Source organism: Rhodohalobacter halophilus, from assembly GCF_001715195.1.
GTDB lineage: Bacteria > Bacteroidota > Rhodothermia > Balneolales > Balneolaceae > Rhodohalobacter > Rhodohalobacter halophilus.
The window spans coordinates 1-57,671 of sequence record NZ_MDWE01000003.1 but is presented as its reverse complement, the minus strand read 5'-3'; the positions used below and the strand labels follow the sequence as shown (position 1 = coordinate 57,671).

Sequence of the window (57,671 nt, the reverse complement as noted above, 5' to 3'; positions counted from 1 at the left end):
TAGTGGCGGGGGCAGGACTAAATTTCAGTTCTTTTCAATTCCGTGAAAACAGCGCACCGAACACAAAAACGCCGTTTATAGAGTATATTTAAAGTTTCTGAATACTCCCAAAAAAGTATCAAATACAAAAAATGTTTCACCATTGTTTTACCCTTTTCATTAATAGCGTTATATTGGAATACACGGTAAAACAAAAATTGGTAACCAAACGGCGAAAACATGGCGACTTCATTTCATCTGTTTCTAAAGAACAGAAAAAAGCAGAACGGCGAATACCCTATCTATCTGCGAATCACTAACAACCGGAAACATAAATATGTTAGCACCGGCCTATCTGTTAAAAAGAAACACTGGAACCCGGAAGCGGAAGAGGTACGGCGGAACCACGATAATTATAAAACCCTGAATGAAACGCTGGAGCTTAAAGTAAATGAAGCCCGGCGGGTTCAAACGGAATTGAGTAGAAACGGCCATGAAACGGCTAAGGCAATCCGGGAGAGAATTAAAACAACCCAAAAAGCAGATTTTTTTGAGTTAGGGGAACAGCTACTCAAAGAACTTGAAGCGAATAAAAAATACTATGCTTCCAAAACGCTGAAAGTAGTTTTAAAGAAGTTTGAAGAGTTTGAGGGGGAACGCTCTCTCCCGTTGAAACAGATTGATGGCGGGTATCTCGAAAAGTTTGAAAACCATTTACGAACAGAGTACGGGAACAGCGACTCAACTATAAACAAAAACTTTGAGCCGATACGGAAAATCATTAACCGGGCTTTAAAATCTCACTTAATGGCAAACGATCCGTTTAAGGAATATGAAGTACCGACCCGGAGCAGAGCCAAACAAAAAGTAAAGCTAACCTTTGAGCAGATACAGGATATTGAAGCGCTTAAACTTGAACCCGGTTCATGGGAATGGCACGTTCGGAACGCTTTCCTGTTCAGTTTTTACAGCGGGGGAATACGGTTCGGGGATATTTGCGGGCTTCAATGGCAGAACGTGAAAAACGGGAAACTCTCCTATCAGATGAATAAGAATGAAAAGCCATTTAGTACTGAATTAAACGACTATCAAAAAGAGATTTTGAACAGGTACTCCGGCGCTTCTGATGAATACATATTCCCGTTTCTGAATAGCCATAAAGATTACAGCGACCCGGTAGAATTGCGCCGGGCTATCAGTTCCAATAATGTATTGGTTAACGGCAAAAAAGAAGAGGGGAAAGAAACCGGGTTAAAGCTGATTGCAAAACTGGCCGGGATAGATGAAAACATTAGCTTTCACGTTTCCCGCCATTCATTCGCTCAATATGCAGTTAGTGAACGGGGCTTAGATGTATATGAACTAATGCAGACGCTCCGGCACTCCAAAATAGAAACCACTCAATCGTATCTGAAAAGCCTAAATGAAGAGCTGGCAGATAAAGCAATGAAAAAGGTGTTTTGATATGGATAATTGGAAAGAAATAAATGAAAGTTTAGGCGCTCAATTAGGGGGTAAGTATTCCTATACTTCTGCGAATGGCGGTATTTATTACCATTGGAATAAATCCAATGACAGTAAAATGAAACCAGGGTTCAACTGGAAAGGGTACTTTGACATACCGGAGCCGATTCATTATAAAAGTTCACATAGACCAACCGGGAAAACTGAAAAGGTTCAATTCCCCGGCTCAAAGAAACACGGTATAGAACCTGTAATTAAAGACATTCCACAATCTGAACCAACGGGATATTTAACTCCCCGGTTTAGATTTATAAATATTCAGATTAACAGATACGGATTTAAGGGAGACGAATATAAACAAGCGCTGGAAACATTCGGGATTAGTGAAAACGGAACCATTCCCCCGGAGAAGTTACCCGTTATTTCTAATTACAGAGATACACTTTTAAAACAGCTCCATAGACAAGCTGAACAGCTAAATGAATGGAATCAGAAAATAGCCAATGTTCTGAAAGTGTTTTATTACGAATCGGAACAGGCCATTCTGAAAGGAAATGCAGATGAATATTCAGATGAAGAGATTGAGCAGAGAGTAATAGACCGAAGCAACGTTTTAAGAAATATCAGAAACCTGTTCGATGCTCTAATATTAAGCGGAGCAAAAACAGAATTGATTGAACGCCATTCAATGCTGAAAAAGCTCAAAGAGAATAAATATTTATCTGAACATCTGATTGATGCCACTATTCACGGGGTTTTAACCCTTTCCAAAAAGAAAGACCCGATAATAGATATGGCGGTACAATTAGCTCATAAAATCAACCCGTTAGAAAGTATTTTGGAAGATGCTTTTTTAAGTGATAGAATTAAATCTAAAATCCAGTTTGAATTGGATGAACGGTTTAAGCAACTCCCTGAACCTGAAAGCGTAGCCGAAAAATTCTGTAATAGAGAAGAGAATAAAGCCGGAAAATATGAACCTGAAATTATTTCTAAGGCTTTAAGCATAGTTCGGAAGTTCATTTTTGATGAAGAAATTGTTTCTATAAATAGAAAGGTTAGAACCATTTCAAAAGAGGTACAGGAGCAAGCCGATTCATTCAGTAAAACCGATTTAAAAACGATAGATGGATGGGTAAAATTTTACTGGAACGAATACAAGCCCACCGACCAAGCGCAAACAGAACACTAATTCCAGTTATTCCGGTTTAAATTCCAGTTATACGGGGTATTGAGTTCCTTTTTTAAGTGAATGCAAATTATCAGTGAACATTAATTAATCACTGATGAAATGCACGCATACATACCCACCAAAGAAGATCTAAAAGAAATTATCCGGGATGCCGTGAAAGAAACGGTAAACGACTCACTCCCCGGCGCCATCCGAAAAGCCACCCGTAAAAAATGGCTAACCACTGATGACGTGATGGACATTCTCCAGTGTTCACGCCGACACGTTCAACATCTCCGGGATTCCGGGCGCCTACCATACCGGCAGAATGGCCGGGTTATCCGTTACGATATTGATGAAGTGGAAGCCTACCTGAACCGGGGCAAAGTAAACAGCAACGGGGGCGAAAAATGAGAGAGCAAAAAAAAGAGCCGTACCCGGCGAAAGGTACGACCCGTTTAATTGGTAACCGGCGAACCGGCAATTCCAATTTAGTGAAAAGGGCTTTCCAATACAACCGACAGCGCCGGAGATTAGCCGAACTGGAACGAACTCTCATTAGTGGATACAGTACGTATCTAAGAGTTTGCAGTGCTTTAGAATCAAAATTTGAGGGGGTTCAGTATGAATGATTTGAACATTCCCGAAAATATAGATTTGAATGAACTTAACCACCGGCCAACGGTTGAACAGAGCAAAGCGCTGGGGCTTACGATTACCCCGGAAGATTTAACGCTCCCAAATGAACTATTTGAACAGCTCCCGCCAACGGTTAAAAACTATCTGAATTACAGTTCTCCCCTTTCTGATGTACCGGATGAATTTTTACTGACTCCATTTTTAGCAATGGCCGGGGCGTTAATCGGTAAAAAGCGTTTCATTGAAATGGGCGGAATAACCATATACCCGGTTGTTTGGACTGTGATTTTTGCGGGTTCATCTACTCTAAGAAAATCCACCGGCCTGAACATGGCTAAGAAGCCGTTTCAATCGGTTATTGAGAACTGGAAGTTATCGTATGAATCGAAGCTCGAACAATACAGGCAGGATAAACAGAACGCCAAAGAGAACGGGGAGATATTCGACCAACCCGAACCCAAAAAGAAAACGCTATACTGTTCTGATGGCTTTTCAGATTTAACCTTTTGGGAGATGTTAAGGGATAACGGAAACCTTATCTCCGTTACCGGGGAGTTTACAGCGTTATGGCAGGAATTAACACGCTCCCGGAACTCTCTCCAGGATTTAGCGCTCCAGTTATTTGATGCAGAAGATTCCGTTCGGCGTAATACAAAATCAGCCGGAGATATTGAGCTGAATAACCCTGTTTGGTGTTTGGCCGGAGCCACAACCATTACAGCATTTCAAAGAAGCCTGACAGCAACCGAACGGGGGAGCGGGCTTTTGCAAAGGATACTCCCAGTAACCATTGAAGAGCGTACCAAACCATTTAAGGCGGTAACGGAATTACCCCGGCCTAATGCAGAGCTTTACAATGAATTAAACCGGGAGATGGAAGCCGTTGCACGCTTACATACAGCGCCGGTTCAGCTCTCCGGGGATGCAGAGCAGATATTCACACAATGGAGCCACCGTTTAAATGATAGAGCCTTACAGCTCGAAAATCAGATAAATGATATTGGCGGGTATGTTTCCCGGTTGAATATTTACGGGCTAAAGTTTGCTCTGATCTTTCAATCTCTCGACCAACCCGACCGGCCGATAAGCGCCGGGAATATGCAGGCTTCAATCTCTCTCTGTGAATGGCTGTTCAACCATATCATTTACATGCTGGAGAAAAACTACATATTCAACCGGTACTATGCCGACCGGTTAAGGGTACGGGAGATTCTTAAAAAGAACGGGGGAGCTATGAACCGAACCGATTTAATGAATCATTCTCACATGGATAAAGAGCAACTGGATAGGGCGCTCGATAATGAGATGGAAGCCGGTTATATCGAAGCGATTGAAACGCCAACCGGCGGGCGACCGATACGGGAATACAGATACAAGGGGGGCGCTTAGTTTGCTTAGTATGCTTAGTAAGTACCCAAATATCGAACTAATTAAGCTAATTAAGCTAATTAAGCAGGGGGTTCCCTTATGCTGACAGATAAAATAAGCGTATTCAAAAACTTTCAATCTGAACCCAAAACAATCACTTTGGGGCAATGGCTGAAAGTATGTAAAGAGGGTTCCCGATATGCTGAACAGGTTCTCCAATACCGGCGCTGTTTAAATGATTTGATTGATAAGGGGTATTCGCTGGATGAAGCAAAAAAAGAGCTGGAGAATAACGGCAAAGATCAGTTAAAAACATCTCTCCCGCTTGCCACCGTTGGCGCTGTTTGCAAAGATGCCCGGAAGCTGGAGAATGTAGTAACCCGCACCGGCTGGATTGCTTTAGATATAGATGCAAAGGATAACCCACATTTAACCGATGCCGAACATCTCCGGGATGAAGTGGCAAAGATAAAGAACGTTGCATTCAGTGGATTGAGTACCGGCGGGCGGGGCGTATGGGCTTTAGTTAAGGTTAGCCAACCCAAGCGACAGGCCGAACATTTTGAAGCGTTACAGGCCGATTTTAAAGCGTTTGGTATAACGCTGGATAGCTCCAAAGGAAAAAATCCGAATGATGCACGCTTTTATAGTTACGACCCCGGCGCTATTATCAAAGATTCATTCACGGTTTATAAAAAGCTCCCGCCGGAAAAGGTAAACACGGTTCAACCCCGGCCACCGGTTCAGCTCTCGAATGATTATTCCCGGTATGCTGAATCTGCATTCAGATATGAAATTGAAGAGCTGGCAAGCGCTCCAAAAGGTGAACGCAATAATACCCTGTTTAAAGCCACGGCAAGTTTAGCCGGATTGGTTGCCGGGGGTATGTTGAAAGAGTACGAAGTAAAACAGGCACTCGAACAAACGGCACTCTCCATAGGATTGAAATCCCATGAAGTACGGGCGACTATAAACAGCGGTTTTGATACCGGAACAAAGACTCCCCGAACCCAGGATTCAATTAGCCGAAATTCAGAAAGGGTAAACTATGCACCCCGGAGAGATAGCGCCGGAAACGGCAAATATGAGAGCCAAAATTCAGCGCCTAACGGCTTCAACCCATATACGGGGGAGATATTCGATAATCGGGGGTATCCGGCTTCATGGGATGAAATCGAAGCGCCGGAACCGGGAACGGCTGAATATGCAGAAGCCGAATATTACCGGGCTATGGATGCCGACCCGATTTTAAAACAGATAGATGAAACCTTTGAACCTGAACTAATCACAGAACCATGAACGGCCACGATATAGCGAAAGCACTTTACCAACCCACACGAAAAAAGAAGCGAAAGCGTAAACGCATTGAAAAGGTAAACGCTCCCGACCATTGGAGTAAAGAGTTTGACCCGCATAAGCAGAAACAAAAGCAGGATAAAAACGATAACCCCATAAACAAACAATCAAAACCAAAAACCCCATGAAATGTAACGCCAAAACCCGAACAGGAACTCCATGTAAACGCTCTCCAGCTAAAGGTTCAACCCGTTGCCGGTTACATGGGGGAGCCACACCGAAAGGAACCGACTCCCCGCATTTTAAACACGGGATGTATTCAAAATATGCAGGTGAATCATTGAAACAGGTACTTTCCGAATTGGAAAACTTTTCAAGTGATGAACTGATTAACCCGGAGAATGAAATCCGGTTGATGCAGGCACTTATCATTTCAGCGGAAGCATTGAAAAACGATATACCGGATTTAAAAGATTTGGATACGCTGAGTAAGATAATCGACCGATTAGTAACAGCTAAACAACGTTCAATGATGATACAGGTTGAACAACAGCGGTTAGTTCCGGCTTCCGATATTGAACGGTTCCTCGACTATGTGGAAACTCTCTTAATTGACCGTATCGGAGACGATGGATACGCAATCATTGAGCAATTTAAAAATTTCAAACTTTCACAGAATTGATATGAGAATAGAGAACATTATATCCAAACGCTCTAAACCCGACCGACTGGCAAAAAATCTAAAAGAGCTTTACGAACGTGAACAAACACCCGGCACTAAAGAATATCGGGATTTTCAGAATTTGTATAACCCCAACCGAATAAAACGGAATCCATGCGAATAACAGATTTAATTCATAACGACAGAGCAATCACTAAACACCAGTATGAAAAATTGCTTTCACAAGGTGTAAAACGTGTGATGTGTGGCCGGGATGGATGGGATTTTTCATCTGTGAATGATATGGATGAAGCAGAAGCCCGGAAATGGCTACACAATATCCGGTTAAAGCGTACTTATGAGAGATTGAACGGAATTGAACCGTTAATCACAGTTTTTATTGTGCATGTAGTAAGAAGCAAAGACGACCAGCAACCCGATTGGCCGGAAGAGTTGAAACCCTATCAGCACAAAACCGATAACATACTGGAAGCATACTTCTGTAATAAATTCAACTTTCCATATGAATAGAATGTTAAAGCCCAATTTTCAATAATGTTAAGGTATGCTTTAGCCTAATTGAAGCGCTTAGAAACGAATCTCGAAAGCGTTTTTTTGAACGATATTCATTAAATGAGAGAATAGCGTTTAAAGCCTTTAAACAGTGAAAATACTGCGATATAGTTCAGAGATTTGGAATCTTATAAAGAGGGTAAGCCAATTAAAACCTGAAAACACCTGTAATATTCAGGCGACCATAATTTATGGATGTTTATGGCTACCGTTATTTTGTGTTAAATAACGTCCTATATTTTATAGGTGCTTATAGGATGACCAACGTATTTTACGTGGAAATACGTGTTTAATTCTGAACCTGATATTTTGAGAGTGCCGGAATCGTTTCTAACCTGTATGTAAAGAGTATTTCGGCACTATAAAAAAGAAGAGAAAAGGGAGAAAACAGCGACTTTGTTTCACCATAGTTTCACCACGGCAAAATAAAAAAGGGCTTAAAGCATTGTTTTCACAAGCCTTAAACCCTTTTAAGTAGTGGCGGGGGTAGGATTCGAACCTACGACCTTCGGGTTATGAGCCCGACGAGCTACCAGCTGCTCCACCCCGCGATGTCAATAAATTTTGTTGAGTTTTTGTGATGCCATGACCATCTCCCAACAAGACTCTAAAGATAAGGGTTAATGCCTCCCGAAGTCAAGCGATACCTCAAATAAATTTTATTGATTTATTTTATATCTCATCTCTGTTTACAAAGCCTCCACTCTCAAAACCCACCCTTCAGGTTATGCAGAACCGATACAAATCCAACCTTCATCCTTACGATTTTCACCCTACTTCCAACTTTAAAAGTTATAGGCATGGTTCTCTGTAAATTTGTAAAGAAAATCGCTACCTGTCGCCCTGTATCGGGGTATTTGCTATCTTATCCTCAACGGACAACCTCTAAATGACTTTTCTGATTTTATGCTTTCCACTAAAGACGCAATTGCACTTGAAGATAAATATGGAGCTCACAACTACCATCCGCTGCCGGTTGTTTTGGCAAAGGGTGATGGAGTTTATGTATGGGACCCTGAAGGAAACCGGTATTTCGATTTTCTTTCGGCTTACTCTGCCGTCAATCAGGGGCACTGCCATCCCCATATTATCGGTTCATTAAAAAAACAAGCTGAAACGCTCACGTTGACTTCCCGGGCATTCTATAACAATGTTCTCGGTGAATATGAGCAGTTTATTACCAATTTCTTCGGATTTGATAAAGTACTCCCTATGAATACCGGAGCCGAAGGTGTGGAAACCGCCATTAAGATCTGCCGTAAATGGGCGTACGAAGTGAAGGGAATCCCTGAAAATGAAGCGAAGATCATCGTCTGCAACAATAACTTTCATGGACGGACAACCACCGTTATTTCATTTTCCAATGATCCGGATGCAAGCAAAAACTTTGGCCCTTACACTCCGGGCTTCGAAAAGGTTGAATATAACAACCTGGACGAGCTCGAAGAGGCTCTTAAGGGCGAAAATATTGCAGGCTTTCTTGTAGAGCCGATTCAGGGTGAAGCCGGCGTGATGGTGCCTGATGACGACTATCTGAAAAAAGCCGCCGCACTTTGCAAAAAACATAATGCGCTCTTCATTGCTGATGAGATTCAAACCGGAATTGCCCGAACCGGCTCCCTGCTGGCTGTTTGCGGCAACTGTACATGTCAGGGGAGCTGTGAACGTCAGCCCGAACACTATGTGAAACCCGATATTCTGATTCTTGGAAAAGCACTCTCCGGAGGGGTTTATCCTGTTTCTGCTGTATTGGCTGATGATGAGATCATGGATGTCATCAAGCCGGGACAGCACGGCTCAACATTTGGCGGAAACCCGTTGGCTGCACGTGTTGCCATTGCTGCACTGGAAGTTGTTCGGGATGAAAAACTGGCTCAAAATGCCCGTAAATTGGGTGAAATGTTCCGGGATGCCATGAACAAGCTGAAGGAGGAATGTGAACTGATCTCTTTGGTTCGCGGGAAAGGTCTGCTCAATGCTGTGGAGATCAACGACTCACCCGACAGTTCTACTGCATGGGATCTGTGTGTAAAACTCAAAGAAAACGGGTTACTTGCCAAACCGACTCATGGTAACATTATCCGGTTTGCCCCACCCCTTGTAATGAATGAGGAACAGCTTCAAAAATGTATCGAAATTATCCGGAAAACTTTCCTTGAATTTGAAGCTTAAAAGCCTCTACTTACGACCAAACAGGAGCTAAAATTTAAATCTTAAACGTATTATTACATGAAAGGGATTCAACCAAAAAACGTACGCTCAACACTTCAAAAGCATATTCTGGCAGACGGATATGAGATGGTTCTCGACCTCAAAAAAAGTAAGGGTGCGTACCTGCACGATTCTGCATCCGGAAAAGATTATCTGGATTTCTTCACCTTCTTTGCATCCAATCCCCTTGGCATGAATCATGATAAACTGGCCGGAGATCCGGAGTTTGTTGCCAAACTGGGACAAGTTGCCATCAACAAACCGTCCAATTCGGACGTGTACACCGAAGAGATGGCACATTTTGTCGAAACATTTTCTCGAGTGGGTATTCCGAAATACATGCCATATGCTTTCTTTGTTTCAGGTGGTGCACTTGCCGTAGAAAATGCCCTGAAAGTTGCCTTCGACTGGAAAGTTCAGAAGAATTTCAAAAAAGGATACCGCACTGAAAAAGGCCACAAGGCGCTTCACCTCGACCGTGCCTTCCACGGCCGCAGCGGATACACCCTTTCTCTGACCAACACGGATCCAAACAAAGTAAAATATTTCCCGAAATTTGACTGGCCGCGAATCCACACACCGGCTGCAAAATTCCCCCTGAATAAAGAGAACACCGCACAGGTTGAGCTTGAAGAGAAGCAAGCATTGGCTCAGGCTCGCCAGTATTTTGAAACCTATAAAGATGACATCGCCTGTATTCTTCTTGAACCGATCCAGGGTGAAGGCGGCGACAATCACTTCAGAGTTGAATTCCATCAGGCCCTGCGTGACCTCTGTGATGAATTCGATGCACTTCTCATTTACGATGAAGTACAAACCGGTGTGGGGCTGACCGGAAAGTTCTGGGCTCACGAATACTATGTAAAGCCGGATATTCTGGCCTTCGGTAAGAAAGCTCAGGTTTGCGGTATTCTGGCAAGCGACAGAATTGATGATATCGAAACCAACTGCTTCCACGTATCATCCCGAATAAACTCAACCTGGGGCGGTAACCTTGTTGATATGGTTCGGTTTGACCGCATTCTGGAGGTTATTGAAGAGGATAAATTAGTTGAAAACGCGGCTACGGTCGGCAAGCACCTGCAGAAACAAATAGCATCGTTGGCTGATGAATTTGAGCACATCTCCAACCCAAGAGGTAAAGGATTATTCTGCGCGATGGACCTTCCAAACAGCCACGCTCGAAATGAAGTCGTAAAAGAGTGCATGAACAACAACCTGATGATTCTCGGATGCGGAACAAAAACCGTCCGGTTCCGTCCGCCACTCACCATTCAGAAAGATCAGATTGATGAGGGAATTGAGATCATCAAAAAGAGCTACAAAACAGCAATTGAGAAATGCCCCGTTGTTGAGTAGTGAGTTTAGTTGAGTAGTGAGTTTATTAGTCGTGGCACGCCTCAAAGTCGTGCCATGGGTTAGATTACTACTTTTTATAATTACACCCGTCAGGCCGCTAAAGCCGGTCAGATGGGTTGTTCCAGATTCATCCGTCTGACCGCGTGGAGCGGTCTGACGGAGTTAATTTACACCATCTGATGCGATTCGGGCTGAATCGTAATTTCATTCAGAACGGAATCGTCCGGCTGTGATGCGGAGTAATAAACCGCTTTTGCCACCTGTTCCGGCGTCAGCATCTTATCTTTCTGAACCCGCATATCAATATTGGGATTCTCCCAGAAATCTGTAGCCACGCCGCCCAGATATAGAAGTGAAAATTTTACGCCTGACCTCTTATTCTCTTCTACGAGTGCCTTGGTAAATCCGGTTACAGCATATTTGGAAGCAGAATAGACAGAAGAGTTTCTCATCACCGCTTTGCCGAGGATTCCCGGAAACATAATGACACGTCCTTTCTTAGCCGTAGCCATATAACGTGTAACCGTTTGCGTAACCAGAAACGTACCGTACACATTCACATCAAAAACCTCTTTGGCATCATCCGGTTTGATGTCGAGCAGTGGCTGAATCATACCCAGGCCAAAAGCGTTTACCAGAACATCAATATCTCCCAACTCTTCGGTGACTTCGCGCGCCATATCGGATACTGAACCCAAATCGGTTACATTTACCTCGATGGCAAACGTCTCTCCTCCGTTGTCGTTAATCTCTTTCGCTTTCTGTTCGGCTTTGGCCTTGTTTCTGGCAGCTAATACAACTTTTGCGCCGGCTTTGGCAAACAAATCAGCAGAAGCTTGTCCGATTCCGCCTGATCCGCCAACAATGAGTACAATCTTATCGTCCATAAAATCTCTTTAGGTTTTAAATTTCAACCTTTAAAAGCCCAAAGAGATTTAAATCGTTCAGAGTTTCAGATATACCGGCAACGAAATTATTTACTGCTCCATCGCCCTGGGTATGACGGATTCATACACTTCGGTTAATTTTTCCACCGGCAGGTTAATTGAGCGATTGATGGTGAGAGTTTTACCGGTAACGGTTCCCAGCGGATAAAACGGAACCGCTCCATCACCTAATGTTTTTTCGAGATTCGCTACATTTTCCTTCGGTACGGTCACGACAATTCCGGACTGTGCCTCGCTGAAGAGAATTTCATAGATCTCTCCGCTCAGTTTTTCGAGTGACACATCCGCTCCCAACCCTGAGTGGATTGCCATTTCGGCTAATGTTACACTGAGTCCGCCATCAGATACATCGTGTGCAGCATTGACAACTTTATCGTGAATGAGTTGCAGAACAGATTTCTGAAGTTTCACTTCCAGGTCCAGATCCAATTCGGGAGCATCACCTGTAGTGAGGCCATGTACGGCTTTAATATATTCTGATCCGCCCAGCCCTTTACGATTCGCACCCAGGTAGTAAATGACATCCCCTTCATTCTTAAACTGGGGCGTCATGGTATGATTTTCCACATCCTCAATCAAACCGAGCATTCCGATTACAGGAGTCGGGAAGATGGCTCCGTTCGGGTTTTCATTGTATAAACTTACGTTTCCACCTGTTACCGGAGTATTGAGAGCCCGGCAGGCATCTCCCATTCCGGCCAGTGCTTCGCTGAACGTCCAATACACTTCTGGTTTGTACGGATTTCCAAAATTCAGGCAGTTTGAGATCGCCACCGGTTTCGCACCGCTGCACACCACATTCCGGGCTGATTCGGCCACTGCAATTTGTCCGCCTCTTCTCGGGTTGAGATAGACGTACCTGCCATTGCAGTCAGTTTTTACGGCCAGACCTTTTTTGGTGCCTTTAATTCGAATTACTCCCGAATCGGAGGCACCGGGCGCATTCACCGTGTTGGTGCGAACGGTGGTATCGTACTGCTCATGAACCCATCTTTTAGACGCCACATTGGGGGAAGCCAAAACTTTCAACAGTGCTTCATTGACATCTTCCGGATGTTTGAGCGCAGAAAAATCGAAACTCTGGACTTCATCAATATAGGCCGGTTTCTTTCTTTCACGCTTATACTGAGGAGCACCGCCGCCAAGCACGAGTGAATCGGCCGGGATTTCTGCCTTCACTTCCCCATCTTTAATGTAGGTAAGCTTATCCCCTTCCACTACTTCACCGATCACAACTGCGTTGAGATCCCATTTTTCAAAAACATCAATAATTTCCTGTTCCCGTCCTTTTTCAGCCACAACCAGCATCCGCTCCTGGCTCTCACTCAGCAGCAGTTCATAAGCTGTCATCCCTTCTTCTCGCATCGGCACTTTATCCAGGTCGAGTGTCATCCCCTGCCCTCCGCGGGCCGTCATTTCGGAAGATGAACTGGTAATTCCTGCAGCACCCATATCCTGAAGGCCAACAATGGCGCCGGTTTTCAGTGCTTCCAGGCTGGCTTCCAATAGAAGTTTTTCCGTGAAGGGGTCACCCACCTGCACGCTTGGCCGCTTCGCCTCGCTCTCTTCACTAATCTCTTCGGATGCAAACGTAGCACCGTGTATTCCATCCCGGCCGGTACTGGCTCCCACAATCAATACCGGGTTTCCGATTCCCTTGGCGATGGCCGAAGCCGTTTCACCATGTTTTACAATACCCACACTCATCGCGTTCACCAGCGGATTTCCCTCATAGGCTTCATCGAAATAGATTTCGCCGCCTACGGTTGGAATTCCAAAAGAGTTACCGTAATCGGAAATACCGCGCACAACTCCATCAAGAAGATAGCGTACACGCGGATTGTCCATTGATCCGAACCGGAGTGAGTTAAGCGAGGCTACGGGACGAGCACCCATCGTAAAGATATCCCGGTGAATTCCACCGACTCCGGTTGCCGCTCCCTGGTAGGGTTCAACGGCAGACGGGTGATTGTGGCTCTCAATTTTAAATGCGCACGCCAGGCCGTCACCAATATCTACCAAACCGGCGTTCTCTTCACCCGCATCCACAAGGAGCTGTTCCCCTTCTCTCGGCAGCTTCTTAATCTCAAGGATGGAATTTTTATAGGAACAGTGCTCGCTCCACATTACTGAGTATACACCCAGCTCGGTAAATGTGGGGGTTCGGCCGAGGAAGTTTTTGATCATTTCAAACTCTTCTTCATTCAATCCGTGTTCGATGGCCAGATCGAGAGTAACTTCAGGTTCCTGCGGAGATGTATTTGACATGTTTTTGGATCTGTAAAATGTGAAATTCGATGTGCGCTAAAGGTAAGAAAAGTTCAGGATTCGTTCTTTCTAAATCCTGAAATATTCTGCCAGCTTAACAGTTGAACATAGCGGCTTGAAGAACATTGAATTCAAAACTGTTTTTCACACTCATTTTGAATATTTTTATTCAGCTCGAAAACCGTAACTGAGAAATAAATTATGGATCCAGTCTATTTTGATAATGCAGCCACAACCCCGGTAGATCCGGATGTGCTGGACAGCATGCTCCCCTATTTCAAGAACACGTTTGGTAATGCAGATGCCGCTCATCAAGTCGGCCGCACATGCAAAGTTGCCGTTGAAGATGCTCGGGAAAAAATTGCCCGTCTGTTAAATGCCGAACCTTCGGAAATTATCTTCACCAGTGGCGGAACAGAAAGTGATAATGCAGCCATCAAGGGAGTATACTCTGCTTTGTCTCCGGCTGGAAAAAACGAAATCATCACCTCCCCGATCGAGCATCACGCCGTTACTCACCCTGCCGAGGCTTTGAAAAGAAGTGGTGCTAAAATCATCTACCTGAAACCCAATTCAAACGGAGTCATCACGGCAGATCAGGTAAGAGGGGCGATTACCGACAAAACCGGGCTTGTCTCTTTGATGCATGTAAATAACGAAATCGGATCGATCAACCCCGTAAAAGAGATTGCCGATGTTTGCCAAGAAGCCGGCGTGCCGTTTCATTCCGACACCGTGCAGAGCGTGGGTAAAATTCCCGTGGATGTGAAAGAGATTGGAATGAATATGTTGAGTATCAGCGCCCATAAAATTTACGGGCCGAAAGGGATTGGAGTTCTCTATGTAAAAAATGGTACACCCTGGATTCCCTGGCTGCAGGGCGGTTCTCAGGAGCGACGGCGGCGGGGCGGAACGTCCAACGTTCCGGGTATTGTGGGGTTGGCCAAAGCGATGGAGCTGAGCATCGGCAACATGGAGACCAATACACAGAAATTTGTTGCGCTCAGATCAAAATTGATCGAAGGGCTTGAATCCCGCTTTGAGGAAAAATTTACCATAAACGGCCCCAAAGAAGGCGGGGTTGCACATATCATAAATATCGGGTTCAAAACGAGTAACGAACAGGGATTGGATGGCGAAATGTTGCTGCTAAATCTCGATATTGAAGGCATCTGCGTATCGAACGGATCCGCGTGCACTTCCGGAGCGACCGAACCTTCCCACGTATTAAAAGAGGTGGTTGATGACGATGCGATTGCCAGCTCGAGCATTCGCGTGAGTTTTGGAAAACAGAATACCGACAAAGAAGTTGATTACTTTCTGGATAAGCTGGAAGGAGTTCTGGATAGAATGTTGAAAGTAGCATCCTGATGAACATCTGTATCTACTGCGGTTCATCACCCGGTAACAACCCGAAAATTATTGAACAAGCCAAAGCGTTTGGGCGGCTGATGGCCGAGCAGGGATACAATCTCATTTACGGAGGGTCTTCCCTCGGAATTATGGGCGCCATTGCCGACTCTGTGATGATTAATGGCGGGGAAGTCATTGGCGTGATTCCGGAAAACCTTTTCAGCAAAGAGGTGGCTCATCGCGGAATCACCCGGCTCATCACTGTAAAAGATATGCATCAGCGTAAATCGCACATGGCGGAACTGGCCGATGCATTTGTGGCCTTCCCCGGTGGTTTCGGTACGATGGAGGAACTGTTCGAGATCATTACCTGGAATCAAATCGGCCTGCTTAAAAAACCGGTTACCATCATGAATCTGGAAGGATATTATAATTCGTTGGTAAAAATGATTGATCAGGCTGTTGAAGCCGGTTTTATCAAACCGGAAAACCGAAAAATAGTTCAGGTTGCGGAAACGCTGGACGAGTGTTTAAAGTTTTGTGAGCAAGCGTAATCTAAACCGAAAATTCCGGTTCATCCTATCCGGGATGATACTTGCCACACTCATGGTTTTGAAATTTCCACTTCAGGGCTCAACATCGGCAGATTTTATATCTGACACGGTTCATCATGCAGACCTCCGGCCGTGCCCCGATTCGCCAAACTGCGTGGTACTCTCAAAACGATATTCCGTTGATCCAAATCAGCTTTTTGTAGCGGCTTCAAAAACACTCAATGATTTGAATCCCCATAGCCTCACCATAATGACTGAAAAAAAGCAAATTAAAGCTGTATTCAGAATTCCTCTGTTTGGATTTAAAGACGATGTGCACCTGCTGGTTTCTGCAAATGAACATAATTCAGCATCCCTTCATATAAGAAGTGCGAGCCGGGTCGGCTATTCGGATTTGGGCGTCAATCGACGACGGGTTGGCAAAATTCTCAACCGGATTCAACAAACCTTGAATATTCACATTTAAACTCAATTTTACGACAGTGGCTAAACTTTCTATCAATATTGGTGTTCTGCTTATCATTCTCGGTTTCTTCTCATATATCGCATCAGATATGGTGAGCCTCACCGCTCTTATCCCATCTGCATTTGGCATTGTATTCGTCGGGCTCGGCCTGTTAGCCAGAAAGTCCGATGATCTCCAGAAACACGCAATGCATGCCGCCATGCTGTTGGCGCTGCTTGGCCTGGGCGGATCATTTACGGGGTTAAGGCAGATTATGACCGCACTTTTTGGAGGAGAGATGCCGGCTCGTTTCACGGCTGCGTCCAGTCAGGCTGTGATGGCCGTTCTCTGTATTTTCTTTCTGATCTTTGGCATCAAATCGTTTATGGATGCCCGAAAAACCGGAAAGGAATAGCTTAGTACTTCATAGTCGGTCACCTGCATTTCACATCAGGTTTTTCAGGGGATACTATGCATGATCCCCTTCAAAGATGTCCTCTATCAGGTGACCGTATTTCTCTTCGATAATTCTGCGCTTCACCTTCAGCGTGGGAGTCAGTTCGCCGGTTTCTACAGTAAATTCATTTGGTATCAGACGGAAATCACGCAGTTTTTCGTGTGATGCCAGCTCTTTGGAGAACGATCGGATCTCTTTGTTGTAGAGGTTCTGAACCGCCTCATTTTCTATCAATTCTTCAATGTTTGAGTAGCTGATATTATTTTCCTTTGCGTACTTCTCGAGTGCTTCAAAATCGGGAACAATCAAAGCGGCCATGTAGCTCCGTTTCTCTCCCACTACCACAAGCTGATCTATCCACGGGCTGGTTTTGAACATGTCTTCAATCGGGCCGGGATAGATATTTTTGCCGCCGGCATTGACGATCATGTGCTTGATACGATCGGTTATTTTAAGGCGGCCATTCTCAAATTTCCCAACATCACCGGTGTGAAGCCAGCCATCCTCATCAATCATCTCTTTGGTGGCTTCATCATTTTTCCAATACCCTTTCATGGTATTGGGTCCGCGATTCAGGATTTCACCCTCTTCGGATGTCAGGTCGGACGGATAATCCTCGCCGCTTAACTGCGCGATAATTTTACTGTCCTCTAATCGCTGAATCCCAACGGTTACTCCGTTTATTACCTTTCCAACTGTTCCCATCACCTCCTCTCCGTAGCGGTTACAGCACATCACCGGTGAGGTTTCCGTTAACCCGTACCCTTCAAGGATGTTGAGGCCGGCTGACATAAAAAAGGTTCCAATATCTGAAGGAAGTGCAGCGCCGCCCGATACAAAAAAACGAATCTTCCCTCCGGTTCGCTGTTTTAGCTTGTCAAAAACCAACTTATCCGCAATTTTCTTTTGAACGCTGACCAGTCCGCGCTCACCCTGCCAGTAGCGTTTTCCAATATCCAGAGCCCACTCAAAAATAGATTGCTGGATAGCTGATCCATCCTTTACATTATTCATTACCAGGTTGTAGATCTTCTCAAACAGCCGCGGCACACTAATTACAATGGTAGGATGTACCTCAAGCATGTTTTTTGCCACTGTATCCACACTTTCCGCATAGTAGATTTCTGCACCGCCGGCCATCATAGCATAGTAGCCGCCGGTTCGTTCAAACGAATGGCAGAGAGGCAGAAACGACAAGCAGCGATCTGTCTCACTAATATTAATCGCATCGTGAGCTGATTTTACGTTACTCACGATATTTCTGTGCGTAAGCATTGCCCCTTTCGGGTTTCCGGTTGTTCCGGATGTGTAGATGAGTGTGGCTACATCTTCCGGTTCTGTTTCTAGCGCACGTTTCTTTACCGTTTCAAGATGGGTTCCTTCAACTTCTTTTCCTTTCTTACAAACCTGATCAAAAAGAGTTACAAAACCATGCTCCATGTACTTTTTAACTTTCGGATTGTCGAAAGCTACAACATGTTTCAGGTTGGGGCAGTTATCAAAAACTTCTACCGCTTTTTTGAGCTGAATACCGGTGGAGACGAAAAAGAGTTTCGCCTCAGAATCTTTAAGGATAAACTCACACTGCTTGGGCGGAAGTGTGGTATAAAGAGATACATTAATGGCTCCAACCATCTGAATGGCAAGGTCAATAACAGCCCATTCGTAACGATTCTCACTCAGAATGGCAACGCGGTCACCTTTTTCTATACCAAAATCAATCAGATAGCTTGCCAGCGCATTCACGTCATTTTGTACCTCATCCCACGTGATTGTTTTATACTCTGCATCGAGGGCAGGTTTATAAGCGAAAGCAGTTTTCGTAGAATTTTCATATTTTTTGGTCAGATTTTGGTACAAATCAGTCAGAGTCTCAAAAGCAACAAGCGTTGGCATATCTTTGAATTTTGTTAACTGTGGATTGGCACTAAAATAACATATTACCCAATTCTTTTGGGGTTTTAAATTTTAGTAGCAATTTCTTCTGTATTTTGTGGTTCTGATAATACATATTAAATGCAAAACTGTTCAAATCATTCACTGACGTTTTAAAACCTGCTCCGCTATGGCACATCCGGCCCAAGAAGAAACAATCACACTGGTAAAAGAGATTTTCAGAACTTATCTGAAAGAGAGAAATCAGCGCCAAACCCCTGAACGGTTCATGGTACTTGAAGAGATCTATCGGGCAGAAGGACACTTCGACGCTGATGATATCTTCTTTAACATGAAAAATGCCGGAACGCGTGTATCTCGTGCAACCGTCTATAACACGCTGGACCTACTGATTGAGTGCGGCCTGGTGCAGCGGCAACAGTTTGGCAAAAACCAATACTATTACGAGCGATCATACGCTTACCAACAGCACGACCATATGATCTGTAAAGAGTGTGGGGTTGTGATTGAATTTTGTGATCCGCGAATTCTTGAAATTCAGAAGCTGATGGAGCAAATCCATGACTTTGATGTGGAAGGGCATTCACTTCATCTCTTTGGCCGGTGCCGTGATGTGGAAGCGTGCCAGTTGCGAAAAAAAGAGGGAGATAAAATCAAGTCATTGAAAAAAGAAGAAGCTTAATCGTTGGTGTAGACCTTCGTCTCTTTGATAAACTTCCGGGCTGCCCAACGGCTCCCCCACCATCCGAGAATGATTGCAAGCAGCAGAACACCGCCTGTTAAAAAGTACCACCTGCCGAAAGGCCAGCTCAGCACCCCAATCTGTGGAACCAGGTTTGGCACAATCCACTCAAATAAGATGATGATCAATCCGGCTGCAAGAGTTCCTGCAATCACGCCTTGGAACATCCCCTCCACCAAGAAGGGGCGCCGGATAAAGCTGTTTGTAGCTCCAACCAGTTTCATTGCGCGTATCAAATCCCGTTTTGCATAGATCGTTAATCGTATGGTGTTGAACACCAGTACAATGGCCACAAAGAGAATAAAGAGGCCAATCGCTCCGCCAATCAGGAAGAGTGTCTCAGATCTTGACTCCAGTGTTTGCAACAGCGCCTGGTTATATCGAACATCATCCACTCCGCGATAAGTTGAAACCTGCTGAACCAATGAGTCGATCTGGGCGATTTCCACCCCATCTGAAATGGTCACTTTAAAGGAAGCCGGCAGAAACTGCAGGTCGGCGAGAGCATCGCTGCCGATCCCAAAATCTTGCTGAAAAATTTTCGCTGCACTGTCTCGGGATATGTAAGTAAGCTCTTCAACAAACTCTTCCGATGCAATTCTGTCCCGGATCTCCTGTGTGGTTTGCTCATCAATATTTTGCAGAAATACTTCAACCTCAACCTGCTGTTTGATAAGCTGAATAACTTCATACGTATTGAACCCCACACGTGAGAGTACACCAACCAGAAGAACAGCCACAAAAAGCGAAAAAATAGATGTAAACGCAGCAAGCCTGGCGCGCCCAAGCCCTGCAACTCCTTCTTTTAATACATAACTTAAGCTCATTGTGCAGCCATCTAATTTGTAAATAGTATTCTTAAACCGAGACGAAAACGCCGTTCTGGCATGGGGTAGCCCACCGACTCAAAGTAGCCCAGCTGATTCACACCGTCAAGTACATTTTCCCACTTTAGCAAAAGCATAAACCAGCGGATGCGAGCCGACACATCAACGTCCATTCTGTGATATGATGGATTAACCGTTGAATTTGTTCCATGCTGCCAGCGATTCAAGGGTGCTATATACTCTGCCGTTCGAAACGGGTTCGGTGAAAAAACACCTGACACCCCGGCTTTTACGTATGTTGCCCTGTCGAATAGGTAGTTTTTCCAGTAGAGTTTTCCCTTTAACCAAACACGTTCGCCCGACTCCGCCATCGCAAGGTTGATTTCATTCTGAGAGTCTGACTCAGAACTTTTATAGAGGGCCGATATCTCCCCCTCAAATATTCTGCTATCTAAGCCGATCCAGCCTGTCGCGCTCAAGTGAGTGTAGGAGTCGATATTCACAAACTGATCGGAATTACCCAGAAAAATTGAATTCTCATTAAACCGGATATCTCCTCGCACACCGGTCAGCAGCCAATCGGTAAGTTTTACCTCCAGTGAAGCTCCAGCGGTCATCTCCTGTTCGTTTAGCAGATCCGGGTTCCCGGAATAGAGGTTCGACTGCCAATAGACCGACTGAATATCAGGAGCTCGATCCAACACTCCGCCAAATCCTGCTAATGTAATCCGGTTGTCCGGAAACAGAGTCACCTTCCCGGAGATTTCACTGCTAAAACGTCCGTCACTCCAGCCTTCAGCTAAAGCATACCCCTGTAACTTGACCCACGGTATGATTCTGCTTTCGATCTCGGCAACCCCTGCCCCTCCAAACCAACTGTTCTCGGTCAGGTTTTCCTCCTCCGATTCACGAAGCCAGGTCCCGCTTCCTTGAACCGTGAGTGCTGTACGACCCATTCTGAAGTTCTGTTTTGCAAATAACTCTGCCCTGCTGAATGATGTTGCAAGGGAATCGGCTGAATATTCAAGCGACCAGTTGTCGGTTTGATAGTGCAGCCCCAATTCAGTTCGGACATCGCGATCCACATTGGGCCGATATTGGGCCTTCAGGAAAATGTCACTTGAGGTTTGATTGGAAGATGCACTGTTTTCGCGCGGAGTGGCTGTAAAAATATTGAATGGAAAGAGCAGAGGGTTATCTACATTATACCCGAAAGACTCCTGCCGATCGAGTGCATTATTCAAATAGAGCAGTTTAGCCATCCACTGATCATTCAGCTGATGGTACACCTTGGCCGATGCCTGCCTGCCCTCAACTCCCGATCGATTGTAGCCGCCTCCGTCACGACGATCCCAGAAGGAGAATTCAAGGTTTGTATCTGCCCTGAAGTTCTGAGTGAATACAAAATCGAGATTCCGGTAATCATACTTACTTTCATCAAAATTGAGATAGGTGCGAGGCTGGGTTAGGTAGTGATCCTGAAGCCGGATTCTGCTGCGGTACGTTGCACCGTAGTCGGCTTCTTCATAATACTTAATCTTTCTGATGGGTATGCGATTCCAGTTCACGGCACCGGTCAATGGATCATTCAGACTCACCCCTTCCATCTCCACATTCATGTGTCGCGTTTCGTAGGAGTGCAACTCAACACCATCCAAACGACCGGATGTACCCAAACGGTAGGTAATGGCTCCCCTTTCGCCATAAAAACGATCGAAAAAATTTACCTGATTCACCCAACGAAGCGTACTGTCGGTTTCTGCAATATCCAGGCCCGGGCTCTGCTGATATGTCCACACATAAACGGTATCCGGAGTTTCAACTTCCGGTTCCGGCTCCTCGAATGATGTGGTATCTGCTTCGGCTGCCGGAATCGTATCATTTATTGCAGCCTCACGCAGTGAGTCTTGCTGAACAGGCGGAATCGTATCCTGAACCGAAAAGGTGAGAGCCGTCCATATGGTCAGAAGATAGATCAAGACCGGTGGGGTTTTAGGTGATAAGGATAGTCGTTAAGGCCAAGCAACCTGCGACGAACCGTTTCAAGTATAATCATCACCGTCCGCTCTTTATTCTGCATCCGATCGTTACTGAGCACAGCCTTCAGTGCAAAGTGATCCCCTTCAATCCAAAAACCCAGCCAAACGGTTCCGACCGGCTTTTCAGGGGTTCCGCCATCCGGGCCGGCAATCCCCGTAGCAGAAACTCCGATATCTGCTCCCATCTTCTCAGCCACACCTTTTGCCATTTGAAGCGCAACAGGTTCACTCACGGCTCCATGTTCGGCCAGATCTGCCTCACTAACACCCAGTTCTTCCACTTTAATTCTATTTGAATAGGATACAACACCGCCAATCATATAATTACTGCTTCCCGGAATATCGGTAATTCGGCTGGAAAGCAGCCCTCCGGTACAACTTTCTGCAGTCGCAATGGTCTTCCCATTCTCCTTCAAAATGGTACCGGTAACCTCTTCGATCGACAAATATTTCCCTTCACCAAAAATAACATCACCGGCCTTTTCATAGAGATAATTTTTCACCTTTAGCAGCTTAGCCTCAGCCTCTTTTGAAGTCACTCCATTTGAACTGATTCGGATGGTTACTCCGCCCACATTTGGTAAATATGCAATACCAACTCCATTATTAACAAATTCATCAAGGTCACCAATTTGCTCACTCAGTGTGCTCTCCGGTACACCTGCAGTTTTAAAGTAGCGGGTGGCCCAGACTTCCCGATCAGGAAACTGCCGATGAATTTTTGGGATTGCGCGTTGCTCCATCAAAAATTTCATCTCTGCCGGCACACCGGGTAAAACGATCAACACCCGGCCACCTTCGTTAAACCACATACCGGGAGCTGTTCCCTTATTGTTGAACAACACGTCACAATTTGATGGCACCTGAGCCTGAGCGGCATTTGAGGGGCTGAATTGAAAGCCTCGTCTTTGAAAGATCGATTTTATATAATCCAGTACCTCACTGTTCTCGATCAAATCCACATCAAACAGGTCAGCTATTACCTTCTTGGTGATGTCGTCGTGGGTTGGCCCCAGCCCACCGGTCACAATTGTGACCGAAGCACCTGATAGTGAGGCCTTAACTTTTTCATAGATGATTTGATAATCATCAGGAATTGTAGAGATCAGCTCCACCTCAAAGCCCTGCTCGGTCAGGAGTCCGCCCAGCCAGGATGCATTGGTGTTTACTGTGTCGCCAATCAGCAGCTCATTACCGATAGATATTATGTGCGCCTTTCTCATAGGGTTGGAAAATAGGATTTTGCAAGAGATCAATGAAATTTTGTATTCTCTTTGCCCCGTCTGTCGGGAAATAATATATCATTTGTTCAAATAGAGCTTTACCTTTTGGTGTGGAAAAATTACCCAACATACTCAGCACATTGAGAATGGGCATGGCGCCCATTTTTTTGTTTCTATTTATTCAGGAAGATCTACTGCTCAGAGGCATCAGTCTGGTTGTGTTTGCCATAGCTGCCATTACGGATGCACTCGATGGATATTATGCCCGCCGGTATGATGTAGAGAGCGAATACGGAATTTTTATGGATCCGCTGGCAGATAAATTTCTGACATTTGCGGGGTTTGTCTGTCTTCCGTTCCTGGATCCCACTCAGTTTCCCTGGTGGGCAATCGGAATCATCGTTTTCAGGGATCTTGGAATTACCGGGTTGAGGATCTACACAAAGCGCAGAAACATCACCCTTCAAACACGAAAAACTGCCAAAGCAAAAACCGCTCTGCAGATGACCTATCTCTACGTGGCGCTGCTTTTTGGCTTTTTGATGCTTTTTAAAGGTGCCGTCGGGAATTTTGTTCTCAACGTTTTCAGTCTGGATATCTTCTATTGGGGGATGATTGTCGTTGCTTTCGTCACTGCGTATTCCGGCATAGAGTATCTGTTTGTGAACCGTTCCATACTCTTCAATTCCGAGCGAAATGCAACTTCTTAAACTTACAGTCGGAACTTTTATTGGATCGGGCCTACTTCCCAAAGCACCCGGCACATGGGGAAGTCTCGCTGCACTGCCATTTATCTCCCTCGCATATTGGGTTCATCCGGCATACGGAGTTACAGGTTTTTTGATCCTCTCCTCCATCGCCTCACTCTGGGCTACTGATACATGTGTTGAAAAGTTTGGGGATGATCCCGGCGAGTTTGTCATAGATGAAGCCGCCGGTCAGTCAGTGGTATTTTTAATGACCGGATTTACACTGCATCCGGCCTCTGATATCTTCATTTTATTGATCGGTTTTCTTCTATTTCGGCTGTTTGATATCACAAAACCGTTAGGCATTAAGCGTTTGGAGCAATTACCGGGAAAATTTGGTATATTGTTGGATGATTTGGCAGCGGGTCTCTATGCATTAATTTGCCTGGAACTGCTCAAAATGGTGTTTAAAGCACATCTTATTTAATTTTTCTATTAATTATTTCAATAACAGACAGTTAATACACGTTTTGTAAATTGATTATTTGCAAGCTGCAGTGTGCATAACAAAAATGTACAAGAGTTAAGATTAGACGATAACATGACAGAAAATACGCTATCAGTAAACAGAATTATAGACAAAGAGTTTGCCAGAGAGCTGGCTAAACATCTTCTTGAAATTGACGCGGTGATCCTGCGTCCCAACGATCCCTTCACCTGGTCATCCGGATGGAATTCCCCCATCTACTGTGATAACAGGCTGACTCTACGGTATCCAAAAATCAGAAAGAAAATTTCTAAAGCCCTGATCGACGTCATCAACCGGGAGTTTCCCGATGTTGAAGTTATTACAGGAACTGCAACCGCGGGTATTCCACACGCAGCATGGGTTGCTGAAAACCTTGACAAACCTCTGGCTTACGTCCGGGCAAAAGCCAAAGCTTACGGGCTCGGCAACCAGATTGAAGGAGGCGTGGATAAAGGTCAATCTACCATCGTCATTGAAGATCTGATTTCAACGGGCGGCTCGGCTGTTTCAGTGATCGAAGCACTGCAGTTTATCGGCGCCGATGTTCGCGGTGTGGTAAGTATCTTTACATACGGCTTTCAGGCTGCTGTAGATCATTTCGAAAAGTTGAATATTCCGGTTTATTGTCTCACAGATTACTCCACACTGATTGATGTAGCCCTTGAGGAAAATTACATCAAAGAGAGTGATTTGAAGATGCTGAATGCCTGGAGAGAAAACCCCTCAGAATGGCCAAATTAGAGCCTGAAGAGTATCTGGAGTTTGCAGCGGCTGCGGCATCTGCAGCCCTCACATCAAGCCGGAAATTTATACGAAATCATCGTTACTACAGAAATCGCGGTGATTCACCCGAGATTATCCACAGATCTGAGCTGCTCGAGCTTTGCAGTAAGCTCAGAATGGATCTCTTTGGCCTGATCAACCTTTTAGAAGATCCTGCGAAACATCGTTCTCCTTTTGTCGTTACAATTGCAAACGAGATCAATGACATACTGGAAGAACTTCATCGGAAAATTCTATTTTTTGAGCCAAACCTGATTCAGGGTATCATTCCACTTATCGACCGTCAGCGATCATTCTGGAATTCTTTTACGGATGTAAGTTTTTACAATGATGCGCTTGGCAGCATGATCGAACATTCCATATCATCTGATGTGGTCCGGATTGAACGTTACATTCACAAACTTCCGGAAATCGCTCAACTTTGATTTCTCAACATATCGATACTACTAACTATTCAATAATTCTATGTTCTCTCATAAGTTACTACTCCCCTTGTTTTTTTCGCAACCACCCTTACCGGTTGTCTAAGCGATCCCGGCAATCCTTATGGAGAGCCTGTTGACGAAACAGACTTCCTTGAAGAAAATGCTCAAAAAGAGGGCGTCACCGTTACACAAAGCGGACTACAATATCGGGTGCTGGAAGCGGCCGATGGAGATCGCCCTTATGATGGTGCCGTTGTATTTGTTGAATATGAAGGACGTCTTATAAACGATGATGTATTTGTCCGGACTACAAGACCCGACTACTTTGCACTTACCAGCGATATTCTAACCGGAATTTACGAAGGTGTTCAGCTTATGGAGGTTGGGTCTACTTATGAACTTGTGATGCCGCCTGAACTCGGTTATGGAGATGAACCCCCAATGGGAACCTCCATTCGTCCGGGTTCCGTTCTTATTTTTGATATTACCCTCAATTCGTTTCTACAACAGCCTGACGAATTTCTTGCCGAAAATGCAGAACTCGAGGATATTCAGGTAACAGAAAGCGGCCTGCAATACAGAGTTATAGAACAGGGAAGCGGCCCCAGCCCTAATGAGAACAGCGCTGTACGAGTCAACTATACCGGAACTTTCACAAATGGCCATGTATTTGATGAGTCCCCCGATGGCGGCGCTCAATTTAACCTGCAAGGAGTAATTCCCGGTTTTTCTGAAGGAATTCAACTTATGGAAGAGGGAGCGGTTTATGAATTTTTTGTTCCGGCTGATATCGGGTATGGAGAAAACCCGCCTCAATCTATTCCCGAAGGTGCCGTTCTTGTGTTTGAAGTGGAACTTTTAATGGCCGGAGTGTAGTTCAAAGTGTTGTTCAGTTAATCTTAAATTCAAAACACCATCCCCATGAAGCATTCCATTTCAACTCTTCGAATGTTCTTGATGATGGCGTTCCCCATCCTTCTGCTTCTCTCTTGCGATGCAGAATCCATCACACAGCCTCCATCTGATACTGACGATCCGGATGCTGAATTCTCCTACGGTGGTTCTAATGATGATTTAGGAAAAACTATTATCCAGACAAGCGATGGCGGCTATCTGATTATCGGAACAACCACATCATCTGACGGTCTCTTCTCAGGTCTTGCACGCGGAAACCGAGATGTATTTGCACTCAAGCTTAGCTCCAATGGAAACCAGCAGTGGGTAAACACCTACGGCGGGTCCAACAGCGAGTGGGCCATGGACGTCATTGAGGATTCACAGGGTAATTATGTCATCACCGGTTACAGTCGGTCCGACGACGGACAATTTCAAAATTTGAACCGTGGTGAAAATGATATTTTCCTTCTGAAAATTTCGGCAAACGGCAGTTTCATCAATGCTCTAACCTATGGGGGCAATGATGAAGATTACGGATATACCGTCACAGAAAATCCCGGTGGCGGTTATCTGATAGCGGGCTCAACCCGATCCATTAACGGTAATTTCTCTTCCCGGTCCAATAGCTCATTAGATGCATTTGTTTTGCGAACCGATTTCAACGGACAGCCCCTTTGGACTCAAATTCTCGGTGGGTCCGATAATGATGAAGCTTTTGATTTAGTCATCGATTCTAACAGCCAAATCACCGTGGCAGGTTCCTTCACCTCTTCTGATAGCGACTTCAGCGGACGGAATCCCGGTGAACGCGGTGGATTTCTTTGGAAACTTGAACCTAATGGAGCATTCAGCGCGCTCTACTCGTATAGCGGTTCAGGGGCAGACACGTTTAGTTCGATTACAACCACATCAGACAACGGCTTTGCTATTGCGGGCTACACAACATCTGACGATAACTTTTTCCAGGGAGCCGGAAACGGGCAAACTGATGCATTTATCCTCAAAACAAACACATTTGGAAGTGTAGAGTGGCTCAATATTTATGGCGGGAGTAATTTGGATGAATTGAATGACATTACTGAATCCAATTCAGGAAACCTTTTTGCCGTGGGCCGATCCGGTTCGGATGATGGAGATTTTCAGGGGTTAAATCTTGGAAACCGGGATATCATAATGGCGAGCACAGCGCTGAATGGATCTGAAAATTTTCTGAGAAGCTATGGCGGAGATCAGGATGAAATCGGTGAGTCGGTCGTCGGTGCGTCAAATGGGAATATAGCATTTACCGGCTGGACTCTCTCAAACAACGGCAATTTCAGCGGACCTCAAAAATCAGGTCGAGACATCTTCAAACTACTCATATCCCCTTCAGGAGAAGTTGAGTAGCTCCTCCTAACTTTTGTATTTGAAAAAGAAAGGGTAATGACATCCAATATTTAAATTTGTATCTTTTCAAGCTCATTTGCGGTCAACCCTGTCCGCAATATTTAACTCTACTTTTCTTTTCAAATTCGCTGTTATGAGTGACAAACGTTTTTATATCGAAACATACGGATGCCAGATGAACATGGCCGATTCCGAGGTCGTAAACTCCATTCTGATGAATGAAGGAATGAGCCCCGTTCAATCGGCAGAAGAGGCCGACGTGATATTTGTGAATACCTGTTCGATCCGCGAAAATGCCGAAACCCGGGTATGGAACCGCCTCAAGGAGTTCCGCTCGCTGAAGAAAGAGAAGGAAGGAGTTACTGTTGGCGTACTCGGATGTATGGCCGAACGAATCAAAGAGAATATCATCGAAAAAGAGCAGTTGGTTGATATTGTAGTAGGCCCTGACGCCTACCGCGACATCCCAAATTTGCTAAAACAGGTTGATGACGGAAGGAAAGCCGTAAATGTATTACTCTCTCTTGAAGAGACCTATGCAGACATCACACCGGTTCGTACAAGTGGAAATGGGGTTACTGCATTTGTATCCATCATGCGCGGTTGCGACAATATGTGTGCATTTTGCGTGGTTCCGTTCACCCGGGGACGAGAACGAAGCCGGCCGCTGAGCAGTATCATGGAAGAGGTTCGCCAGTTAAATGATCAGGGGTACAAAGAAATTACCGTACTTGGTCAGAATGTAAACTCCTACCAGTATGAGGATATCGATTTTACACGTTTGATGGATGAACTTAGCGCCGCAAACCCTGAAATTCGATTCCGTTTTTCCTCTCCGCATCCCAAGGATTTTCCGGAGCCGCTTCTGCACCTTATTGCCGAGCGCCCCAATTTGTGTAACTATATCCACATACCGGCCCAGGCAGGAAGTGATTCCATGCTGGAGAGAATGCGCCGTCCATACACACGCGAACAATACCTGAAGCTGATTGACCGGATGCGGGAAATTATTCCGGGAGTTTCTCTTTCAACCGATATTATTGCAGGCTTCTGTGACGAAACAGAAGAGGAGCATGAGGCAACCATGTCACTGATGAAGATTGTTGAGTATGATCTTGCCTATATGTTTGCATATTCTGAGCGGGAGAGAACACTTGCTGCTCGTAAATATGAAGACAATGTTCCTGAAGATGTGAAAAAGCGGAGATTGTCTGAGATTATTGACCAGCAGAGGGCTATACAGGAAAAAAATAACAAATTGGAAGTTGGCCGAAGACACCTGATTCTTGTGGAAGGTACTAGTAAAAAGTCTGATGAACAGCTTTCAGGCCGAACCGATACGAATAAAATGGTAGTGTTTGATAAAGAAAATTATCAGCGAGGCGATTATGTAGAGGTTGAAATAACCGACTTTACCTCTGCTACTTTGATAGCCAAACCGATCCGAAAAAGTTCAATTGGTGAATTTTTTGGCGAAGCTGCAGTCGTTTAAACGAGCCTATTTTCAAAATTAAAAAAGGCTTCGTTTTCACACGAAGCCTTTTTTTACTCTGATATTTCGATCTACACTTAACTGCCTGATTCATTCAGTTCAACTGTCTCTAAATCTGTTGATTCACCAACAGTTACTGAAACATCTTCTATGATTGTCTCTTCATACCCCTCTTCCCTTGGATTCACGGAAACATTGTAACTTCCTTCCTCAAGGCCAACCAGCATAAAATATCCTGACTCCTCATCAGCATAGGTAGATGAAAGTGTATCCTCACCGGCTATGGCAAAAACGGCCGCTCTTGCTTCGACGGGATTTACCACACCTTCAATGTTTCCGGTCAGTGCTTCATTTGAGGCACGGATTACAGGTTTGAGAATATAGTCGATTGCAGGTGATTGCCCGGTTTTATGTACTGAACGAAGTGCATCAAAATCAAGAAGCAGGGTATATACAATTCCCTCATTAATTTCAGCATAATCACGGCCGTGATTCATGGCAATCGTGTAAAGCCATGTTGAAAACTTCGAATTCTCTTTGAACTGGTGAAGTTTTTCATAGGCTTTAACGAAAATTTCCTGAGCCAGCTCCTCCACCTCATCCGGATCTTTCTCAAATCGACGCACAACATAAAAAACCATGGATGAGTATCTATCAACCAATACCTCATACAAATCCTGATTTCCATTCAGAATTTTCTCTATGAGCTGATACTCTTCATTTTGAGATGATTTACTCATTCAATTTATTAACCAATATTGTCAACCGATCTACCATTAATAAAAGTGTGACGACTCAATGCCTGATTGGTTACATCGTTTTCATCACGGTCAATTAAGTATAATTGAATCGGAAATGGATATAAAACCTGCTCTTTACTTTTCTTCAGTTTCTTGGATTGAATTTAAAATCCGTTCTATGGCAAGATTCAGAATTTTCTTACCTTTACATTGTTAATTGAATGTTGATTATGGACAGAGAAGCACTACAAGAGCGTTACGGAATCATTGGCGAATCTGCAGCCATCAAACAGGTGGTTGATAAGATCATGCAGGTTTCAGGTACGGATATTACCGTACTTCTGCAGGGTGAGAGCGGTGTAGGTAAAGATGTTACCGCAAGGGCTATCCATTCATTGAGTAAGCGAACCCGCAATGACCTGGTGATTGTGAACTGTGGGGCCATTCCCGAAGGGATTATCGAAAGCGAGCTGTTTGGCCACGAAAAAGGATCGTTCACCGGAGCTCATGAAGCTCGAAAAGGTTATTTTGAAAAAGCGGATGGCGGCACCATCTTTCTGGATGAAATTGGCGACACACCCAAAAATATACAGGTTAAACTCCTTCGAGTTCTCGAAAGCGGTGAATTTTTCCGGGTCGGTTCCAGTAAAATGTACACAGCGGATGTCCGTGTAATCGCCGCTACAAACAAAGATTTATGGGAATTGGTTCAGCAGGGTAAATTCCGGGAAGATCTATACTACCGGCTCGATACCGTTAAAATTAAGCTGCCACCACTTCGCGATCGACAGGATGATATCATCCCGATTTTCCGAAAATTCGTTACCGAATTCTCCTCTAAGTACGACTCCGTTTTCCAGGGTTTTTCCGATGAAGCAAAGGAGCTGCTGGTCTCTTATCGGTGGCCGGGAAACATCCGCGAGTTGAGAAATGTTGCGGAACAGCTTGTTGTACTGGAAAAATCTCAGTTTATCGACAAAGATACACTACAGAAATATTTAAAAGGGCGTCAGCACCTGGGCTCTGCTGATAATCTGCCGGTTCTTTCAAGAAATGACTATGAAGAGGAGGAGTCTTCGGGCTTTGACGGACATTCGGGAGCTGACATGGGAATTATTTACCGGGCTCTGCTTGAAATGCAGGGAGATATATCCGACCTGAAAAAGATGCTTGCAAAGTTTGTCTACTCCACATTTTCAGACAAGGAGTTAAAAGCTCTGCCAAGCACAATGCCTCGGGATATCGACCCAAATGATATTTCAAGTCATATCTATCGTGATTCACAGTCTTCCAAAGAATCTCTCGGGATCTCCACCCCCGCAGATCATCACCACGAAAAGGATGACGATGATGTAGAGAGCTTTTTTGCCGGTAAAGAGATTCCCTCCATAGAGGAGGCTGAAAAGTTTCTTATTGAACAGGCTCTCAAACGCTACGAAGGAAACCGAAGAAAAGCCTCTGAAGCGCTCGGCGTCAGCGAACGAACACTCTACAGAAAATTGGATCAATATGACCTTCAGTAAGTCTATCATCGGGGTTTCGATCCTCTTCTCCCTGTTCCTTGCCGGCTGCATCAGTTACAGTTTTACAGGCACCTCCATTCCATCCGATGTTCGAACCATACACATTCCATTCTTTCCGGATCAATCTCAAAGCGGACTGGGCGATTTAAGTGATCGTTTGAATCGTGCACTGATCAATCGGTTTGTAAATCAAAGCCGGCTCTCACTATCCAGTGATCAAGCCTCATCAGATGCTTATGTTGAGGGGGCAATTCAAAATTATGTCAACCGCCCCTTTAGTGTACGCGGGGATGAACAGGCTAACATCAATGAAGTTCAAATCACCGTTCGGGCTACCTTTCAATATCAAAAAGATGACGAACCGCTATGGAATAAAAACTTTAGCGGAAGTGCCACTTACAACACACTCGAAAATCCCGTTGACGGAGAGATTGAGGCCGCGGAAGCTGCCCTACAGCAGATTGCAAATAATATGTTTAATGATGCTGTAAGTAATTGGTAAATCTTCTCGTCTTTCAATACTTTTGGGCATGAATTTATCGGCAGAACAAATACCAAAATCCCTGCAGGGATATGTCGATCAGTTTGAATCTGATCCTAACACTGCAATTGAGCGGTTGGAGAACCATATCCATAAACGCAATATTGGTGCAGTGGGTTACTTCTTTCTCTCATGGCTTTATCACCGAAATGGCCAGAAGCAAGAAGCTGTTCAGGCCGCACTGAAAGCTAAAATTTTTGCACCGGGCAGTCTCCTCATGGAGCGCTTGCACTATGTGATGGCTCATCCTCGTCACTTCAATGCATGGGAACCCGAGCAGAAGCGTGAACCCTTCAAACGGAACCAACATAAAGACAGGGGGCATCCCATTCAAGATCTCGACTCACTCATCGCCAAACTCTCCTCTGCTGAGAAGAAACGTATCAAACCGGATCTTTCGGATGAAGATCAGCCGGATTTAAGTGAAAACAGCAATCAGGTGGATGACATTGTAACGGAAACACTCGCCGTTATTCACGAAAAACAGGGCAACTTTAAAGGGGCTATTGAAACGTTTAAAAAACTTCGTCGGTCCAACTCTTCGAAGAAGGAGTATTATGATGAGCAAATCTTTCGGCTTCAGCAGAAGATTGCAGAGTCTAAAAGTAAAGAGTAACTATCTTCTACCCTTTCACAAAATTATTATTGCTCATTTCGTGGCCGATTGTGGTAGACGGCCCATGCCCGGATAGCACTTTCGTCTCTTCGGGAAGTTTATAAAGTTTTTCCCGGATGGATTTTGCCAGCAGATCGAAATCTGCTTTATACAGATCGGTTCGGCCAATACTTTCACGAAACAGAGCATCTCCGGCAATTACCAGTTGATCTTCCGGAAAATAGAGCGAGACATGATCAGGGGAGTGACCCGGAGTATAGAGAACATCAAACAAAAACCCACCGATTGAGAATGACTCCTGTTCAGGCAGCTCTTTCGGGGTAAAATCAAATCCTGAAGTACGAATGCCAAACCTGAGCGCCTGATCCGGATACTGATTCCACAAATATAGATCGCTGTGGTTAAGATATACCGGCACATCAAACTCGTTGAGCACTTTATTCAGCCCCATAATATGATCGACATGGGCATGTGTCAAACAGACGGCAACCAGTTCCGACCCCAGCTCCTCAAGGTCACTCTCAAATACAGTGAACTCTCTTGGATCAAAAAATCCGGGGTCGATCAGGATTGATTGATGATTCTGCGTGAGCAGGTAGGTATTTTCGGCAAACGGGCCGACAGCATACTGTTTAACATCCATGAGCTATCTATATAAAAAAAGGATGTAATGAAATTCACTACATCCTTAAATTTTGTACAATTAAGCGGCTTTACTTCTTTGCGTATCGCTTGTTGAAACGATCGATACGACCCGCTTTTTGAGTAATTTTCTGATCCTTATTGTAGAACGGATGGTTTTTAGAATCTACCTCACTCTTGTAAATACCATCAGAAACGTCCATGGTACTTCTTGTTTTCATCTCAGTACCATCACTTAAAACTACTGTAATTTCTTTATAATCGGGATGAATTCCTTTTTTCATAATCGTGGTCTGGCGTTGATTAAATCTTTTATAGAAACCAAATATACGGGATCGTTTGTGCTTTTGCAATCCATTGGTAAAAATGAAATCACTTAATTCATGTCAAAAGATCCTCTATGCATTCAATTCTATTAACTTTTCCTTGAACGATTCATAATGTCTATCCATTGAAATACTCTTCTTATCATTTTTGAGAGTACGATTTAACCGGGTGGGAACTTCAATTTTTTTCCCAATTACCGGCTCGATTACGTCTCGAAATTTCACGGGGTGTGCTGTAGCAAGCGTAATTATATGGTTATCAACGTCATTTTCAGATTGATACTCATCAGCTGCCCGATACCCTATAGCGGTATGTGGACAAAGCAGGTACCCACCCTTTTTTTCATAGACATCCAGTATGGTTTGGCGTGTGTCTTCATCAGAATAGGAATATCCTGTTATAACGCTTCTCATCGAATATTCTGCATCCTGAAACAGAAACCTCATCCTCGAAAAATTGCTCGGATTTCCAACATCCATAGCATTGGATATGGTCTGAATGGAATTTTTTGGTTCAAAATCACCACTCTTCAAATAATTTGGAACCACATCATTCACATTGGTAGCCGCCAAAAAGTGCTTTACCGGCAATCCCATTCGCTTTGCGAGCAATCCACCGGTAAGATTGCCAAAATTACCACTGGGCACCGAAAAAACCGGCGGATCAGTCAGTTCATCGCTACTCATGAGTTTAGCAACAGCATAAGCATAATAAAATGATTGTGGCAGAAGCCTTGCTATATTAATCGAGTTGGCCGAACTAAGCTGAATATTTTTATTTAACTCATTATCCAAAAACGCTTTCTTCACCAGGCGCTGACAGTCATCAAAAACTCCGTCTACTTCAAGAGCTGTGATATTTTCGCCAAGTGTGGTCATCTGTTTTTCCTGCAGGGGGCTCACCTTTCCTTTAGGATACAGCAGACATACGTTAACACCGGGCACTTTATAAAACCCGTTAGCAACTGCGCCTCCGGTATCCCCTGAAGTAGCAACAAGTATCGTTACTTCCTCTTCCTTTTTTTGAGCAATTTCGGAGAACAGGCGAGCCATAAATCGTGCACCAAAATCTTTAAATGCCAGTGTTGGTCCATGAAAAAGTTCAAGCACATGCTGCCGGTTCTCAAGGCTTCTCATCTGAATAGGAAAGTTGAAAGCTTCTTCAACTACGGCTCTTAAAGTGTTGTCCGTTAGCTCTTCCTCCAAATAGGGTTTGGCCATTTGGTAAGCGATCTCCGTAAAGCTTTTGCCTGAAATTGATGACCAGAAACTCTCTGAAAGTACAGGAATTTTCTCGGGCATATAAAGGCCGCCATCCGGAGCAAGACCTTTGCGCATCGCTTCAAAAAAACTGATCCGCGGTGAATGATCCCTTGTGCTTATAAATTTCATGTGTTCGATATTTATCTGTTTATCATCCAGGGCTTGGTCAATCCAAAACTTTGGCACCTTCTGTGTTGATTTTTGAAATATAGATATCAAAATCCAGTCCAAGCTTTTTCAGTGACTCCCCCATCTTTTCACCAATATGCTGAGCCTCTTTTCTGGATTTGCTAAGGGCAAAAACTGAAGGTCCCGATCCTGAAATACTGCACCCAAAAGCTCCACCCTGTATCGCCGCTGATTTCATTTCATCGAACCCGGGTATCAAAACCGAACGAACCGGTTCAATAATTTCATCATGCAGTGATCGGGCAATCAAACTGTAATCATTCTTATATAGCCCGGCAACCAACCCCCCTACATTTGCCCACTGTGTGACGGCTTTCTCCAGAAGAATCTCTTTTTTCAAAATCAACCGGCTATTTTTAGTATTTATTTCGATATGGGGATGAACAATCGTACAGTGCAAGTCTTCTGGTGTTGGCAAAGTAATAACATCCGGTGGCTGATGTGTTTTTACAAGTATAAACCCGCCAAAAAGTGAGGCAGCTACATTATCGGCATGTGCCGTTCCACTCGCTGCAATTTCTCCATCTACGGCAAATGGCAATAGTTCTGACGTGGTAAAAGGTTTTCCAAAAAATTCATTAACCGCCACAACGGCTGCAGCTGAACTTGCAGCACTGGATCCCAAACCACTTCCAAGCGGCATATTTTTTTTTATTCTGAGTTCAATTCCGGGTGTATCTCCGTAACCCAATTCATTTAGAAGTGACGTCGCTGAAAGTCCGGCAGTATTCTTTTCGGTTTCGAGCGGGAGTTTACCTCCATCTCCCTCTATTGACGCAATGGTAATCCCCGGCTGATCACTAATTCTGGCTGTTACTTCGTCGCCCAATCCATGTATTGCAAATCCCAACACGTCAAATCCACACGCTACATTGGCAACAGTGGCCGGGGCAAATACTGTAACTGATTTTCTTTTTCTTTCTCCCATCACAATTAACTAGAATTTATCTTTGCGCAAACTACCAAAATTAGTCCCCCGCGTTATTATATGCCTTGGTATTTGCAACACGTAATATATCAGAAATTACGCCTGCAGCCGTCACCTTGGCTCCTGCACCCGGTCCTTTTACAATCAGAGGTGACTCATCATAATATGTTGTGTAAAATGCCACAATATTGTCGCTGCCTGATAAATTGTAAAACGGGTGTGAGTCATCAATTTTTTCCAGTTTTACGACTCCTTTACCGTTTTCAAAACGGGCGATGTAGCACAATTTTTTATTTTCCGAATTTGCCTCATTTTGCAGGCGATTGTAGTGAGCGTCGTGATTTTTCAGTTTATTGAAAAAATCGTCCACACTATCCACATCTCTCGCATCATTCGGGACTAAATTTTGAATATCTATATCCTCCATCTCAACATTATAACCGGCTACTCTTGCAAGTATTAATAGTTTTCTGCCCACATCATTACCATTCAGATCTTCACGCGGGTCCGGCTCGGTGTACCCTTTCTCTTTTGCTGTTTTCACCACATCACTAAAGGATGATTTGCCGTCAAAATCATTAAAAATATAGCTCAGTGTACCTGATAATACCCCTTCAATACGATCCACTCTATCACCGGTTCGAACCAGTTCATGAATGGTTTCAATGATAGGAAGTCCGGCTCCTACATTGGTTTCAAATTTAAAAGCACAGTTATGCTTTTCGGCCGTTTTCTGAAGCAGATTATAAAACTCCATCGATGATGAGTTTGCTTTTTTATTTGGTGAGACGATCGATATACTCTGACTCAAAATATCTTCGTACACCGTTTGAATGTCGGGACTCGCTGTACAATCGATAAAAATACTGTTCGACAGGTTTGCCGATTTCATTTTTTCAACAAACTTGCTCAGTGACATTTCCCGTCCTTTCTCCTCGATCTCTTTTCTCCAATCAGAAAGTGAAATAGATGATTCTCCTATCAACATGTTCCGACTTGTTGCAACCCCTTTCAACTGAATGTCGAGCTTGTATTTTGTTCTCAACTCCTCTTTTTGATTCTCCAGAAGTTCTAACAACATTCCACCGATCAACCCGGTGCCAATTAAATACAGGTTAATTGATTTCTCACCTGAAAGAAAAAATGCGTCATGAATAGTGTTCACAGCTTTCTTCTCATTCTTTTTTGCCACCACAAAAGAAATATTTCTCTCGGATGCTCCCTGAGCAATAGCAATAACATTGATACCATTACGGCCCAATGCATAAAATACCTTGCCGGCAATACCCGGAATTTGACGCATATCTTCTCCTACAACTGCAATGGCAGAGAGCTCTTTTTCGATACGAACTTCATCAATGACGTCATGTTTAATCTCTTCACTGAACTCTAATTCAATTGCCGCTTTAGCCATTTGAGCCTGATCCGGCATTACCGCCAATGAGATTGTATGCTCCGATGAGGACTGGGTGATAAGAATGATATTAATACTCTCCCTGGCCAGTGCGTTAAAAATCCTTGCGGCCACACCGGTTACACCGATCATACCGCTTCCTTTAATTGTAATCAAAGCGATATTATCAATGGATGAGATACCCCTTATATTCCCATTTACATTCTCCTTCTCTCCTTTTTGCTGGATAAGTGTACCGGGGTGGTCGGGCTTGAACGTGTTTTTAATTAAAATAGGTATCCCTGATTTCAATACAGGCTGAATTGTTGGCGGATAGATAACCTTAGCGCCAAAATGGGACATCTCCATAGCTTCCTCGTAGGAGGCGTAATCCATAGAAAATGCACGCTCTACTTTTCTGGGGTCTGCAGTCATCAATCCATCCACATCCGTCCATATTTCAATCATTTTTGCTCCGGTTGCTGCCCCGAAAAGTGATGCCGTATAGTCTGATCCTCCCCTTCCTAACGTTGTGGATTCATTTTTCTCCGATGATGAGATAAATCCTGTGGCCACAATTACATTTTCATCATGCTGCTTTACGAACTCTTTTATATTCATGAACGTAGACGAGGTGATTACCTTGGCGGCGCCAAAACTTGTATCGGTTTTGATGAGTTGCCGGGTATCCGTATAGAGAGAATCCACCCCCCTGTTTTGCAAGCACGCACTCAAAATGGAAGCTGAAAAACGCTCTCCGAAGCCGACAACAAAATCGAGGGTTTTATTGGATAGTTCCTGAACCAGCGATACTCCCTTGAGAACATTCTCCAGTTCATTGAGCATAATTTTAAAACCTGTAATGGAGTCGCTGCGATTGTTCACAGGAATTATCTTATTGATAGTATCAATGTGCCTTTTTTCAATCTCTGCTAAACTATCCTGATAACGGCTATCGTTGTTCTCAGCGAGGGATGCCAGCTCAAAAAGTTGATTCGTCACCCCTTTGAATGCAGATACTACCACAATCAGGCGTTCCACTTCTTGCTTATCCTTGATAATTGTGATGACACGTTCCAGCGCTTCAGGAGTTCCTACGGAGCTCCCACCAAATTTTAAAATCCTCATCCTTCACATTCGTAGTTAATAGTACCTGCTTATGTTACCCAATCGCACTGCTGTGTTCAACAAAATCTTTCATCAAACCATCCTTTAGTATAGAAGGGCTTCCAGCAATATACTAAGAAACGAATTAATCTTTCTGAATATGAGCGTAGAAGTATCAGATATTAGGCGGGTGAAGAACCACTAGCTTGATATTACCCTCTTTTTAAGCGTGAGGCCTATATTGAAGAGTAATTGATTATGATTTAAAATCTCAATTGTATACGCGATCAAGAATATTCCCGTTCCATCAATATTTCACCAAACAGGCAAACTTTATGCAGCTATGGAGAGTGTAATGAGAAATATTAAAAGCTCTTCGATCCGGAAATGAGATCCAGAGTGTACAGTTAACCTCACTTCAACTCCGTATCCTATACTTTACCGATTAAACCAAGACTGTTTCACCGTCATCCTTGCGATATCCCATTGGAATATCATTTTCAGAAACAGCTGACCGATTGTACTCTTCGAGGGTAAACTCATCCACAAGTATTGCATCGAATCGAGCCTCTTCTGTTTTCTTAACAATCTCAGCCTCTTCTTTGGTGATGACACCTTTTTGAAGTGCCGAATCGAGCTGCTTTAAGACATGAGCTTTCTTGATTTCTCCGGCCTTGGTTGCCTTGTAGAGCTTCTTATAGATTGGGAATGACTCTTCAATCACTTTCATAGCGTATTCATACTTACCGAGAGCTTCTTCCGCTGATTCCGGCACGTAAATATCGGAGGTCAATCTATCGCGCTGTTCACCCCTGGTTTGCATCGCCTGAGCTACCTTGTGCCCCAGTTTATCCGATGGTTTTTTCCCAATTCGATTCATTCGAGACCATAATCCAACCGGACCTCTGAACAGCCAGCTCAAACCGGGCACTTCTATCTCTGAGTAGATCTCGTCGAATGCCGTTTGAATTCTATAGAATGCATGCTGCATCGACCAATGAAGGAATATTTCATCCTCTTTTTTACGGCCTTCTGCTTCGAACCTTCTCAGAGTAGCTGTTGCAAGGAGCATCCAGCTGAGAATATCAGCATAGCGGCCGGCAAGCTTCTCTTTCATTTTTAGAGCACCACCGTACGATCCAAGCGCCATGTCTGCCATAAATGCAAATGATGCGGAAGCCCATGCCAGTTTTCGATAGTATTTCGATGCAGGTCCGCTAACCGGTGAGGAAGCCAGCCGTCCTCGGGTTATACTCAGAATCAGTGATCGCACTGAATTCTTAACCACATGACCAATGTGTTTCCAGAAAGCATCATCAAACTGCTTCACATCTTTATTCATCAACGCCTCAATCTCTTTCAGGGCGTAAGGATGACTACGAATTGCTCCCTGTCCAAAGATCATCAATGTTCTGGTCAGAATGTTGGCACCTTCTACGGTGATAGCAATAGGCATGGCAATATAGCTATGAGCAAAGATATTCCGTGGCCCCATAGATATTCCGGCACCACCCACAATATCCATTGCGTCATTCACAATCTCACGACCAAGCTCGGTAAAGTTGTACTTGGCAATTGCGGTGACAACAGCCGGTTTAGCACCTTTATCCAGGGCTCCGCAGATGTATCCTCTCGCAGCGTCCATCATATAGGTATATCCGCCAATTTTGGCCATCGGCTCTTCTATACCTTCAAACTTACCGATGTTCAATCCAAACTGTTTTCTGATAAGCGCATAGGCTCCAACAGCTCGAGTCGCTGTTTTGGCCCCGCCAATTGCCTGGGCCGGTAATGAAATTCCCCGCCCCACAGCCAGAGACTCCATGAGCATTCTCCAGCCGTTACCGGCTCCATCCACTCCACCGATAATCGCATCAACGGGAACAACTACATCTTTACCGCGTGTTGGGCAGTTGTAAAATGGAACGCCGAGTGGATCATGACGTTTACCCAGTTCAACACCATCAGCGTCGCTGGGCACCAGTGCCGCAGTAATACCAAGGTTCTCACCTTTACCCAACAAATTCTCAGGGTCAGACAGTTTAAATGCCAGGCCAATCACAGTTGAAATGGCGGCAAGGGTGATATATCGTTTATCCCAGTTGAGTTTCAGATAAAGCTTGCCATCTTCGCCTTTAAAAACTTCTCCGTGACTCTGCATCCCGCCTGCATCTGAACCCGCATTCGGTTCGGTCAACGCAAAGCATGGAATCTCTTCACCCTTCGCAAGCCGTGGCAGATAGTGATCTTTCTGTTCCTGCGTGCCGTAGTGCATCAGAAGTTCTGCGGGTCCAAGTGAATTTGGAACCATCACTGTTGTGGCCAGCGGACCGCAGCGGGATGCCAATTTCGCCACAATGGCGCTGTGGGCATTTGCCGAAAATCCATAGCCGCCATACTCTTCCGGTATAATCAAACCGAAAAAGCGCTTTTCCTTCATATAATTCCATGTCTGATCATCAAATCCTTTGCGCTGAAACACTTTCCAGTCAGAAACCATGGAGCAGAGCTCTTCCACAGGGCCGTCCATAAATTTCCGTTCTTCTTCGGTCAAATCGGGATACTTCTCACTGTTGAGCCGTTTCAAGTTTGGTTTACCGGAAAATAGTTCCCCCTCTACCCAAACCGTACCAGCATCGATAGCCGTCTGCTCGGTTTCGGAGATTGCAGGAAGGATTTTCAGGGCATCCAACAGTCTCATCAATGGGCCGGATAAAATAGCGCGCCGAATCGCCTTAATGTTAAATACTATGGCAAAAACCAGGTAAGTAACTAAGAGCCAGGTTGGCGCTCCCAGTCCGCCCAGAGCAACCAGTCCGGCAACTGCCCACAACCAAAGCGGCGCACCGGTAAATCCAAATACCAGGAAAACCAAAACAATCCCGGTCCAAACGGCCCACGGTTCCATTTCACTAAAAAATCCAAGTTGACTCATAATAGCTTCCATAACTGACTCCTTTTAAGCGGGTGTTTTTTGAATAATAAATCCTTGTATGATGTGGTCTTTTGCCAGGCTTAGAAACCGTTCGTTGGGTATCCTGGTATCCAGACGTTTGCCCAGAATTACAGAGACCACTCCGTGAATCTGTGCCCACAGTGTATACGCACTTACCAATGGATCTTCCACATCAAACAGTTGTTGTTCCTGCCCTTTTCTGATGATTCCGGCAAGCAGTTCATAAATCTGCCGAACCTGCTGAAATTTCTCCCTGGGATATTTTGGCATCTCTTCGGGGCGAACCATATAGATAATCTCATACTCCTGCGGATTCTCCAGCGCATAATCCACATACGCATCAGCTAACGATTCAAGCTGCGCCACAGGACTGACCGATTCGTCCAGCGAGTTTCTCAATACAAGGTTTAATTTGGCAATACTCTCTTCAACCAGTGCCAGCAGAAGATCATCCTTATTTTTAAAATGCAGATAGATGCTTGTGGCAGTCACATTTGCCTTTTTTGCAATTTTCCGCATCGACATTTTGCTAAATCCATGCTTCAGCAACAACTCCTTACTGACATCTAAAATTTCTTCTCTGAGAGACATATACCGTTGGTTAACACTGTTAAGTTCACAGCATTAATTTATCAAATCTGATTAGAATGTCAATAGATGGGGAGAAATTGTTGCCGGAAAAGGTCCTGAATGGTTGTCACTTTAGCTTAAAAGCAACATACTGGATCGTCTTGTTCTCTTCGAGGTGCATTTTTTCATAAAACGTTTTGATTGACAAAACGGGATCTTCGGGGCGTTCTGCATATACATTATCTACCCGATCAACGATTTCACACCCTTCCGCTTCAATTGTTTCGAGCGTAAAGCGGAAAAGAGGGACTGAATCGGTTTTGAGATGAATAATCGTTCCGGGTTTCGCAACCTTGCGATAGATATCCAAAAATTTTGGTGATGTCAGTCTTTTCGAAGATTTTGAATCTCTAAGGTATGGATCGGGGAATGTAATCCAAATCTCATCCACTTCACCTTTCTCAAAATAATCTGCCAGATGATCGATATAAATTCTCATGAAATGAACATTAGGCAGCGGCTCTTCCAAAGCTTTTTTTGCACCTTTCCACAATCTCCACCCTTTTTTGTCTATGCCAATGTAGTTTTTATCCGGATTTTTTCGAGCCAGGTTCACCGTATACTCTCCTTTGCCGCACGCCAGTTCCAGCACAATTGGATTGTTGTTCTTGAAAATCTCCTTGTGCCAGGTTCCCTTCGGCTTGGGCGTTCCGTCTTCAAAATCAGTGTATTCAAAAACATTTGAGAATCGATCGACATCCTCAAATTTCTGAAGTTTGTTTTTCGCCATCCCTACGGTTGAATTTGTATTATGGTGCTAAACGTTGTCTGTTCCACTTCCCTGAGCTCAGTTGGTAGAAAATACGGTCGTGCAGCCGGCCCGGCCTTCCCTGCCAAAACTCAATTGTTTCAAAGATGATTTTGTAACCGCCCCAATGTTGAGGTTTGGGAATCTCTTTTCCCTCAAACATTTGTTCAACTTCAATGAACCGTTCCTCCAATTCAGTTCGATTGGCAACAGGCCGGCTCTGTTCTGATGCCCACGCACCGATTCGACTCTCACGAGGTCGCGACCTGAAATACTCTTCACTTTCAGCAACACTCAATTTTTTGACCCTGCCGCTAAACCGAATCTGCCGCTCCAGTTCGGCCCACCAGATTGTACATGCGGCGGATGGAGTTGACTCCAGCTCTCGCCCTTTCCTGCTTTGATAATTTGTGAAAAATCTGGCACTCAGCTCATCTATACCTTTCAGCAGTACCATTCTCACGTTTGGGGCGCCGGCTTCGGTTACTGTTGCCAGTGCCATAGCGTTCGGCTCGGGCACTTCAGCATCTAACGCTTCATCTATCCACATTCTAAATAGCTCAATTGGGTTTAAAGGCAAATCTTTCTCATCCAACCCGTTTCTGGTGTATCTTTTCCGAAGATCCGCAATGTCCATATTAGTACCTACACTCCGAAATAATCCGGTTCGTTACCTTTTTTCCACTTGATGTTACAGCCGATACTGGGCTTCTGATTTTCATCCGGCACGGATTCATTGTTTAATACTTTATCTGTAGCCTCACGAAGATCTTTACCGGTTACCGGCTCATCATTACCGGGCCGGCTATCGTCAAACTGACCGCGATAGACGAGTTCATGTCGTTCATCAAACAGAAAGATATCCGGAGTACATGCGGCGCGATATGCTTTCGCAACCTCCTGATCTTCATCATAGAGATATGGGAATGGATATCCGAACTTCTCGGCATCCTCCCTCATTTTCTCCGGACTGTCATCGGGATAGTTTTCGACATCATTTGAACAGATTGCAACCATACCCACACCTTTGGGCAGATAATCTTTTGCATACTCTGTCAGACCCTTCTTTATCTTTTTTACATAAGGGCAGTGATTGCTGATGAACATCACAACCAGTGCATTATTTCCTCTAAAATCTTTTAGCGTCACCTCTTTTCCGGTCACTGTATCGGTCAAAGAAAACTTTGGGGCTTTGGTACCCAGCTCAAGCATTGTTGAATTTACTGCAGACATTGTTGATCTCCATTTTGAAAATTATTCGTTAATCTTCTGCTGTTTAAACAGATGATCGGATCAATACATTCATAAATTTCGCCTGAAGATATAAAATCATATAACGAAAGTTTAGGGTTGAAAAAGAATCAACCAAACAGATTCAGTTGCCCCATCGATGGTCTTCGGAACTCTGCACCATTCAGATGCACTCCCCCACCTGTTAATCCCAGCCTATTTCTGTGTATGTTTACCAATTGACGGATCTGTTCCCCATAGGGTCCTTCACTTCGAAAACGCTCTCCAAACCCCGACCTGTTCAACTCCCCACTTTTCAGGCTTCTGATTCGGTTTAGCACTTTATCTTTTCGATCAGGAAAGTGATCTTCCAGCCATTTCGAAAAAATATCTTTAACTCCGTACGGCAGCCGCACAATGGTATACGCCATCGATGAAGCCCCGGCATTTGCTGCAGTCTCCATCATCGGTACGATTTCATCATCCGTCAACCCCGGTATGATCGGTGCAATATTCACATTTACCGGAATCCCTGCTTTTGTAAGCTCTTCAATCGCTTTGAGCCTTCGGGCAGGACGCGAAGTTCTCGGCTCCATCACGTTAGTGATCTCAGGCCTGAGTGAAGTGAGCGAAATCGTTACCCCCACAGCACCGATTTCAGCCAGTTCTTTCAAGTGATCGATATCCCGGGTCACCAGGTAGTTTTTGGTAATGATCCCAAGCGGATGATGGCAATCTGCCAAAATCTTTACACAACGACGGGTGATTTCTAAATCCTTTTCAATTGGTTGATAGGGGTCTGTTACACCGCTCATCACAAGCGTCTGCGGTTTCCAGTTATGATCGGCCAGCGCTTTCTTCAACAGTTCCGGAGCGTTGTATTTGACCACAATTTTCGATTCAAAATCGAGACCGGCACTCATACCCAGAAATTCATGTGTTGGGCGGGCATAGCAGTAGACGCAGCCGTGCTCACATCCGCGATACGGATTCAAACCTACATCAAATGGAATATCCGGGCTTTGGTTTCTGGATATAATATCGGACGTGTGATCTTTTAAAAGCTGTGTTTTTGGCTTCTTGAGCTGACCGGTTTCTGAATCGATCTCATACTCCAGGTTGGTTTTGAGAAAACGGTTTTTGGGATTTTGAGCTGATCCACGCCCTTTGATTGGCTGACTCATAATTTGCACACATTTTATACATATACAATGTATGAGCTAATCGGAGCTTAATCAAGATGCGAATTGGAATATTACCAGATTTTCACAATAAAATAGATTGCGACTAATTTCTCACAGAATTGCGCAGATGAAACGCTGATTTACGTAGAATTTCTGCGATAATCTGCGGAATAGTCCGCGATAATCTGCGAGAATCTAATCAAGCAAATCTTTGAACGGCAGACTGAATCATTCGCAGAGATTCTTCTAACAGCTCCTGCTCAATAATCAACGGAGGAGCAATGCGAATGAGCGAATTGGAGTGCAACGTCCAGCCAAGGATGATCCCTTTTTTGAAACAAGCTTCCACAACTTTTTGTGTCAAATCAGAGTCCCGAAGTTGCAGGCCGATCATTCCTCCGCGTCCGCGTACTTCAACAATTCCATCTCCTTTCAACATTGTACGGGCAGATTTTTCGATCTGTTCTGCTTTTGAAACAAAATCGCCACTCAGCAGAGCTTCCAGGTTTGCATGTGCCGCAGCACAGCAAACCGGATGACCGCCAAAAGTTGTTACATGGTTCAACGGCGGATTGTGCTTGAACTCTTCAAATATCTCGGTGGATGAGACAAACGCCCCAATTGGCATACCGCCGCCCATCGCCTTTGCCAGCGACAAAATATCCGGTACAACATCGTAATATTGAAAGGCAAAGAGTGACCCGGCACGGTAAAATCCGGTCTGAATCTCATCAAAAATAAGAAGTGCACCGGTTTCATTACACTTCTTTCGAACTTGCTTCAACCACTCTTTATCAGCCGGAATCACCCCGCCTTCACCCTGAATCGGTTCCATGATCACCGCTGCAGTTTCGGTATCGATTTCACTCAATACGGCAGGATCGTTAAAATCGATAAAATGAACATCGGGCAAAAGCGGTTTGTATGGATCACGGTAGACATCCCGGCCGGTAACACTCAGCGATCCATGAGTATCACCGTGATAACTGTTTTTAAAAGCGACAAATTTACTTCGCCCTGTATATTTCTTAGCCAGTTTGAGTGCTCCCTCGTTGGCCTCCGTTCCGCTGTTCACAAAATAGACGCGGTCAAGGGAATCGGGCAGCTGATCTGTCAGAAGCTTGGCAAAACGGCTCTGCGGTTCCTGAATGTACTCACCATACACCATCACGTGCAGATGCTTGTCGAGCTGCTTTTTGATAGCAGCGATAACCGCAGGGTGGCGATGGCCTAAACTGCTCACCGCAATCCCTGAGATCAGATCCAGGTAGCTTTTCCCATCTTTGGTGTGAATATGACATCCCTCAGCATAATCAATCTCCAATCCCATCGGTGCATCACTGGTTTGCGCAATGTGGCGGTAAAATGAATCCGAATCTTGAGTCATAATTCAGGCATTTTCCCACGTTTCAAGCAGGGGAAGAAGTTCTTTTTGAGTTGATTCCGTTTTATCGTCCGCATACCACTTATGCAATGTTTCAGAAATTTCACGATAGTCTTCACCGTCATTTAATCGCCAATCTTCATACATCTCCTGTGCTTCGAACGGACGAGGGCCCCAATCTCCCAAAACATCAAGAGTATTTGCATCAAGAACAATCAGTTTCGGAATGGAACGGCTTTTTCCGTTGGTCAGAAATTCATCCATGATGTCGAGATGCTGATCTCTTAAAATTAGCTTCAATTCAATCATTTCATTCTGATCAGCCATTTTCTGCAATACCGGAATGATCTGCGCGGCATCACCGCACCATGCTTCCGTCAACACTAACCATACCATCGGCCGTTTAATTTGCTCTAACGTGGTCTGAAGTTCCGGCATAAGTTCTGTGGTTTTATCAAGCCTGCGCATCCGAAATGTATTCATTTTCGTGTAGTGAAGCATCGCCTCGGAGTGGTTCTCTCCGGTTGTCTTTCCCGATGCCATCAGCCGGTCGATCAACTCTCTGTAATCTGCATAGTTTAGCGCTTCATCTATAATTTCGCGGGTGATGGGGTACGCTTTTATTTCAGTCATAAATCTGTTTAGAAATAGGTTTTTAAAATTGTTTCACCGATCCATTCATACCGAATGGCGTTTAGCAGAATCAAAAAAAGTACAAATGAAAGTGAGGCTAAAAACTTCATTTTCATAACACTGCTATACTCACTTTCCATTCCTTTCAGGCGGAGCAGTAAACGCAGTAAAATAACACCCGAAATTAAACCGAGTATGAAGAAGATGACCGCCGGATAGGGATATACCTGTAAAAGACCGGCACTGAAAAATATCAACCCGAACAGGTACGATATCACGAAAAAGAACTTCACTCCTTCCACTCCGTACTCCACGGCGAAGGTTCGGTCTCCCCGCTTAATATCCTGCTCTAACTGAAAGATCTGGGAAACCGGGTAGAGACTCAGCAGTATTAAAGATGCGCCAACAGCAGATAGTATTACGGAAATTGCAATTGCCCCTCCGGCTGCAATCGTGCCCAGAAGAACTGAATTCAGACCGGTGCTCACTGCAATTGCCAGTAAACTAAGTTGAGGATGACTTTTCCAGCGGGCCAGCGGAGTGGAGTAGAGCCAGAATAGGAGCAAACTAAGCCCATATATAACAAAATACAGCCAATCGATTGTGAGTGACCAAACCCAGCCGCCATACATAAAAGTAAGAGCCGCCACTCTCATCCAGTCCGTCATTTTCGGCGGATTCTTCAATCCGCCGATCGGGCCTTCATCTTTATCCCAATAGGAGTTAAAGGCTGTTGCGCCGCCAAAGAGCAGAACATGCACATTCAAAAACTGGAGCCAGAACTGTACAGTATTCATTTGATCTGCCATCAGTCCGCCGAGAAAAAAACCACCCGACAGTATAAAAAACTGGTAGTACAGGCGAAGATGTAGCAGAAAATGAGCGATTTCTTTTACCATAATCGTAAGATTTTTGACAGTTTACAGCATTCGGTTTCGCATCGCAAGCCTAAGAGTGATATTTTTAGCACATGGAAATTTATGTGGACAAAATAGAAGTGAAAAATGAACTGCTCGAAGAGTGCTCCTGGAAAAGCCTTATGGAATCTCATGAAGCTGAGCTGGCTGTGCTGCTTGATCCATATCTTAAAAAACGATCGATGCAGCAGAAAGATCCTGTACTCGATTTCCTCTTTGAGTATTATGCGTTTCGCCCTTCCCATTTAAGAAGATGGACACCCGGAATCGGGGTTTCACTTGAATTCAGTGAGACTTCAGAACTGCCGGAAGTATCTGAGTTGACAATTTCTGATCAATTTGCATATCTCGACCCCGGTCATTTTCCAAAAAAAAGAATCAAGTCTCTTCGATGGACGCTCAACCTGTTGAAAAAGAGTGCGGGTAAAAAACCGCTCTTCGGCTGTTTTGGCATGCACGAGTGGGCGATGGTCTATCGCGCCGGTGAAGTTCGCCATGAACAGATTCCATTTCGGCTCTCCGATGATGAAATAGCGGAATTTGTAGAGTCCCGCCCGCTGCTCTGCACACACTTTGATGCCTTTCGGTTTTTTACGGAGAAGGCAAAACCGATGAACCGGAATGAGCTCAGCCGCGAAAAGTTTCAGGGGATGGAACAGCCCGGCTGTCTTCACACCAATATGGATCTCTACAAGTGGGCCTATAAATTCTATCCGTGGATATCAAGTGAACTGATTCGCAAAGCGTTCTTTAACGCTGTTGAAACCAGAAAAGTGGATATGCAGGCGAGTCCGTATGACGCCCGCGAGTTTGACCTGGAGCCGATTAAAATTGAGACAGAAGAGGGGAGAAAGATGTATCTGAACAAGCAGACTGAGATCTTTGAACGATCGATGCCAATCCGGAATGAGTTGATTGAGGCGTTGGGGGATTTGCTGACGCGGGTGAGTTAAGAATTTAACTCAAAGCCTACACCGGAAATGAAATCTTCCCAAAGTGAATATTTTGATCTGACCCGTATTTCGTACTGAAATTAAACCCATAGCCTCCCACCGTCTCATTAGCCAGCACCGCAAAAATAACAGCCTCCTTAGCATCGGGTGAAATACCCAGCTCTGAAAATTCACGAAGTTCCGCTTGATCTAAATAGTGCGATATTCTCTCCATCAAAAAACCGTTATGTGCACCACCTCCGCTGGGATAGATCACAACAGGCAGATTTGCCGGGATGTGATTTTGAAGATTCTGAGCGACCGTCCTGGCCGTCAGTTCCGTAACCGTAGCCACCATATCTTTATCGGAAATATCGGATCCTGAAAATCCGGCCTGATTTTCTTTTTCCTTGATCCAGTTCAAATTAAAATATTCCGGACCTGTCGACTTCTCCTCGTCGCTTTGAAACCAGGAATCCTCCAGCATCTTGTTCAGCAGCGGTTTGATCACATTCCCGGAAGCTGCAATTTTACCGCCTCTGTCGAACGGTTTATCAAACTTCGATTTCACAACGGCGTCAATCAGTGTATTACCCGGCCCTGTATCGGTTGAAAACTTTTTCATCTCCTTAGCTTCCCTTGCCGGCATAAACGTATAATTTGCAATTCCACCGATATTGAGAAGAACTCGATGCTCATTTTTATCACGAAAAAGCCACTCATCCACAAGCGGAGCCATTGGGGCACCCTCGCCGCCAAAAGCGGTATGTTTCTGACGAAAATCGCTGATAGTCAGAATCCCGGTATTTACGGCTATGTGATCTCCATCCCCGATTTGAAGCGTGGAGTTTAGCGGTGTCTCATCTCCATTCAGGTCACGATTTGGAAGGTGGTAAATGGTCTGCCCGTGACTCCCGATACAGTCCACCTTTTCCGGTTTAATATCCCACTCAAAAAGGGCCTCGACTATCATATCGGCATGCAATTGCCCCAGCCAGGTATGTATATAACAGAGATCTTTTAAAGAAATCTGCTCTACTGATGTAACCTTTCGAAGCTTCTCTCTATCTTTTTTTTGATAGGGTTTGGTAATAAAATTCAGCAAACTCACTTCTGTTTCAGGACCGCTACCCTCAATTTCGCAGAGTGCAATATCCAGACCGTCCAGCGATGTACCCGACATCAGCCCGATAACCGTTCGGGTTTTCTTCTCCGCAATTCGTGCTAATTTTTTAATGGATGGATTCATATTTTGGACTCACTTAAAAGTTTAATGCGATGGACTTGAAATATCGCAAGCAATCTCTAAAATATAGATCATAAGGAACAGATGTCTGAACAAAACGAAGAAGAAGCGTTATCATCCTGGGAAGAAGAGGTCGAATTTTTTGTCAACACCTTAAAAGAGAGTTTTGAGTCTACCGATGCAAATTACTCCGTAGATGAACAGAACAACATTCTCTACATTGAACTTGAGGGGCTGCAAGACTACTCAAATGATGAGATTGTGGAAATAGCCGAACCCATTTTTGAAATCGCAGAGCTCGACTTTGAAGACATTATCCTGATGCCGTTGAAGTAGATCACTATTAAAGAGAGCCTTACATCCGTTAGTTCTCAACCCATTAGGATGATGCCTATAGATATTGGCCACTAAATTCTGTAAAACTGTTATACTGGTTTAGCATTCACTCAGGCTAATCGGAATATTCACTGCCAGGCCACCATCGGAGGTCTCTTTATATTTGGAATTCATATCCTGCGCCGTCTCCCACATGGTCTTTACCACTGCATCCAGCGGAACCCGGGCTTTGTCGGGATCACTGTGCAGGGCAAGCTGAGAAGCCGTAATCGCCTTAATCGCCCCCATTGTATTTCGCTCGATACAAGGAACCTGAACCAGCCCGCCAATCGGGTCGCACGTCATTCCCAGATGATGCTCCATGGCAATTTCGGCCGCCATCAGGCACTGCTCTACGGATCCGCCAAGAGCTTCCGTTAAACCTGCAGCCGCCATTGCGGATGATACACCGATCTCTGCCTGGCATCCACCCATCGCTGCCGAAATCGTAGCCCGTTTTTTAAAAATACTTCCAATCTCAGAGGCAGTCATCAAGAACTTGCTAACCATGTCTTTACAGTGATCACGCTTAAACGTCACCAGGTACTGAAGCACAGCAGGAATCACACCTGCCGCCCCGTTGGTTGGTGCCGTCACCACACGGCTGAAGGATGCGTTCTCCTCATTAACAGCCAGAGCAAAACAGCTCACCCAGTCGAGGATGTAGGCAAAATCATCCCCGCCGTTTCGTATAGCTTCACGCCACTCGTGATAGTCACTGTAGTTCTTGTGATTTAGCAATCTCTTGTTTAAAATCGAAGCTCGTCGCATTACCTGAAGTCCTCCGGGCAGATATCCCTCGGTATGGCATCCGCGATAGATACAGGTACACATCACCTCCCAGATTTTCAGTACCGCTTCTTTTGTCTCTTCCTCAGACCGCCACTCCTGCTCATTTAAAGCTACTACACCTGAAATCGGCAGACCGGTCTCTTTACAGGCTGTTTGTAAATCGGCCGCTGAATTGATGGGATATGGAAGTGGGATATCATCAGTTTCAGATCGGTCCTCTTCCCCTTCCTGAACCACGAAACCGCCCCCGACTGAGTAATAGGTCTCTTTTTCGAGTGTGGTATCGCTGAACCTGGCAATAAATGTAAGTGCGTTGGGATGATACGGTTTAATCTCATCCTTCAGAAAATGGATGTGGTTTTCCGGGTTGAAATCGATCCAGACCTTTCCGCCAAAACTGAGCCTCTTTTCTTGTTTGATTTTTGCAACTGTCGGATCGATTTGATCAACTTCAAAATTTACAGGATCCTTACCGCTCAAACCTAATAGCAGAGCGATATCCGTTCCGTGTCCCTGGCCGGTTTTAGCCAGCGATCCAAAAAGCTGTACCTCAAGATGCTCAATCTGATCCGCGCGATCTCCAATCACATCAATAAAGCGGGTTGCGGCTTTCCACGGACCTAAGGTGTGTGAACTGCTCGGACCGATCCCAATTTTAAACATGTCCAATACTGAAATGGACTCCATAATGGCAGACGATTAATTTTTAAAAATAACTAGTGAGCTGAAAATAAGCTCTTTTCAGCCTTTCTCAATACCCTTATTCAACCTGTGAAGCTAACGATTTTAGAAACTGAAAATTCTGATTACCGGATTAAGTCGGAATAAATTTTTTACTCCAAACATCCTTCTGTCCGGCGGGTATCCACGATGGAGAAAATTTTCCACTCACCGTTTTTTCGAATCAGGTTCATCGAGTTCACACCGCAGTGACTAAATTCCACACCCTGGTAAAAATGGTAGTCCATCCAGGCAGTGGCCAGATCTCCGTCCACGTTTACAGAGATGTAGAGTATCTCTTCAATAAGAGATCCCGGCTCTGACTCCTCAACTGATTCAATGAAGTTTTTCATATCTGTTTCATTAAGTTCAGTCCCTGATTCAGAAGATCTGACCGTGTGAAATGTTGCACCCTCATCCAGAACAGAACGCAATACATTACCGTCGGCCGCCTCCATTCCATCAAAAAGTTTCATGATCGTCTCCCGAACCTCATCCGACTCACCCATCGATTCATCAAGGGATTGAGCCATAATTGGAGTAGTGGATATAAGTATCAGCAGAAGCCAAATAAGCTTTTTCATATATGTCGAGATTGATTTAATAGTCATAGGATTTGAACCACTGCATAAGTTACAAATCGGGAATGTTATTTCTTAATCGATAAACGTTTGGATTTATCATAGTGTATTAGTAAACTCATACAGTAATAAACTACAGAAATTATGATTGAACTCAACAACATCTCTTTCTCTTTTAAAAAAGGGGAGCCTCTTTTCAACAACCTAAACTGGTCACTTCAGCCCGGAAAAACGTATGGACTCCTCGGATTGAACGGCGCCGGAAAAACCTCCCTGTTCAACATCATATCCGGAATGCTCTTCCCGAAGGATGGAGAGTGTACGTTTGATAGAAACGTCGTCAGAAAACGACATCCACAATTCTTAAGTGAGCTATTCATTGTACCGGAACAGTTTGAACTTCCTCCCATGAGCGGCGACCAATATACTCAGCTTCATGCACCGTTCTATCCAAGGTTTGATGAACAGCTGATGGAGAGAGCTCTCTCAGAACTTCAGGTCGATTCAAAAAAGAAGATCTCAGAGCTCTCGTTTGGTCAGCAGAAGAAGTTTCTGCTCTCGTTTGCCCTGGCAACACGCACCAAACTGCTCCTGCTGGATGAGCCGACCAATGGAATGGATATACCATCCAAAAGTCAGTTCCGGAAACTGCAGGCCTCTCTCGATCAGCCCGATCGCTGCACGGTGATCTCCACACATCAGGTGCGGGATCTCGGCTCGATGATTGACCATGTGACGATACTCAAGGATGGACGGATCCTATTCAATCACTCTCTGGACGAGATCTTTGAGCATCTCTCGTTCATCAAAACGGAGGCTGAACAGCCCGGCAATGTTATCTATGCAGAAGAAATTCTCGGAGGACTGCACACAATTCAGCCGTTCAAAGATGGAGCCAGAAATGAGTTTGATTTGGAGTTGCTGTTCAACGGGGTCATTCAGCAGCCGGAGAAGATCAATCAACAGTTTAACGGAGGAGAAAAATGAAAACGATCAATCAGGTAGACGGATTTTCAAAAGAGCGGTTTTTGCAAGTAGTGAAACGATTTTGGGTACTGAACCAGAAGAAATGGCTGATCGGTTTTGCCGGTGGTGTGGGTATTCTGATTCTCATATACCTACTCAATTCGACACAACCAACAGGTTATGGAAATTCAGGATATGCGGTTCTTGGGGTAGGTTTAACTCTCTATAAATTTGGTGGCTATTTTCTCACATCCGGAATTTTCAATGAGTTGGGCAAAAAAAGTTCAGCCTCACAAATGCTTACGTTACCTGCCAGTACATTGGAAAAATTCCTCGCCGGCTGGTTTCTTACCTACTTCCTCTATACTATTGTAGTCATGGGCCTGCTCTATTTGATCGGATTATTTCTTGAAGTCAATCCGATCCTTACCACACCACCATTCTCTGAATCAACTGTTGACGCGTCCGACTTCTACTTTCTGGACACACTGCTAACTTATACAGCTTTACACAGCGTTTTCTTTCTCGGCTCCATCTATTTTGATGGAAACCATTTCCTAAAAACACTGCTGGCCATTGTTCTTTTCTTTATAGGATTGGGAATCATCTCTGTGATTTTCACCATTCTGATAGCTAATGACTTTAATTTCAGCTATCAGTTCGTACATTCACCCGAAAACATGCTTTTTTCGGTTGTATTCGGCAAAATTGCCGTAGCTGCTCTGTTCCTCTTCCTCTCCTACCGTCAACTTCAAAACCGGCAGATTGCGTGATGGACTATTCAGATAACAAGCCGATTTACATGCAGATCGCTGATCACTTCTGTGATCAAATCCTCCGCAAAAAGTGGGAGTCCGGCGACCGGATTCCATCGGTGAGGGAGATTGCCGTCAAGATGGAAGTCAATCCCAATACAGCCATTCGCGCCTTTCACTATCTGCAGGATGAGAACGTGCTCTACAATGAGCGCGGCGTTGGGTATTTTATATCTGAGAATGCGTACGAACAGGTTGTAGAATTAAAACGAGAGGAGTTTATTCGCGACAAACTGCCCCGCTTCTACCGGGATATGAAACTGCTTGGATTCAGCTGTTCAGATCTGGATGAGCTTTATCAAAAACATCATGGGGAATTCTGATAACACATCATTTCAGACATGGTATTTTTACTCGCCAGACCTACTCTATTCTTCAATCTTTTTTAGTATTGATAACTGAAATATATTTGTGAATCCATAAAAATACCATGTCTTTACCTCTTTCTTTATCGTCCATAAAGAACTACGGGGATTAGTTAACACCAACCCCTCCACGGGTTCAGAACCCTTGGAGGGTTTTCTCCTCTACCTCCGTTGACTTCTTTCTCAAAAAATCCCATAATGAATAGGCATCTAAGTCATATCTATTCAACCATATAAAGCAAAAATCATGAGTGAGAAAAACAGGGATTTTGGAAATGAAGAGAGAGACGAACCCGAAATCTGGGATGAATACCGCTAGGAGCAGTTTTTCAGGGAGGCGGATAAACGAACGGATAAATATATTCTGCTGCTTGAACAGTACATGGATCATCCCGATCGAGACAGGATTATTGCTGAGCAGATGGGCTGGACTCACCTGCTTGAAGACAATGATGGTGAAAATGAGGAATGGTTAGACGAATTTGATATGGATGAGGTTGAGGAGGGAGACGCATGGAAACGTTTGACCGGCTATGAACCCACCGATTTTGATCAGTTTGAAGATCTGCCGCTCTATCAGAAAGCTCATGATTTTGCGGTTGATGCCAAAAAGATGCTTAACAAAAGTTTTGCAGATCGGGATGACGAATCCATTCAAACGTTCTCCCGCTACGTAACGATTCCACCCGCAAAAATTGCCGGAGGTTTTGGTTTCGGTTTTGACCGGGATAGCATCGGCGGCAATATCGCAAACTGTAAGCGAGGCCTCAACGCCGCCAATAAAGTGTTGGATGCACTTTATAAGATCGGTGAAAAGGAGCTGTTTGACCGTGAATTATATCTCGAATATTATGGCCGAGCCAAAGAGATTCGTGATGAACTGGGGATCTACATTGTAGAACTGAGAGAGAGGTTCAGCCGGGGGATTTCGTAAAATATATGTTTATTGGTTTGAATCAACGTTTTTGGTCTGTTCAATCACACCCCTAAATCCTCTCTCCCCGAATCGCTCGGAACAGGTATGAGGGGACTTTCGGACAGTCAACTCTTCAAGAGTGCTGCCACGCGGTTAGGCAAAATTAGAATCTCAGGATGACGATACCCGCTTGTTTTCCATTATCTTCTTTTCGGGGGTTTCTATTATTTTTTTTTTTTCATATACTCTTTAGTAACAGGATAGTGTGTGAAAATTATTGAATAACAACATTATCATTCATCAGAAACTCCATTAATCAACATGATCAAAACTGTCTACGAATTTACTCAGCGAACTCTATCCCTCTTAACTCTGCTGCTAATTATTGGATTTACATCCATTAACGTTCAGGCACAAGATGTTTCTTACGGACTGAAGGGAGGAGTGAATTTTACAACTCATTACGATGCCCAATTTGATGCGGATGCCATTTCCACTTTTCGAATCGGAGCTTTTACCAATGTACCTTTGGGAAGCACTCCTTTCAGTTTTCAGCCTGAAGTTTTCTATTACCGGAACGGTTCAAAATCAAGTTTTCAATCTGATGACATTGTATATACAGGAACATATCGTACAGATTACATCAAAGTGCCGCTGTTAATTGCCTACTCGCCGGACGTATTCAAGCAACTTCATACAAAATTCTTTACCGGACCCTCTGTTTCATTTTTGATCCGCTCAAAGTTTTCAGAGTCATCCCGCGATATGGACCTTGAAGATATGACGAACAATGTGGATTTCGGTCTTCTTGCCGGATTGGAATTAAAGGCACCCTCTCTCTCAGAAAGATTAAGTCTCGAACTCCGGTTCAGCCGGGGTTTATCAGAAGTTTATGATTCGGGTTTCAATCCCGAAAGCAACAGTGAATTTTCAAGGCCCAATCGAAACACTGCAATTTCAATACTGTTGGGATATACGTTTTGATAACACGGAAAGATTGAGCAGTCGGACTTTAGGTTAAGGTTGTCTCTTATTGTCAGATAGAATCACTCCCACTCTCTTGCCTGCTGTATTCGGCGCATCTCACCGGAGTCAATCATCTTCTGGAGACGCTCATTTCGTTTTGGAGATTTACTGGTAAAGTGCCACTCTCCGCAAAATTCACATTCATAGACATCTTGCGGACCCTGATCCGGTTGGAAATTCCGGTGAATATGAACATCAATCAGGGATGTTTCCGCGAGGAGCTTTGTACTGTATTGATTTTTACCTGTTGGACAATTCATGATTCAATGTAAAGAAAGTGCAAGTACCGTAAAAGTAACCCTCCACGGGTTCAG

57 protein-coding genes, 1 tRNA gene and 1 pseudogene are annotated in these 57,671 nt (G+C 44.5%); 33 read left to right on the top strand and 26 right to left on the bottom strand.

Annotated elements, in window-relative coordinates; genetic code table 11:
- The first annotated feature begins 219 nt into the window (after positions 1–219).
- From BG260_RS01500 to BG260_RS01460, 8 genes are all read left to right on the top strand, one after another.
- Positions 220–1,443 carry a site-specific integrase gene (locus tag BG260_RS01500; protein ID WP_069130178.1) on the top strand — a complete coding sequence of 408 codons (1,224 nt, stop codon included), beginning with the start codon at positions 220–222 and terminating at the stop codon, positions 1,441–1,443.
- Between the two features lies 1 nt (position 1,444).
- Positions 1,445–2,635: a hypothetical protein gene (locus BG260_RS01495; protein WP_069130177.1), complete on the top strand. Its 1,191-nt coding sequence runs from the start codon at positions 1,445–1,447 to the stop codon at positions 2,633–2,635.
- A 99-nt stretch (positions 2,636–2,734) separates the two neighbouring features.
- Positions 2,735–3,028, top strand: coding sequence for a helix-turn-helix domain-containing protein (locus BG260_RS01490; RefSeq protein WP_069130176.1), 294 nt, complete (start codon positions 2,735–2,737; stop codon positions 3,026–3,028).
- Between the two features lie 210 nt (positions 3,029–3,238).
- On the top strand, positions 3,239–4,642 hold the full coding sequence (locus BG260_RS01480) for a DUF3987 domain-containing protein (protein ID WP_069130174.1): 1,404 nt from the start codon (positions 3,239–3,241) through the stop codon (positions 4,640–4,642).
- A 78-nt stretch (positions 4,643–4,720) separates the two neighbouring features.
- Positions 4,721–5,920, top strand: coding sequence for a BT4734/BF3469 family protein (locus tag BG260_RS01475; RefSeq protein ID WP_069130173.1), 1,200 nt, complete (start codon positions 4,721–4,723; stop codon positions 5,918–5,920).
- Positions 5,917–6,105 (top strand): hypothetical protein, encoded by a 189-nt coding sequence (locus tag BG260_RS01470; RefSeq protein WP_069130172.1) that lies wholly within the window; start codon positions 5,917–5,919, stop codon positions 6,103–6,105. Before BG260_RS01475 ends, BG260_RS01470 begins: the two co-directional genes overlap by 4 nt.
- A complete protein-coding gene (locus tag BG260_RS01465) occupies positions 6,102–6,599 on the top strand; it encodes an HGGxSTG domain-containing protein (RefSeq protein ID WP_069130171.1) in 498 nt (165 codons plus the stop codon). Before BG260_RS01470 ends, BG260_RS01465 begins: the two co-directional genes overlap by 4 nt.
- Positions 6,600–6,752: 153 nt before the next feature.
- Complete coding sequence (locus tag BG260_RS01460) at positions 6,753–7,109, top strand: hypothetical protein (protein WP_069130170.1); 357 nt, start codon at positions 6,753–6,755, stop codon at positions 7,107–7,109.
- A gap of 520 nt (positions 7,110–7,629) precedes the next feature.
- On the opposite strand, the gene BG260_RS01455 is transcribed toward BG260_RS01460, so the two are convergent.
- A tRNA-Met gene (locus tag BG260_RS01455) sits at positions 7,630–7,702 on the bottom strand.
- Positions 7,703–8,057: 355 nt separating this feature from the next.
- Here BG260_RS01455 and rocD point away from each other — a divergent pair.
- Together rocD and lat are read left to right on the top strand one after the other, a co-directional pair.
- Positions 8,058–9,323, top strand: a complete 1,266-nt coding sequence (rocD, locus tag BG260_RS01450; RefSeq protein WP_069130169.1) for an ornithine--oxo-acid transaminase — start codon at positions 8,058–8,060, stop codon at positions 9,321–9,323.
- 57 nt (positions 9,324–9,380) lie between these two features.
- Complete coding sequence (lat, locus tag BG260_RS01445; RefSeq protein ID WP_069130168.1) at positions 9,381–10,721, top strand: L-lysine 6-transaminase; 1,341 nt, start codon at positions 9,381–9,383, stop codon at positions 10,719–10,721.
- Between the two features lie 167 nt (positions 10,722–10,888).
- Here lat and BG260_RS01440 read toward each other — a convergent pair whose 3' ends face one another.
- Positions 10,889–11,608, bottom strand: coding sequence for an SDR family oxidoreductase (locus BG260_RS01440; protein ID WP_069130167.1), 720 nt, complete (start codon positions 11,606–11,608; stop codon positions 10,889–10,891).
- Positions 11,609–11,698: 90 nt separating this feature from the next.
- Positions 11,699–13,936: a phosphoribosylformylglycinamidine synthase subunit PurL gene (purL, locus tag BG260_RS01435; protein WP_069130166.1), complete on the bottom strand. Its 2,238-nt coding sequence runs from the start codon at positions 13,934–13,936 to the stop codon at positions 11,699–11,701.
- Positions 13,937–14,137: 201 nt separating this feature from the next.
- On the opposite strand from purL, the gene BG260_RS01430 reads away from it, so the two are divergent.
- Genes BG260_RS01430 through BG260_RS01415 form a run of 4 tightly spaced genes read left to right on the top strand, consistent with a single transcriptional unit; the run spans position 14,138 to position 16,703 of the window.
- The gene (locus tag BG260_RS01430) at positions 14,138–15,307 is read left to right on the top strand and encodes a cysteine desulfurase family protein (protein ID WP_069130165.1); all 1,170 of its coding nucleotides are present in this window, start codon (positions 14,138–14,140) and stop codon (positions 15,305–15,307) included.
- Positions 15,307–15,843, top strand: coding sequence for an LOG family protein (locus BG260_RS01425; protein ID WP_069130164.1), 537 nt, complete (start codon positions 15,307–15,309; stop codon positions 15,841–15,843). The genes BG260_RS01430 and BG260_RS01425 overlap by 1 nt, the downstream gene beginning before the upstream one ends.
- On the top strand, positions 15,830–16,309 hold the full coding sequence (locus BG260_RS01420; protein WP_141691492.1) for a DUF1499 domain-containing protein: 480 nt from the start codon (positions 15,830–15,832) through the stop codon (positions 16,307–16,309). The genes BG260_RS01425 and BG260_RS01420 overlap by 14 nt, the downstream gene beginning before the upstream one ends.
- A gap of 16 nt (positions 16,310–16,325) precedes the next feature.
- Positions 16,326–16,703, top strand: coding sequence for a hypothetical protein (locus tag BG260_RS01415; protein WP_083750026.1), 378 nt, complete (start codon positions 16,326–16,328; stop codon positions 16,701–16,703).
- A 54-nt stretch (positions 16,704–16,757) separates the two neighbouring features.
- Here BG260_RS01415 and BG260_RS01410 read toward each other — a convergent pair whose 3' ends face one another.
- Positions 16,758–18,641, bottom strand: a complete 1,884-nt coding sequence (locus tag BG260_RS01410; RefSeq protein ID WP_069130162.1) for an AMP-dependent synthetase/ligase — start codon at positions 18,639–18,641, stop codon at positions 16,758–16,760.
- 169 nt (positions 18,642–18,810) lie between these two features.
- On the opposite strand from BG260_RS01410, the gene BG260_RS01405 reads away from it, so the two are divergent.
- Positions 18,811–19,323, top strand: coding sequence for a Fur family transcriptional regulator (locus BG260_RS01405; RefSeq protein WP_069130161.1), 513 nt, complete (start codon positions 18,811–18,813; stop codon positions 19,321–19,323).
- On the opposite strand, the gene BG260_RS01400 is transcribed toward BG260_RS01405, so the two are convergent.
- From BG260_RS01400 to BG260_RS01390, 3 genes are read right to left on the bottom strand one after another with little or no spacing between them, the layout of a single operon-like run.
- On the bottom strand, positions 19,320–20,210 hold the full coding sequence (locus BG260_RS01400; RefSeq protein ID WP_069130160.1) for a cell division protein FtsX: 891 nt from the start codon (positions 20,208–20,210) through the stop codon (positions 19,320–19,322). The two genes, BG260_RS01405 and BG260_RS01400, sit on opposite strands and share 4 nt — an antisense overlap.
- A gap of 11 nt (positions 20,211–20,221) precedes the next feature.
- On the bottom strand, positions 20,222–22,189 hold the full coding sequence (locus BG260_RS01395; protein WP_069130159.1) for a putative porin: 1,968 nt from the start codon (positions 22,187–22,189) through the stop codon (positions 20,222–20,224).
- A complete protein-coding gene (locus tag BG260_RS01390) occupies positions 22,186–23,472 on the bottom strand; it encodes a competence/damage-inducible protein A (RefSeq protein WP_069130158.1) in 1,287 nt (428 codons plus the stop codon). The genes BG260_RS01395 and BG260_RS01390 overlap by 4 nt, the downstream gene beginning before the upstream one ends.
- Before the next feature lie 110 nt (positions 23,473–23,582).
- Here BG260_RS01390 and BG260_RS01380 point away from each other — a divergent pair, with 110 nt between their 5' ends.
- From BG260_RS01380 to miaB, 8 genes and pseudogenes are all read left to right on the top strand, one after another.
- Positions 23,583–24,182: a CDP-alcohol phosphatidyltransferase family protein gene (locus BG260_RS01380; RefSeq protein WP_281179567.1), complete on the top strand. Its 600-nt coding sequence runs from the start codon at positions 23,583–23,585 to the stop codon at positions 24,180–24,182.
- Entirely contained in the window at positions 24,169–24,648 is a 480-nt protein-coding gene (locus BG260_RS01375) for a phosphatidylglycerophosphatase A family protein (protein ID WP_069130156.1), read from the top strand. Before BG260_RS01380 ends, BG260_RS01375 begins: the two co-directional genes overlap by 14 nt.
- Positions 24,649–24,762: 114 nt before the next feature.
- On the top strand, positions 24,763–25,431 hold the full coding sequence (gene pyrE / locus BG260_RS01370) for an orotate phosphoribosyltransferase (RefSeq protein ID WP_069130155.1): 669 nt from the start codon (positions 24,763–24,765) through the stop codon (positions 25,429–25,431).
- Positions 25,419–25,898 carry a hypothetical protein gene (locus BG260_RS01365; RefSeq protein ID WP_069130154.1) on the top strand — a complete coding sequence of 160 codons (480 nt, stop codon included), beginning with the start codon at positions 25,419–25,421 and terminating at the stop codon, positions 25,896–25,898. The genes pyrE and BG260_RS01365 overlap by 13 nt, the downstream gene beginning before the upstream one ends.
- 147 nt (positions 25,899–26,045) lie before the next feature.
- A pseudogene (locus BG260_RS14565) lies at positions 26,046–26,102 on the top strand (FKBP-type peptidyl-prolyl cis-trans isomerase N-terminal domain-containing protein); the annotation flags it as partial.
- A gap of 6 nt (positions 26,103–26,108) precedes the next feature.
- Complete coding sequence (locus BG260_RS01360; protein ID WP_069130153.1) at positions 26,109–26,774, top strand: FKBP-type peptidyl-prolyl cis-trans isomerase; 666 nt, start codon at positions 26,109–26,111, stop codon at positions 26,772–26,774.
- Between the two features lie 45 nt (positions 26,775–26,819).
- Positions 26,820–28,181, top strand: a complete 1,362-nt coding sequence (locus BG260_RS01355; RefSeq protein ID WP_069130152.1) for an autotransporter outer membrane beta-barrel domain-containing protein — start codon at positions 26,820–26,822, stop codon at positions 28,179–28,181.
- Between the two features lie 133 nt (positions 28,182–28,314).
- Positions 28,315–29,673 carry a tRNA (N6-isopentenyl adenosine(37)-C2)-methylthiotransferase MiaB gene (gene miaB / locus BG260_RS01350; RefSeq protein WP_083750024.1) on the top strand — a complete coding sequence of 453 codons (1,359 nt, stop codon included), beginning with the start codon at positions 28,315–28,317 and terminating at the stop codon, positions 29,671–29,673.
- A 77-nt stretch (positions 29,674–29,750) separates the two neighbouring features.
- Here miaB and BG260_RS01345 read toward each other — a convergent pair whose 3' ends face one another.
- Positions 29,751–30,413 carry a sigma-70 family RNA polymerase sigma factor gene (locus BG260_RS01345; protein ID WP_069130151.1) on the bottom strand — a complete coding sequence of 221 codons (663 nt, stop codon included), beginning with the start codon at positions 30,411–30,413 and terminating at the stop codon, positions 29,751–29,753.
- A gap of 230 nt (positions 30,414–30,643) precedes the next feature.
- Between BG260_RS01345 and BG260_RS01340 the strand changes: the two genes are divergently transcribed.
- Genes BG260_RS01340 through BG260_RS01330 form a run of 3 tightly spaced genes read left to right on the top strand, consistent with a single transcriptional unit; the run spans position 30,644 to position 33,093 of the window.
- Positions 30,644–31,936, top strand: a complete 1,293-nt coding sequence (locus BG260_RS01340) for a sigma-54 interaction domain-containing protein (protein ID WP_069130198.1) — start codon at positions 30,644–30,646, stop codon at positions 31,934–31,936.
- Positions 31,923–32,438, top strand: coding sequence for an LptE family protein (locus tag BG260_RS01335; RefSeq protein WP_069130150.1), 516 nt, complete (start codon positions 31,923–31,925; stop codon positions 32,436–32,438). Before BG260_RS01340 ends, BG260_RS01335 begins: the two co-directional genes overlap by 14 nt.
- 28 nt (positions 32,439–32,466) lie before the next feature.
- Entirely contained in the window at positions 32,467–33,093 is a 627-nt protein-coding gene (locus BG260_RS01330; protein ID WP_069130149.1) for a hypothetical protein, read from the top strand.
- 7 nt (positions 33,094–33,100) lie between these two features.
- Here the strand turns inward: BG260_RS01330 and BG260_RS01325 are convergent, their stop codons facing one another.
- From BG260_RS01325 to BG260_RS01260, 14 genes are all read right to left on the bottom strand, one after another.
- A complete protein-coding gene (locus BG260_RS01325) occupies positions 33,101–33,736 on the bottom strand; it encodes an MBL fold metallo-hydrolase (protein WP_069130148.1) in 636 nt (211 codons plus the stop codon).
- Positions 33,737–33,806: 70 nt separating this feature from the next.
- Positions 33,807–34,019 (bottom strand): 50S ribosomal protein L31, encoded by a 213-nt coding sequence (gene rpmE / locus BG260_RS01320; protein ID WP_069130147.1) that lies wholly within the window; start codon positions 34,017–34,019, stop codon positions 33,807–33,809.
- Between the two features lie 114 nt (positions 34,020–34,133).
- Entirely contained in the window at positions 34,134–35,453 is a 1,320-nt protein-coding gene (gene thrC, locus BG260_RS01315) for a threonine synthase (protein WP_069130197.1), read from the bottom strand.
- 37 nt (positions 35,454–35,490) lie between these two features.
- Positions 35,491–36,441, bottom strand: coding sequence for a homoserine kinase (locus BG260_RS01310; protein WP_069130146.1), 951 nt, complete (start codon positions 36,439–36,441; stop codon positions 35,491–35,493).
- Positions 36,442–36,481: 40 nt separating this feature from the next.
- Positions 36,482–38,962, bottom strand: a complete 2,481-nt coding sequence (thrA, locus tag BG260_RS01305; protein ID WP_069130145.1) for a bifunctional aspartate kinase/homoserine dehydrogenase I — start codon at positions 38,960–38,962, stop codon at positions 36,482–36,484.
- Between the two features lie 424 nt (positions 38,963–39,386).
- Complete coding sequence (locus tag BG260_RS01300; protein WP_083750023.1) at positions 39,387–41,888, bottom strand: acyl-CoA dehydrogenase; 2,502 nt, start codon at positions 41,886–41,888, stop codon at positions 39,387–39,389.
- A 12-nt stretch (positions 41,889–41,900) separates the two neighbouring features.
- Positions 41,901–42,488: a TetR/AcrR family transcriptional regulator gene (locus BG260_RS01295; RefSeq protein WP_069130144.1), complete on the bottom strand. Its 588-nt coding sequence runs from the start codon at positions 42,486–42,488 to the stop codon at positions 41,901–41,903.
- A gap of 106 nt (positions 42,489–42,594) precedes the next feature.
- Positions 42,595–43,257, bottom strand: a complete 663-nt coding sequence (trmB, locus tag BG260_RS01290) for a tRNA (guanosine(46)-N7)-methyltransferase TrmB (RefSeq protein WP_069130143.1) — start codon at positions 43,255–43,257, stop codon at positions 42,595–42,597.
- Positions 43,258–43,276: 19 nt separating this feature from the next.
- Positions 43,277–43,912, bottom strand: coding sequence for a pyridoxamine 5'-phosphate oxidase (gene pdxH, locus BG260_RS01285; RefSeq protein ID WP_069130142.1), 636 nt, complete (start codon positions 43,910–43,912; stop codon positions 43,277–43,279).
- A gap of 8 nt (positions 43,913–43,920) precedes the next feature.
- Positions 43,921–44,508, bottom strand: a complete 588-nt coding sequence (locus tag BG260_RS01280; protein WP_069130141.1) for a thioredoxin family protein — start codon at positions 44,506–44,508, stop codon at positions 43,921–43,923.
- Between the two features lie 128 nt (positions 44,509–44,636).
- Positions 44,637–45,689, bottom strand: coding sequence for a PA0069 family radical SAM protein (locus tag BG260_RS01275; RefSeq protein ID WP_069130140.1), 1,053 nt, complete (start codon positions 45,687–45,689; stop codon positions 44,637–44,639).
- A gap of 199 nt (positions 45,690–45,888) precedes the next feature.
- Positions 45,889–47,076, bottom strand: a complete 1,188-nt coding sequence (locus BG260_RS01270) for an aspartate aminotransferase family protein (RefSeq protein WP_069130139.1) — start codon at positions 47,074–47,076, stop codon at positions 45,889–45,891.
- Positions 47,077–47,079: 3 nt separating this feature from the next.
- Positions 47,080–47,706, bottom strand: a complete 627-nt coding sequence (locus BG260_RS01265) for a thioredoxin family protein (protein WP_069130138.1) — start codon at positions 47,704–47,706, stop codon at positions 47,080–47,082.
- A gap of 8 nt (positions 47,707–47,714) precedes the next feature.
- Positions 47,715–48,605, bottom strand: a complete 891-nt coding sequence (locus BG260_RS01260; RefSeq protein WP_069130137.1) for a UbiA family prenyltransferase — start codon at positions 48,603–48,605, stop codon at positions 47,715–47,717.
- A gap of 71 nt (positions 48,606–48,676) precedes the next feature.
- Between BG260_RS01260 and BG260_RS01255 the strand changes: the two genes are divergently transcribed.
- The gene (locus BG260_RS01255; RefSeq protein WP_069130136.1) at positions 48,677–49,576 is read left to right on the top strand and encodes a 3-methyladenine DNA glycosylase; all 900 of its coding nucleotides are present in this window, start codon (positions 48,677–48,679) and stop codon (positions 49,574–49,576) included.
- 16 nt (positions 49,577–49,592) lie between these two features.
- On the opposite strand, the gene BG260_RS01250 is transcribed toward BG260_RS01255, so the two are convergent.
- Complete coding sequence (locus tag BG260_RS01250; RefSeq protein WP_069130135.1) at positions 49,593–50,804, bottom strand: anhydro-N-acetylmuramic acid kinase; 1,212 nt, start codon at positions 50,802–50,804, stop codon at positions 49,593–49,595.
- Between the two features lie 81 nt (positions 50,805–50,885).
- Between BG260_RS01250 and BG260_RS01245 the strand changes: the two genes are divergently transcribed.
- Positions 50,886–51,137, top strand: coding sequence for a hypothetical protein (locus BG260_RS01245; protein WP_069130134.1), 252 nt, complete (start codon positions 50,886–50,888; stop codon positions 51,135–51,137).
- A gap of 99 nt (positions 51,138–51,236) precedes the next feature.
- Here BG260_RS01245 and BG260_RS01240 read toward each other — a convergent pair whose 3' ends face one another.
- Positions 51,237–52,655, bottom strand: coding sequence for an L-serine ammonia-lyase (locus BG260_RS01240; protein WP_069130133.1), 1,419 nt, complete (start codon positions 52,653–52,655; stop codon positions 51,237–51,239).
- Between the two features lie 146 nt (positions 52,656–52,801).
- The gene (locus BG260_RS01235) at positions 52,802–53,272 is read right to left on the bottom strand and encodes a nuclear transport factor 2 family protein (RefSeq protein ID WP_069130132.1); all 471 of its coding nucleotides are present in this window, start codon (positions 53,270–53,272) and stop codon (positions 52,802–52,804) included.
- Positions 53,273–53,413: 141 nt separating this feature from the next.
- Here BG260_RS01235 and BG260_RS01230 point away from each other — a divergent pair, with 141 nt between their 5' ends.
- The 5 genes from BG260_RS01230 (at position 53,414) to BG260_RS01205 (ending at position 57,315) form a co-directional block, all read left to right on the top strand.
- Positions 53,414–54,256: an ABC transporter ATP-binding protein gene (locus BG260_RS01230; protein WP_069130131.1), complete on the top strand. Its 843-nt coding sequence runs from the start codon at positions 53,414–53,416 to the stop codon at positions 54,254–54,256.
- Positions 54,253–55,008 carry a hypothetical protein gene (locus tag BG260_RS01225; protein WP_069130130.1) on the top strand — a complete coding sequence of 252 codons (756 nt, stop codon included), beginning with the start codon at positions 54,253–54,255 and terminating at the stop codon, positions 55,006–55,008. Before BG260_RS01230 ends, BG260_RS01225 begins: the two co-directional genes overlap by 4 nt.
- Positions 55,008–55,373 carry a GntR family transcriptional regulator gene (locus BG260_RS01220; protein WP_069130129.1) on the top strand — a complete coding sequence of 122 codons (366 nt, stop codon included), beginning with the start codon at positions 55,008–55,010 and terminating at the stop codon, positions 55,371–55,373. Before BG260_RS01225 ends, BG260_RS01220 begins: the two co-directional genes overlap by 1 nt.
- 424 nt (positions 55,374–55,797) lie before the next feature.
- The gene (locus BG260_RS01210) at positions 55,798–56,349 is read left to right on the top strand and encodes a hypothetical protein (protein ID WP_069130127.1); all 552 of its coding nucleotides are present in this window, start codon (positions 55,798–55,800) and stop codon (positions 56,347–56,349) included.
- 303 nt (positions 56,350–56,652) lie between these two features.
- Positions 56,653–57,315, top strand: coding sequence for a porin family protein (locus tag BG260_RS01205; RefSeq protein ID WP_069130126.1), 663 nt, complete (start codon positions 56,653–56,655; stop codon positions 57,313–57,315).
- A 62-nt stretch (positions 57,316–57,377) separates the two neighbouring features.
- Here the strand turns inward: BG260_RS01205 and BG260_RS01200 are convergent, their stop codons facing one another.
- Positions 57,378–57,617: a hypothetical protein gene (locus tag BG260_RS01200; protein WP_069130125.1), complete on the bottom strand. Its 240-nt coding sequence runs from the start codon at positions 57,615–57,617 to the stop codon at positions 57,378–57,380.
- Positions 57,618–57,671 lie beyond the last annotated feature (54 nt).

Excerpts from the sequence above, each read along its gene's own strand:
- BG260_RS01500 (WP_069130178.1), top strand. The coding sequence starts at position 220 with ATGGCGACTTCATTTCATCTGTTTCTAAAGAACAGAAAAAAGCAGAAC.
- BG260_RS01495 (WP_069130177.1), top strand. The coding sequence starts at position 1,445 with ATGGATAATTGGAAAGAAATAAATGAAAGTTTAGGCGCTCAATTAGGG.
- BG260_RS01490 (WP_069130176.1), top strand. The coding sequence starts at position 2,735 with ATGCACGCATACATACCCACCAAAGAAGATCTAAAAGAAATTATCCGG.
- BG260_RS01480 (WP_069130174.1), top strand. The coding sequence starts at position 3,239 with ATGAATGATTTGAACATTCCCGAAAATATAGATTTGAATGAACTTAAC.
- BG260_RS01475 (WP_069130173.1), top strand. The coding sequence starts at position 4,721 with ATGCTGACAGATAAAATAAGCGTATTCAAAAACTTTCAATCTGAACCC.
- BG260_RS01470 (WP_069130172.1), top strand. The coding sequence starts at position 5,917 with ATGAACGGCCACGATATAGCGAAAGCACTTTACCAACCCACACGAAAA.
- BG260_RS01465 (WP_069130171.1), top strand. The coding sequence starts at position 6,102 with ATGAAATGTAACGCCAAAACCCGAACAGGAACTCCATGTAAACGCTCT.
- BG260_RS01460 (WP_069130170.1), top strand. The coding sequence starts at position 6,753 with ATGCGAATAACAGATTTAATTCATAACGACAGAGCAATCACTAAACAC.
- rocD (WP_069130169.1), top strand. The coding sequence starts at position 8,058 with ATGCTTTCCACTAAAGACGCAATTGCACTTGAAGATAAATATGGAGCT.
- lat (WP_069130168.1), top strand. The coding sequence starts at position 9,381 with ATGAAAGGGATTCAACCAAAAAACGTACGCTCAACACTTCAAAAGCAT.
- BG260_RS01440 (WP_069130167.1), bottom strand. The coding sequence starts at position 11,608 with ATGGACGATAAGATTGTACTCATTGTTGGCGGATCAGGCGGAATCGGA.
- purL (WP_069130166.1), bottom strand. The coding sequence starts at position 13,936 with ATGTCAAATACATCTCCGCAGGAACCTGAAGTTACTCTCGATCTGGCC.
- BG260_RS01430 (WP_069130165.1), top strand. The coding sequence starts at position 14,138 with ATGGATCCAGTCTATTTTGATAATGCAGCCACAACCCCGGTAGATCCG.
- BG260_RS01425 (WP_069130164.1), top strand. The coding sequence starts at position 15,307 with ATGAACATCTGTATCTACTGCGGTTCATCACCCGGTAACAACCCGAAA.
- BG260_RS01410 (WP_069130162.1), bottom strand. The coding sequence starts at position 18,641 with ATGCCAACGCTTGTTGCTTTTGAGACTCTGACTGATTTGTACCAAAAT.
- BG260_RS01405 (WP_069130161.1), top strand. The coding sequence starts at position 18,811 with ATGGCACATCCGGCCCAAGAAGAAACAATCACACTGGTAAAAGAGATT.
- BG260_RS01400 (WP_069130160.1), bottom strand. The coding sequence starts at position 20,210 with ATGAGCTTAAGTTATGTATTAAAAGAAGGAGTTGCAGGGCTTGGGCGC.
- BG260_RS01390 (WP_069130158.1), bottom strand. The coding sequence starts at position 23,472 with ATGAGAAAGGCGCACATAATATCTATCGGTAATGAGCTGCTGATTGGC.
- BG260_RS01375 (WP_069130156.1), top strand. The coding sequence starts at position 24,169 with ATGCAACTTCTTAAACTTACAGTCGGAACTTTTATTGGATCGGGCCTA.
- pyrE (WP_069130155.1), top strand. The coding sequence starts at position 24,763 with ATGACAGAAAATACGCTATCAGTAAACAGAATTATAGACAAAGAGTTT.
- BG260_RS01365 (WP_069130154.1), top strand. The coding sequence starts at position 25,419 with ATGGCCAAATTAGAGCCTGAAGAGTATCTGGAGTTTGCAGCGGCTGCG.
- BG260_RS01355 (WP_069130152.1), top strand. The coding sequence starts at position 26,820 with ATGAAGCATTCCATTTCAACTCTTCGAATGTTCTTGATGATGGCGTTC.
- miaB (WP_083750024.1), top strand. The coding sequence starts at position 28,315 with ATGAGTGACAAACGTTTTTATATCGAAACATACGGATGCCAGATGAAC.
- BG260_RS01345 (WP_069130151.1), bottom strand. The coding sequence starts at position 30,413 with ATGAGTAAATCATCTCAAAATGAAGAGTATCAGCTCATAGAGAAAATT.
- BG260_RS01340 (WP_069130198.1), top strand. The coding sequence starts at position 30,644 with ATGGACAGAGAAGCACTACAAGAGCGTTACGGAATCATTGGCGAATCT.
- BG260_RS01335 (WP_069130150.1), top strand. The coding sequence starts at position 31,923 with ATGACCTTCAGTAAGTCTATCATCGGGGTTTCGATCCTCTTCTCCCTG.
- BG260_RS01330 (WP_069130149.1), top strand. The coding sequence starts at position 32,467 with ATGAATTTATCGGCAGAACAAATACCAAAATCCCTGCAGGGATATGTC.
- BG260_RS01325 (WP_069130148.1), bottom strand. The coding sequence starts at position 33,736 with ATGGATGTTAAACAGTATGCTGTCGGCCCGTTTGCCGAAAATACCTAC.
- rpmE (WP_069130147.1), bottom strand. The coding sequence starts at position 34,019 with ATGAAAAAAGGAATTCATCCCGATTATAAAGAAATTACAGTAGTTTTA.
- thrC (WP_069130197.1), bottom strand. The coding sequence starts at position 35,453 with ATGAAATTTATAAGCACAAGGGATCATTCACCGCGGATCAGTTTTTTT.
- BG260_RS01310 (WP_069130146.1), bottom strand. The coding sequence starts at position 36,441 with ATGGGAGAAAGAAAAAGAAAATCAGTTACAGTATTTGCCCCGGCCACT.
- thrA (WP_069130145.1), bottom strand. The coding sequence starts at position 38,962 with ATGAGGATTTTAAAATTTGGTGGGAGCTCCGTAGGAACTCCTGAAGCG.
- BG260_RS01300 (WP_083750023.1), bottom strand. The coding sequence starts at position 41,888 with ATGGAAGCTATTATGAGTCAACTTGGATTTTTTAGTGAAATGGAACCG.
- BG260_RS01295 (WP_069130144.1), bottom strand. The coding sequence starts at position 42,488 with ATGTCTCTCAGAGAAGAAATTTTAGATGTCAGTAAGGAGTTGTTGCTG.
- trmB (WP_069130143.1), bottom strand. The coding sequence starts at position 43,257 with ATGGCGAAAAACAAACTTCAGAAATTTGAGGATGTCGATCGATTCTCA.
- pdxH (WP_069130142.1), bottom strand. The coding sequence starts at position 43,912 with ATGGACATTGCGGATCTTCGGAAAAGATACACCAGAAACGGGTTGGAT.
- BG260_RS01280 (WP_069130141.1), bottom strand. The coding sequence starts at position 44,508 with ATGTCTGCAGTAAATTCAACAATGCTTGAGCTGGGTACCAAAGCCCCA.
- BG260_RS01275 (WP_069130140.1), bottom strand. The coding sequence starts at position 45,689 with ATGAGTCAGCCAATCAAAGGGCGTGGATCAGCTCAAAATCCCAAAAAC.
- BG260_RS01270 (WP_069130139.1), bottom strand. The coding sequence starts at position 47,076 with ATGACTCAAGATTCGGATTCATTTTACCGCCACATTGCGCAAACCAGT.
- BG260_RS01265 (WP_069130138.1), bottom strand. The coding sequence starts at position 47,706 with ATGACTGAAATAAAAGCGTACCCCATCACCCGCGAAATTATAGATGAA.
- BG260_RS01260 (WP_069130137.1), bottom strand. The coding sequence starts at position 48,605 with ATGGTAAAAGAAATCGCTCATTTTCTGCTACATCTTCGCCTGTACTAC.
- BG260_RS01255 (WP_069130136.1), top strand. The coding sequence starts at position 48,677 with ATGGAAATTTATGTGGACAAAATAGAAGTGAAAAATGAACTGCTCGAA.
- BG260_RS01250 (WP_069130135.1), bottom strand. The coding sequence starts at position 50,804 with ATGAATCCATCCATTAAAAAATTAGCACGAATTGCGGAGAAGAAAACC.
- BG260_RS01245 (WP_069130134.1), top strand. The coding sequence starts at position 50,886 with ATGTCTGAACAAAACGAAGAAGAAGCGTTATCATCCTGGGAAGAAGAG.
- BG260_RS01240 (WP_069130133.1), bottom strand. The coding sequence starts at position 52,655 with ATGGAGTCCATTTCAGTATTGGACATGTTTAAAATTGGGATCGGTCCG.
- BG260_RS01235 (WP_069130132.1), bottom strand. The coding sequence starts at position 53,272 with ATGAAAAAGCTTATTTGGCTTCTGCTGATACTTATATCCACTACTCCA.
- BG260_RS01230 (WP_069130131.1), top strand. The coding sequence starts at position 53,414 with ATGATTGAACTCAACAACATCTCTTTCTCTTTTAAAAAAGGGGAGCCT.
- BG260_RS01225 (WP_069130130.1), top strand. The coding sequence starts at position 54,253 with ATGAAAACGATCAATCAGGTAGACGGATTTTCAAAAGAGCGGTTTTTG.
- BG260_RS01220 (WP_069130129.1), top strand. The coding sequence starts at position 55,008 with ATGGACTATTCAGATAACAAGCCGATTTACATGCAGATCGCTGATCAC.
- BG260_RS01210 (WP_069130127.1), top strand. The coding sequence starts at position 55,798 with ATGGATCATCCCGATCGAGACAGGATTATTGCTGAGCAGATGGGCTGG.
- BG260_RS01205 (WP_069130126.1), top strand. The coding sequence starts at position 56,653 with ATGATCAAAACTGTCTACGAATTTACTCAGCGAACTCTATCCCTCTTA.
- BG260_RS01200 (WP_069130125.1), bottom strand. The coding sequence starts at position 57,617 with ATGAATTGTCCAACAGGTAAAAATCAATACAGTACAAAGCTCCTCGCG.